The following is a 57671-nucleotide window of genomic DNA, read 5'->3' as shown; positions in this document are numbered from 1 at the left end:
GAGGTCGATGCCCAGAACCTGCCTCAGGCTGTCGTCGGAGACCGTGCGGTAGGTGTCGTTGCCACCGAGCCTTGTGCCCAGCGTCACGGCCACATGCTCGGCCTGGGCGCTTCTGATCGTGCCCTGCGCGAATCGCTGGGTGCAGGTGGCGGCCACCTCGCTCCACTGCCCGACGGCCTGCTTCGCCGCGAGATATCGCATGATGATATGGTGACGGCCGTTCATGGTGGCCGTCGACGCGTCGGCGGTCCAGTAGGCGCTCTCACAGGCGCTGGGCTGGTGTTCCGACTCCGCGCGCCCATCGATCCGGGGCGCGCTGCAGGCGCTCAGGGCGCCGCACAGGGCGGTGATGCAGAGTGCCGCGACGATACGGCGACACCACGAAGATATGCTCCTCTCACGGCATGGAATGCCGTGATCTGGCCAATGACGTGTCTGCATAGGCCTCTACACTAATAGACGACTGTGACCATATGCGCGCCACCACGGCTATAACTTCATAGGAGGTCTTGAGTATGGAACTGGACCTGGCAGGAATGCATCAGCTCGCCATCGAGCAAGGAATTGATCTCGAACAACTGGACGCCGCGCTGGAAGAGGCGCTGCGTCTGGCCTATCTGAAAACACCTCATGCGGCCAAGCATGCCCGTGTCGAACTCGACACGCGGGCAGGCACGTTCACCGTGTGGGCTCGTAAGGAGATCCCGGTGGAGCCCACCGAGGATGACCCTCATCCCGCACCGGAGCTGGGCGAGGAGTACGACGACACCCCGCGCAACTTCGGGCGCCTCGCCGCGGCCACCGCGCGCCAGGTCATCGGACAGCTGTTCCGTAAGGCCGAGGACGACAAGGTCTTCGGCGCCTTCTCCGGCCAGAAGGGCAAGCTCGTCACCGGCATCGTTCAGCAGGATGCCAGCGATCCGACGAACGTGCATGTCGCCATCGGCGATGTCGAGGCGATTCTGCCCCGTCGCGAGCAGGTGCCCGGCGAGCGTTACCGTCATGGCGAGCGTCTGCGCGTGTATGTCGTCAACGTGGCGCGCGGCGTCAAGGGCCCCGAGATCGTCGTCTCCCGTTCGCACCCCGAGCTGGTGCGTCGCCTGTTCGAGCGCGAGGTCCCGGAACTGGTGTCCGGCGCCGTGTCGATCATGGCCATCGCCCGCGAGGCCGGCGCCCGCACCAAGATCGCCGTCCGCGCCAACACCGATGGCGTCAACCCCAAGGGTGCCCTGATCGGCCCCGGCGGCGCCCGTGTGCGCGCCGTCATGGAGAACCTCGGACCGGAGAAGATCGACATCGTCGACTGGTCCGCCGATCCGGCGAAGTTCGTCGCCTCTGCGCTGTCTCCCGCCGTCGCCACCGGCGTGCAGGTCATCAGCGAGAAGAACAAGACCGCCATCGCCTTCATCCATGACGACCAGCTGTCGCTGGCCATCGGCAAGGAAGGCCAGAACGCGCGTCTCGCGGCGAAGCTGACCGGATGGAAGATCGGCATCGAATCCACCGAAGCGCACGCGAAGAAGGTCGCTGCCGAAGGCAAGTGATCCGCGACACGGCGGTGACGCGCGGCCGACGGCACATCCAACGTCCCTAGTATGCTGGACACGGCACACCGGGTGTGGATGCGTTATGCCGTCATGCCACGGGATCGAGATATGAGGTAACACGACCATGGTTGCACGATGAAACGGGCAGAATCCGTCATCGGAAAATAGCCGCGCGAGTCTACGCGCGGCCCAGAATTAGGAGTAATGTGGCGAAAAAACGCGTGTACGAGCTTGCCAAGGATTTTGGCGTCGACAGCAAAACCGTCCTTGACAAACTCAAGGACATGGGTGAATTCGTAAAATCAGCTTCTTCGACGGTTGAGGCGCCGGTGGCGCGCAAGTTGAAGAACGCCTTCCAGAAGGGCGAGGCGAAGCCGGGAGCGTCCGCAGCGGAACGCAAGACACCGGCTCCCGCACCGTCGGAGCATCGTGCTCCCGCAGTCAAGCCCGCACCTGTAGCCAAGCCCGGTCTGGGCAAGAAGCCCGCCGCGGCACCGCGTCCGGCGGAACCGCGCTCTGCGGCGCCTGCTGCACATGTGCCGTCATCGAATCGCGGCACGACGCCGCGCGACAATCGCAACGAATCCCGCGGCGACATGCGTGACGCTCGACCGAACCGTGAAGGCGGCGAGAACCGTCCCTCACCCGCGCAGCGTCACAATCCGCACGCGCCTTCAGGGCAGCGCGGCGCCTTCCCCGGCCCGCGTTCCCACCAACCCGGTCACGGCGGCAACGCCGGCGGCCGTCCGCAGGATTCCCGAGGAGGCTCCCATCAGGGTCAGCCGCGCCAGGGCCAGCAGCCGGGCGCAGGCAGCGCACCTTCCGCCAACGGCGGCGCCCGTCCGTCGACTCCGGGGCCTCGTCCCGGCAACAACCCGTTCAGCCGCAAGCAGGGCATGCACGCGCCCACCCCGCGCGACATCCCCCGTCCGCACCCGATGGCCCGTCCGACCGTAAACGGCAACCACAACGACAATCGCGGCGGCCGTGGCGGTCGTCCCGGCGCAGGTCAGGGCGGTCGCGGAGGATTCCGTGGCGGTCGTCCCGGTCAGGGAGCGCAGGGCGCCAAGCCGGGGCAGTGGGGGCATAACCGTCCGGGTCAGACCGGCGGCGCCCGTCCCGCGGGCGGCAACCGCTTCGGTGCCGGCGCTGGCACCGGCGCTGGTCAGGGCGGCGGCTTCCAGAACAACTCCAACACGTCCGGAACCGGTCCGTCGCGCGGCGGCGGTCGCGGTCGCGGCGGCGCGGCCGGCGCATTCGGCCGTCAGGGCGGCAAGTCGTCCAAGGCCCGCAAGAACCGTCTCGCGAAGCGTCAGGAATTCCAGGAGATGAAGGCACCCGTCATCGGCGGCGTGCGCATCCCCACCGGCAACGGCCAGACCGTTCGCCTGCGTCAGGGCGCCTCGCTCGCCGATCTGGCGGAGAAGATCAACGTCAACCCGGCGGCCTTGGTCACCGTGCTGTTCCATCTCGGCGAGATGGCCACGGCCACCCAGTCGTTGGACGAATCCACCTTCCAGATCCTGGGCGAGGAGATCGGCTGGAACATCCAGATCGTCTCCGCCGAGGAGGAGGACAAGGAGCTGCTGCAGCAGTTCGACATCGACCTTGACAGCGAGGAGCTGCAGGAGGACGAGGACCTGAAGCCGCGTCCGCCGGTCGTCACCGTCATGGGCCATGTCGATCACGGTAAGACCCGACTGCTCGACACCATCCGCAAGACCAACGTCATCGCCCGCGAGGCCGGCGGCATCACCCAGCGCATCGGCGCCTATCAGGTGACCGTCGATCTGGAAGGCGAGAAGCGCAAGATCACGTTCCTCGACACCCCTGGCCACGAGGCGTTCACCGCCATGCGTGCCCGCGGTGCCGAGCTCACCGACGTCGCGATTCTCGTGGTCGCCGCCGATGACGGCGTGATGCCGCAGACCGTCGAGGCCATCAACCACGCGCAGGCGGCCAAGGTGCCGATCGTCGTGGCCGTCAACAAGATCGATAAGCCGGGTGCGAACCCGGAGAAGGTCCGTGGCCAGCTCACCGAGTTCGGCCTCGTGCCGGAGGAGTACGGCGGCGACACCATGTTCGTCGACATTTCCGCCAAGCAGGGCACCAATGTCGACAAGCTGCTCGAAGCCGTGCTGCTCACGGCCGACGCCGACCTCGACCTGCGTGCGAACCCGGATATGGACGCCCGAGGCGCCACCGTCGAAGCCCGACTCGACAAGGGCCGCGGCGCTGTGGCGACCGTGCTCGTGCAGCAGGGCACCCTGCGCATCGGCGACGCCATCGTCGCCGGCACCTCGTACGGCCGCGTGCGCGCCATGCTCGACGAGAACGGCAACCACATGAAGGAAGCCACCCCGTCCACGCCCGTGCAGGTGCTGGGTCTGACATCCGTGCCGACCGCCGGCGACCTCTTCCTGGTCGCATCCGACGACCGCACCGCCCGCCAGATCGCCGAGAAGCGCCAGGCCACCGAACGCGCCGCGCAGCTCGCGAAGCGCCGCAAGATCGTCTCGCTCGAAAGCCTCAAGGAGCAGTTCGCCAAGTCCGAGGTGGACATGCTCAACATCGTCATCAAGGGCGACTCCTCCGGTTCCGTCGAGGCGCTGGAAGACTCCCTGATGAAGATCGAGGTGTCCGACGAGGTCGGCATCCAGGTCATCCACCGCGGCGTCGGCGCGATCACCCAGAACGACGTCAACCTCGCGACCGTCGACAAGGCCGTCATCATCGGCTTCAACGTGCGCCCGAACCGTCAGGTGGCGGATCTGGCCGACCGTGAAGGCGTCGAGATCAAGTACTACTCGATCATCTACAAGGCGATCGAAGACATCGAGGCCGCCCTCAAGGGCATGCTCAAGCCGGAATACGAGGAGGTCGTCACCTCCCACTCCGAGATCCGCGAGATCTTCCGCTCCTCCAAGTTCGGCAACATCGCCGGCGTCATGGTGCAGGACGGCGAGGTCAAGCGCGGTACGAAGTGCCGTATCCTGCGCAACGGCGTCGCCACGGTCAACGACCTGGAGATCTCCTCGCTGCGTCGTTTCAAGGACGACGTGCAGTCGGTCAAGGAAGGCTACGAGGCCGGTATCAACCTCGGCACTTTCAACGACATCGAGCTTGGCGACATCATCGAGACCTTCGAGATGCAGGAAGTCGAGCGCAAGTAAGGCGCATATATACAGGACATGGGCGGCGGGCGCTTTCGGGTGTCCGCCGCTTTTTCGCGGACGGGCGCAGCGAACCATTTTCATTACGGTTCGTGCGACCCCCCCGTTTTTCGCCAATGAACAGTATTCGCTGCTGATGGCCGGAACTCCGGGCTTTTCGGTTTTGTTCGATTGTGCGCTAATGTGCGCAATCCTCGCATGTTTCTTATTGAGAACGATTCGCTGTGAGCCTTCGAGTAGGGGATGTGCGAATATGATACGAGTGATATTGTCAGCGGTTCGCCGCGCAATCGAGGAAAAGGATTTTTATGGCAGGAACGAACCCGCGCGCCGCACGAGTCGCGGCGCTGATCCAACGGGTGATCGCGTCGTCGATGGAAGCTCAGCTGCACGACAAGCGGCTTGCGAGCGTGACCATCACCGATGTGCGCGTCACCAATGACTTGCAGATCGCCAAGGTGTACTGGACCCAGCTTGGGCATGATGGGCGCGAGCAGGGGGAGCGCAAGCGCGCCAAGCAGGCGCTCGATCAGGCGAAAGGGCGGCTGCGTTCGCTGGTCGGCTCCAAAGCCGGTCTGCGACTGACCCCGCAGCTGCAGTTCATCTATGACGAGGTGCCGAGCGAGGCGCATGAGATCGAGGATATCCTGGCTGTCGCGCACAAGCGTGACGAGGAGATCGCCAAGGCGCGCGAGACCGCGCAGTACGCGGGCGACGCCGACCCGTACAAGCATCCTGAAGAGCGCGATGACGACGAGTTTGACGATGACGACGAGTACGACGAGTACGCGGACGACCTCGACGATGACGACGTCGAAGGCAACGGCATCGGCGTCGAGACCCTGGAAGATGACGCCGAGAACGCGGCGGACGAGGCAACGGGCGACCGCTGAGCCGCATATCAGCGGTTCTGCGAGACGGGAGAGGATTCACTGATGGGGACCGTACCCGAAGCCTCGGGCGGCGAGCAGGCTCCGATCGTGGCTGCGGAAGCCGCGCCTGTGGCTGGCTCCGCCGCGCCGGCGACTCCTACGTCGGGATTGCTGGTCGTGGACAAGCCGCGTGGCGTCACCAGTCATGACATCGTCGCGGCTGCGCGCGGCGCATTGCATATGAAAAAGGTGGGGCACGCCGGCACCCTCGACCCGATGGCCACCGGCGTGCTGGTCGTCGGATTCGGCAACGCCACGCGGTTGCTGAACCATATCGTCGAACACGACAAGACCTATGAGGCGACGATTCGCCTCGGCCAGTCCACCACCACCGACGATGCCGATGGCGAACTGCTGTCGGCTACCTCGCCCGAGCGTTGGCAAGAGCTGCTGGCATTGCCGGTCGCCGGTGGGCCTCAGTCGGCTGGCGAGAATGGGCCTGCGAACGCGGCCAAGGGTTCGGTCGTGGCAGCCGCAAAGGTCGCGGATGACGGCTCCGCGTATCATCCGCATCAGGAAGCGTTTTTGCCGGATTGCCAGCAGCTGTGGCGCGACCGTATCGATGACATCATCGCATTGCAGCTCACCGGCAGCATCGAGCAGGTGCCAAACACGTTCTCCGCAATCAAAATCAACGGTCAACGTGCCTATGATCTGGCCCGCGACGGCAAGGACGTGCAGCTCAAGGCGCGTCGGATCACCGTCAGCGCGTTCGGTGTGCTGGATGTGCGGTTCGGCTATGCCCCGACGCGGCAGCAAGGACTTCCGCTCGTCTCGGCGGCGGACGGGCTGGCAACGACGGAACGGGATGACGCGGAGGCGACGCCGGTGATCGACGTCGATGTGCGCGTCAGCTGCTCGGCGGGCACATATATCCGCGCGCTTGGGCGCGACCTAGGCGCGGCGCTGGGAGTCGGCGGGCACCTGATACGGCTGCGGCGCACGCGGGTGGGCGGTTTCGACGTCTCCTCGCCGAATGTCATCACCGCGCACGTGGAGACACGCGAGTACACCGACCGCAACGGCAACCACCAGTCCCGCAACCGCGCCGTGCTCGATGTGATTGGCGACGAGCTCGCAGGCAAGGCGCTGACGATGCTGGATGCCGCGCGAGGCACCATGCCGCTGCTCGCCATCACCGATCAGGACGCCGTCAACCTGCGGTACGGCCGGCGTATCCCCTATGACATCCACGGTACGGCCGCCGCGTATCTGCCGCAGAGCGGGGAAGTGGTGGCGCTCGTCGAGCGCGCCAAGCGTGGCGAGGCCAAGCCGGCCACCGTATTTGGCGCGTAATGCGTCACTGTGTGCGAGGTGCGTCACGCTGTGCGTCCACGCACACAGTGACGGCATCGGGACGGCATGATGCAAATCAGTTCATCATTCGGTGGCGCAGCCGCACTGGTGGCGGGTATCATGGAAGGCCGGAACCATGCCCACAAGCCGCATATACGGCGCAACATGTAAGGAACACCATCACCCATGAAAATCACGACTCTTGCCCCGGACGCCTCCGGGCTGGTCGAATGGCCGACGCTGAGTGCCAACAGGAAATCCGTGGTCACGGTCGGCGTGTTCGACGGCATGCACCGCGGCCATCAGGCGGTCATCCGCCGAGCGGTGGAACTCGCCAAGGCCGACAAGGCGTTGTCCGTGGTGGTGATGTTCGACCCGCGTCCCGGTGTCGTGCACGCGTACGCGGCCGCCCATGACGGACAGGAGCCAGGCGACGGCTTCCGCGACCCCATGGCGCTGACCAGCGTCGACCAGCGGCTGCGGACGCTGGAGAACCTTGGCGTGGACCATGTGCTGATCGTGCGCTATACGCTGGCGTTCGCCGCGAAATCATATCGGTTCTTCCTCGGCCAGATGGTCGGCAAACTGGGCATGCGCACGCTGGTGCTGGGAACGGATGCGGCGATGGGCGCCAACCGCGCTGGCGATGTGAAGGCCATCGGAGTCCTCGCGCAGGCCACCGGCGTGTTCGAGCTTGAGATCGTTGACGACCGCGGCCCAGGTCATGTGCGTGTGCCGGCCGACGTCACCCCGCAGATGCCGAGCGAGCCTGGGGAGCCTGTGGATCCGACCGAAGGCATGACCAAGGCGCAGCTGCGCGCGTGGAGCAAGAAGCATCAGGGGCGCGAAGTGCGCGTGTGGAGCTCGACGAACGTGCGATACCTGCTCGCACATGGTCGTATCAAGGCCGCCGACGAGATCCTCGGCCATGCGCACGCCATCGAGGGAACGGTGGTGCACGGCGAGGAGCGCGGCCGCACAATCGGTTTCCCGACGGCGAACCTGGGGAGCATGATTGACGGTTATATTCCGGTGGATGGCGTGTATGCCGGCTGGCTGATCGATTTGGGCGCGGCGGGAGCGACCGCCGACTCCGACGAGAATGCCTCCGACGGCAACAGCGGCAGCGGCAATGCCTCGGTGATTCCGCGCGTGTATGATTCTGGCTCATCCAAGGCCAGGCTCGCCGCCGAATCACCCTACCGGTGGCCGGCAGCGATCTCCATCGGCACGAAGCCGACCTTCAACGAAGAGACCGGTCTCAATGAGCGGGTGGTCGAGGCGTACGCGGTCACCGACGAATGGCTGGACCTGTATGGTCACGATGTGCGCGTCGAATTCGCGGGATTCCTGCGCCCGCAGGTGAAATTCGACAGTGCCGATGCGCTCAAGGACGAATTGACGCGCAATGTCCAGGAGACCAGGGAACTGACCTCCGCGCGTTGAGCGCGGCAGGAGCGCCCGACAGACGCCGGTCTCTCCACCTGCGTCCGAACGGTATCGGCATAGGCTCGCATGCGCTGAATCGCGCCGCTATCGTGCCTCGCGTATCTTGCGCGTGCCGTGTCGTCACCGTCACCGTCACTGTCAGACGACGCCCAGAGACTCCAGCGCGTCGCGCAGATGCGTCACCTCTACGATGCGCAGCCCCTCGATGGTGACACGCTTGCGCATCGGCGGCACCACCGCCGTGGCGAACCCGAGCCGCGCGGCCTCGCGCAGCCGGTGCTCCAGCCGCGGCACCGGCCTAATCTGCCCGGTCAGGGAGATCTCGCCGATGGCGCACGTGTCTCGCGCGATTGGCTTCGACCTGGCCGCACTGGCCAGCGCCGCCACAATCGCCAGATCACAGGCTGGTTCCTTCGCCAGTCCTCCCGCGATCGTCGATACATACAGGTCGTTCGCCAGCAGGTTCACCTTGCCATGTCGGTACAGCACGGCGGTGAGCATAGCGATGCGGTTCGTCTCGACCCCCACCACCGCCCGTCGCGGTGTCGGCAGCACGGAACTGGTCACCAGCGCCTGAATCTCAATGGGCAGGCTGCGATGGCCGTCCAGCGTGAACGTCACGCACGTGCCCTCCACACGTTCGTCGGCGGACGACAGGAACAGTCCCGAGGGATCGCTGACCTCCTCGATGCCCTCGCCACTCATATCGAAACACCCGACCTCATCCGTAGGCCCGAACCGGTTCTTCACCGCCCGCAGCATACGCAGCGCCGTTTCCGGATCGCCCTCGAACTGGCATACCACATCCACCAGATGCTCCAACGTGCGCGGGCCGGCGATGGACCCGTCCTTGGTGACATGCCCGACCAGGAGCACGGGGATGTTCAGCGTCTTCGCCGTGTCGATCAGCGCGCTCGCCACCTCGCGCACCTGCGTGGAGCCGCCGGAGATGCCATCAACGTCTTGCGAGACGATGGTCTGCGCCGAATCCACGATCGCCAGTGTCGGCCGCGTCCGCTCGATCAGCCCCAGCACGGTGGCGAGATCGGTGGTGGACGCCAGTAGCAGGTTCTGCTCCATCGCATTGACCCGCGACGCCCGCAGCCGCACCTGCGCCTGCGATTCCTCGCCGGAGACGTACAGCACCGAGCCGTTGGGCTGGCCTGCGGCGATGTTGCCGGCGGTCTCCAGCAGCAGTGTCGACTTGCCGATGCCGGGTTCGCCCGCGATCAGCACGACCGAGCCGGGCACGATGCCGCCGCCGAGCACACGGTCGAACTCGCCGAAACCCGTGGACAGCCGTGACGCCGTGGACGTGTCTATCTGGGTGATGGGCGTCGCCGCGCTGACGATGGACGCGGCCGCCTGCGTGCGTGAGGTGCGGCCCGGCGCCGCGGTGCGCGACGACGATGCGGCGGGACGGGCCTCGTGGAATTCCTCCACGGTGCCCCACTGCCCGCACTGCGGGCAGCGGCCCACCCATTTGAGACCATCCCAACCACATTCGCTGCATACATATCGCGTCGCCGACTTCACCATACCGCAGACCTTAGCACAAAGCGGCACGCCGACGTCGCCGGCGAAACGATGCCGTTGCGTCGTATGCGCGTGAGAGAATCACAGCATGGCAAAGACTCAATCCCCTTCCTATCCGCACGGTAGTTCCGCATCGCGCGGCAAGCTGATCGTCGTGATGATCGTCGCCGCGCTGGTCGTCGTGCTTGCGCTGCTGTCCGCGTTCGTATGGCCCGGTTGGGCATTGAACAAGACGGACGAAGTGACGAAGGTGCAGCAGCAGACCGCCGCCGAGCCTACCAAGCCGAGCATCAAGGCCACCGCGCTGCCGGATGACGCATCCGAACTGCTCAAGGCGATGCCGGACAGCGTGCTCAACTACGCGCGCACCAAGGCGGGCGCCAGCGAGACCTGGAAGTCCGCGTCGCCGCTGGAGGAGTACACGCTCACGTACTCCACGGGCAAGTCGGCGAAGGACGTGACCGTCATCGTCGCGCAATGGTCGGACTCCGACACCGTGAAGAAGCAGTACGACGAGCTGGCGAAGAACCTGACCGGCAAGGAGCTGAAGTCCGGGGACGTCAAGGTGTCGGGCAAGAGCACCGGCAGCTACACGGTGAGGGCCGACAGTGAGGACGGCAAGACCGCGACGGCGTTGTGGCAGAACGATACCGCCGTGTTCGAGGTGACTGGCTCCAAGGAATCCGTGCTGCGGTTCTATGAGCCGTTCCCGCTGTGATTTCGTGATAATTCGGGGTGATTTGCGGATTCATGGCGGAAATGGAACGCGCGGATGCGTAAGTCCCTCAATACGTGTACTATTGGGCAAGTTGCAATCTTTAACGTACTAAGGGAGGCTGACGATGGGTTCGGTCATCAAGAAGCGCCGCAAGCGGATGAGCAAGAAGAAGCACCGCAAGATGCTGCGTAAGACTCGCCACCAGCGCAAGTAGTCGTTCGCTCGCAAGCGCGCACACAAAGCCCCGCGACCCTGTCGGCCGCGGGGCTTTTACATTCTCTTCCCCGCTGGCGGAAGCGAACTGGATATGACAGCGCCGGCAGACTCCGATGGGGGGGGGGGGCTGCCGGCGCCGGGATTGAGGCGGCGATTCGCCGCGTTAGGTCACTTGTTGCCGTTGGTCATTACGCGTGGGCCGTTGGGGTCGCCGACGATGACCTTGTCGACCATGTTGAGGAACAGGCCGTGCTCGACGACGCCGACCGTGTTGATCAGGTCCTCGGCGAGATCCTGCGGGTGGTCGATGCGCTCAAGATGCAGGTCCACGACGAAGTTGTTCTCGTCGGTGCGCACTTCCTTGCCGTCGGCGTCGAGGCGCAGCACCGGCTTGTAGTTCTTGGCCTCGAACTGCTTGATGACGTGGCCGGCGCCGAACGGAATCACCTCGACCGGCAGCGGGAACTTGCCGATGGTGTCGACGACCTTGGACTCGTCCACGATCCACACGATTTTGTTGGAGTTCGTGGCCACGATCTTCTCCCACAGCAGTGCGGCGCCGCCGCCCTTGATGCCGTTGAAGTTCTTGTCCACCTCGTCGGCGCCGTCGATGGTGATGTCGATATGATCCACATCATCGATGTCCACGATCTTGATGCCGTAACCTTCGGCCTGCTCCTGCGTGCGACGGGAGGTCGTCACGCCGGTGAACTGCAGGCCCTCCTCCTTGACGCGGCGGCCGAGCTCATCGACCAGGAAACGCACGGTCGAACCGGTTCCGAGACCGGCGATCATGCCGTTCTCGATCAGCTTGGCGGCTTCGATGCCGGCCGCCTTCTTCAGTGCATCCTGCTGTGCCTTGTCCATCATGTACTCCTTGAAATGTCCGTGCATTCCCCTTGGAGGGAAACATGCTTCAAACTTTGGGATTGAAGTCCACCTCTATAGTATCCGGTTCGTGGAACGTCACCGCCGTTCGTCCGGGTTTTGGGAGGAGAACCGTCGCCATTCGGCTGCTTATCCCTGCTTGTCCGTATAGAACGCGGCATTGTCGAGGGTGATGGTGCCGTCGCCGTTCACATATCCGTCCACGCGAACCAGTCCGTGGATGATGCGCGGCCGTCCGTCATATGTCGGGCTGGTGGATGGCGGGGGAGTAAAGCGCAGCGTGCCCGACGCGGTGAGGGCGGTCGGTGAGAGCCGCGGCGCCGCAGGTTCGGCCACAGGGCGTGTGGAGCTGCCGGACTGTGTGTCCTCGGCCTGTGCCGAATTCGATGACAGTGCGACGGTCGCGTCCGATTCGGTCGTCATGGGAACAGTAGGAACTAACATCGCAGTGGTGGATGATGTGTCCGACTGGGTCTCGCCGTAGTCGGGCACGCCTTCGGGTTCGGCAAGCAGCTCCGCCAACGATGGCTTGCGGATTCGCTTTGCGACGTTGTCGCCGTCCGATTCGTGCTCGGCTCCCGCTTCACCCGATTCCCCGCCTCGCCCGAGATGGTACTCCTGCGTGGAAATCTTGCCGTCCAGCAGCATCTGCGCATCATCCGGCACGTCAGTTCCCTTGGCATACTCCGAAGCCAGCAGCGACTGCCATCCCTCCTTCGGCAGATATCCCTCCTGCACGCCGCTGCGGCAGTCGCCGGCATACGTGCGAGCCAGGTCGTCCACCTTCTCGTTGCCGGCGTTGCCCGCGTGCCCTTTGACCCACACGAACTTCACCGAGCCGGCGCGGCGCGACAGCTCGGCGTCGATCGCCCTGATGAGCGCCGCGTTCTTCACAGGCTTCTTCTGCGAGTTCTTCCAGCCGTTCTTCTTCCACCCGTGCACCCACTTGGTGGAACAGTTGATGGCATACTGCGAGTCGGTCTCGATGACCAGCGGCTCCGCGCCGGGATGTGCGCGCAGCGCCTCCAGCACTGCGCACAATTCGCCGATCTGATTCGTGCCGTTCGTGGCGCCGCCGGCATCGCAGTCGCCGCCGTGCTCATGGCCGCCGGAATGTGCCATGTTGAGTTCGTGGTCGGCCCAGGCCCAGCCCATTGGGCCGTTCGGATTGCCCAGGGCGCTTCCGTCTGTCGATACGGTGATGGTCATGACAACAACAGTAACGCACGCCGTGTCACGGCCATGAATCGCCGATGGGCTGCGACACGACCGAAAACGTCGCGATATTTTGTTAATTATATATACTGAATACTGACCAATGATGAACTCACACGAGTCCCCGTGTCACGATGATGCAAAGCAGCATGGTGACGAATAATTCAATGATGAGAGATTCAGCCGGCGCGTCCCCAGTGCCGGACAAGGAAAGGAACCCCAGTATGCGCAGTAAGGCATTAGGAGGCCTGCTTGCCGCGGCTCTGTCGTTGAGCCCGGCAGTGGCCATCGGCGTGCAGACGGCGTACGCGGCAGGCGGCGATACGGCGGCGACCGAATACACGCTGTACCCCAAGCCGCATTCGATCCGTTATGACAGCGGACAGTACATTCTTCGCGACATCAACGTCATCTATGACGATGACATCGATGAAGCCACCCAGGACCGACTGGACGAAGTGGCGGCGCTCAAGAACCTGAACGTCACCGAATCCGACGCCGCAGTCAGCGGCAAGACCAACGTCTATGTGGGCGTGAACGGTTCCGATGGCAAGGCCGAGACTGCCATCGAAAGCAAGTACAGCCCGGATTCCGCCATCTTCGACAAGACCGACTCATACTTCCTCAAGTCCGACAACGGCACGATCTCCGTGCTCGGTAAAGACACCGACGCCAGCTTCTACGGCCTGACCACCCTGTACCAGGTGCTCGGCCAGATCGACAGCCTGACGATCCGCAACTTCACCGTCACCGACTACGCCGACGTGGTCAGCCGCGGTTTCATCGAAGGCTACTACGGCAACCCGTGGAGCACTCAGGATCGCATCAACCTGATGAAGTGGGGCGGCTACTACAAGCTCAACTCGTACTTCTACGCCCCAAAGGACGATCCGAAGCACAACTCGCAGTGGCGTACGCTGTACACGCAGGACGAGCTCGACACCAAGATCAAGCCGCTCGCCGATGCCGGCAACGCCTCCAAGACGCGTTTCGTGTTCGCTCTGCACCCGTTCATGAGCAACGCGATTCGGTTCAACTCCGAGGCGAACTATCAGGCCGATCTGAAGGTGCTGCAGGACAAGTTCGCGCAGACCATCGGGGTCGGCGTACGCCAGATCGCCATCCTGGCCGATGACGCGGCGAACGTGGGCGGTAACAATTACACCAAGCTGCTCACCGATATGGTCGCGTGGCTCAAGGAAATGAAGAAGACCTACCCGGACCTCAAGACCACGCTGCCGTTCGTCACGCAGGAATACATGGGCAACGGCATGAGCTACTTCGCCAACTTCCCCAAGGAAGTGCAGATCGTCATGACCGGCGGTCGCGTCTGGGGCGAGGTCTCGCAGAACTTCACCGACACGTTCACCTCGAACGTCGGTCGCGGCCCCTACATGTGGATCAACTGGCCGTGCTCCGACAACTCGAAGAGCCACCTGATCATGGGCGGCTACGACACGTTCCTGCATCCGGGCGTCGACCCGTCGAAGATCCAGGGCATCGTGCTCAACCCGATGCAGCAGTCCGAGCCGAGCAAGGTCGGCATCTTCGGCAACGCCACCTACTCGTGGAACATCTGGCGGAGCAAGAGCGAGGCCGACCAGGCATGGCAGGATTCGTTCTCGTTTGTCGACCACAACTCCGCTGTGCCGACCGCCGCGTCGAACGCGCTGCGTGAGCTGTCCAAGCACACCATCAACCAGAACATGGATTCGCGCGTCACCGCGCTGCAGGAGTCCGTGGACCTGGCTCCCGCACTGACCGCCGCCAAGGCGAAGCTGGCTGACGGCACCATCACCGCCCACGACCTGACCGACATCAAGGCCGCGTTCGTCACGCTGCAGAAGGCAGCCAAGACCTACCGCGCCAAGGGCGATGCGAAGATGCTCGGCGACATCGGCAAGGACTACACCGGGCAGGACGCCAACGAGCAGATCGCCCCGTGGATCGACTGCTGGGATGACACCACCAAGGCCGCGCTCGCCTACATCGCGGGCATCGAGGCCGCGCTGAACGGCGACACATCCTCGACGCTCAAGGAGTACTCCGACGCGCAGTCCGCGTTCGCCGCGTCCAAGAAGCACGGCTTCTACTACGTGAACCACACCGAGTACGCCGAGGTCGGCGTGCAGCACATCGTGCCGTTCATCAAGGCGATGGACTCCTACCTGTCCAACAAGGTGCAGCAGGAGGCCGACCCGAACGTCGTGACCAAGACGTACATCAGCGACGTGTTCACCACGCCGACCTCCGGTTCGATCGAAGACATCTTCGATGGCAAGGACAGCACGGTCACGGTGTTCCAGAACCCGAACTACCTGCACAAGGGCAACTACGTCGGCGTGAAGTTCAGCAAGGCCAGCACGCTCAAGAACATCCGCTTCGCGTTCAACGGCGGCAAGAACCACTTCTACCACTCCAAGCTGCAGACCACCACGGATGGCGAGAACTGGACCGACGTGCCGGATGCGACGTTCGAGCGCCCGAAGGGCTCCGAGGAGCCGATCAAAGTCACCGGTCTGAACATCACCGGCGTCACCGGCGTGCGACTGATCGCCACCGCCGACAACGGCGATGACCTGTGGCTCGGCATCAAGGGCATCGACGTCAACAAGGTCGAGAAGGAGACTCTCGCTCCGTACACGGCGACCGGCGTGCAGCTGGAGAACCTCAACGCCACCTACAGCAGCACCAAGGAGCAGATGATCGACGGCAACCCGTCCACGATCACCTACCTCAAGGACCCGAACGGCGACAAGATCGCGGCCGGCGCGGCCGTGATCGTCGATCTGGGCTCCAGCAAGCCGATCGGCGAGGTCACGATTACCGGTCATGCCTCCAGCCCCGACGACCGTCCGAGCCAGGGCGTCGTCGAGGTCAGCGATGACAAGGCCACCTGGACCAAGCTCGGCGACCTGAGCGACGACGTCACCTCCACGGTGAGCGGCAACGTGACCGGGCGCTACGTACGCATCCGCAACACCGCCGCCAAGAACGTGTGGTGGCGCGTGGCCGAGATCACCGTGACCCCGCCCGAGACCGCCGACCCGCTCAAGTCGGTGTACACGAACAAGACGCAGCACGGGTACACTGCCACGCTGGGCGCCAATACGGCGGAGCTGTTCGACAAATCGCACACGATGCTTGACGGCGGCCAGTACGCCGGACTCGATCTGCTGGCGATCCGTGATCTGACCGACGTCGAACTGAACACCGGCAACGCGAACCCCAGCCTGCAGATCTCCGACAACGGACTCGTCTGGACCACTGTCGAGCCGGGCAACCTCACGGGCAAGACCGCCCGCTACGTGCGCGTGATCAATGACACCGACGGAGCGGCCTTCTCGGTCAACAAGCTCAAGGTCGGCTTTTCCACGGTCGGCAAGTTCGGCAAGCTGGTCTCATCCGACATCCAGAAGCGCAACGATTGGGGAACCGACACCCGCGAAAGCGGCAACGCGTTCGACGGCGATATGACCACGGTCATCAAGTTCGCCGGCCAGCCGCGACAGGGCAACACCGCGGTGTTCGATCTCGGTCAGCCGATCGACATCACCTCGCTGCGCATCTACACGCAGGACACGCAGTACGACTACATCCGCGACACCAAGGTGCAGATGTCCGTCGATGGCAAGACCTGGGTTGACGCGTTCGAGATTGGCGACGGTGTGTCCGACACCGACACCACGACCGCGTTCGGCGACATAAGCGACACGAACAAGAAGACCGATTCCAACTACCCGAACGTCTTCTACTACGGCAAGGACGACATCGCCAACGGCACCGGCATGCGCTACCTGCGTCTGCTGACCACCGCCGACTACCCGCAGCGTGCACTCGCGTTCAACGAGTTCATGGTGAATCAGGGCGCCTACGTCTCCACCGAGGCGAACGCGGCGTTCTCCGCCACCAAGGTCGAGGAGCGCGGCCACGCGCCGAGCAACATGATCGACGGCGACCTGACCACCACGTACAAGCCGAGTGCGGCCAATGGCTCCCTGACCTACAAGATCGATGACCCGAGCGACATCAAGTCGTTCCGCATCGTGCAGTCGGGTGCCGCCAGTGGCGCGACCGTCACCGGTACGGTGTACGACGCGGCGACCGGAACCACTTCCGGTGTGACGGCTCGTACAGCCGCCCGCTCCACCTCCGAGGTGACGTTCGGAACGCTGGAACAGGCGATCAACGAGTTCAAGGTGCCGGACGGCGAGCAGCTGCTCAGCGTCAAGATCGCGTGGGGTAACGCCATCCCCGAGATCTCCGAGTTCATCACGCTCGACTCGGCCGACACCGACGCCGACATCACCACGGCCAAGGCGGCGCTCAAGGCGAAGATCGACGCGACCGTCGACACTTCCGCCTGGACCGCGAACGCCAAGACCGCGTATGACGAGGCCAAGGCCACCGCCCAGGCTGTGTACGGCAGCCCGCTGGTCGGCAAGGCTTCGATCGACGCCGCAGCCAGCGCCGTGCAAAGCGCCATCGACGCCGCGCAGACCAAGGCCGACGCCGCCGCGGTCGCCGCGCTGCGCAAGCTCGTGGACGAAGCCGTCACCAACGACGGCCACTTCTACACGACAGTGACGTTCACCGCGTACACCGACGCGCTCGACGAGGTCAAGGAAGCGCTGAAGGACACGACCAACCTGTCCACAGCAGACGCCGCAAGCCTCAAGAAGGCCGTCGAGGACGCTCTCGCCGCGCTGAAGGACTCCACCTACCAGCGTGAGCTCGCGACGATCGCCGTCGACAGCTTCGCCACGATCGACGAGGCCGACTACACCACGAACTCCTACGCGGCTTTCAAGGCCGCTAAGAAGGCGCTCGACACCCTGATCGCCACCGACGGCACCAAGCCGGCCGCGTTCAAGACCGCGACCGCCGACTACACCACCGCCAAGACCGCGCTGGTGAACGTCGCCGCCCTCAAGGCCCAGATCGCGCACGAGAGCAACTACGTGGAGGCGAACTATACCGCCGACTCGTGGAAGGCGTATTCCGACGCGCTCAAGGCCGCAAAGGCGAAGCTGGTCGACGGCACCACCGATTCGGTGGCCGCCGCGCTGACCGCGCTGACCGCCGCCGAGAACGCGCTGGTGCGCACCACGACGCCGCCCGACACCACCGTGCTCGACGAGACCATCGCCGACATGGAAAAGGTTAACGGCAGCGAGTACACCACCGACAGCTACAAGGCCCTGACCGACGCCATCGCCAAGGCGAAGAGCGACAAGGTCAAGGGGGATGCCGGCCTCAACCAGCAGAACATCGACGCCATGAAGGCGGCGAAGGAGGCTCTGGTCTCCACCGTCGAACTCAAGGCGAAGGTCGCCGAAGCCGGCAAGGTCGACTCGTCCAAGTACACCACGGCCAGCTACGAGGCGCTCTCCAAGCTGCTCGCCGCGAAGGACGACACCACCTCCGACCCGGTCGTCAAGGGTCTCGACACGCTGTACAAGTCCGGCACCGTCAAGGAGCTCGCCGAGCGCGTCGCCGCCATCGACGCCGCGGTCGCCAAGCTGGATGCCCGCGCCACCGGCGTCAAGGACTACGTGGACGGCATCAAGCTCAAGGACAACGACAAGGGCTATTACACCGACGCCAGCTACAAGGCCTACTCCGACGCCTACAAGGCGCTGAAGAAGTTGGCCGCCGCCGGTGAAGGCGAAGTCGGGATTGCCGAGTTCACCGAAGCCAAGGAGGCGTTCGAAGCCGCCGAGGCCAAGCTTGCCTACAAGTCCGCGGACTACGGCAAGATCGATGACCTGCTCGCCAAGGTCCCCTCGGACCTGAGCGGCTACACCGCCGACTCGGTGGCGAAGTTCGAGGCGGCCAAGAAGGCCGTGAAGCGCGGACTGACCATCGACCAGCAGAGCAAGGTCGACGCGATGGCCGACGCGCTTGAAGCCGCCATCAAGGGCCTGACTCTCAAGTCGCAGGCACCCGGTGACAACAAGGGCGACGGAACCCAGAGCGGCACTCATAAGGGTGACGACATCTCCAAGACCGGCGCCGACGTGCAGGTGTTCGCGATCATCATCGCGCTCGCCACGTGTGCTGGCCTGGGCGCCATGGCCTACGCCCGTCGCCGCCGCGAGGCGTGACGGCAGGCTGACTAGCCGATAACCCAAGGGGCTCCCCTCCAATCCAAGGAGGGGAGCCCCGATTTGTTGGACGCTGTGCAAATGTATCGCGGACACGCGCGATCCGCGCCCGTTACGCGAACAGGTCGTTCAGCGCTTCGGCCATGGTCGGATGCGTGAACATCATGTCGCGCAGCGTACTGGCCGGCGCGTCGAGATCCATCGCCAGCTTGACGATGTTGATCACCTCGTGCGATTCGGCGGCGAGCAGCATCGCGCCGAGAATGCGGTCGGTGCCGTTCTCGACGAGCGCCTTCATCATGCCCTCCGGCCGACGCATCACCTGGGCCTTGGGCACCGTGGCCACCGGCAGTCGCTTGACCACGTAATCCAGTCCCGCCGCCTTCGCCTCGCGCTCGTTCAGGCCCACACGCGAATACGGCGTGTGCAGGAACGTGCTTGACGGCACGTTGCGACGGTCGCTCAGCGTGTACGGGCGCGCGGAACCGTTCAGCTGAGACCATACTACGCGGTAGTCATCCAGCGAGATGTACGTGTGCTGCGGGCCGCCGTTCACGTCGCCCAAAGCCCAGATGCCGTCGGCGGTGGTACGCAGCAGGTCATCGACCTTCACGGCGCCGCGTTCGGTGAGTTCCACGCCCGCCGCCTCGAGATTCAGGCCCTCGACGTTCGGCGTGCGTCCGGTGGCCACCAACACCGCGTCGGTGGACAGGCACAGACGCGCTTCGGAGCCGACGTCCGACGCACCCCTCATCGAGACGGACAGCCTGATGCCGTCATCCGCCGATGTGATCGCCTTGGTGTCCGCGCCGAACAGGAACCTGACCCCCTGCGATTCCAGCTGTGCACGGATCGCGGCCGCCACATCCTCGTCCTCGCGTGGCAGGAACTCGTCGCTGTGCTGCAGCACGGTGACCGCCGTGCCGAAATCGGCGAACATCGAAGCGAACTCAAGTCCGATGAATCCGGCGCCGATGATCACCAGCCGTTGCGGAAGCTCATCGACGTCCATCAGACCGGTGCTGGTGTATACGCCCGGCGTGGTGCGAATGCCGGGAATGTCCGGAATGTGCGGCGTGGCACCGGTGTTGATGAACATCATGTCCGCGGCCACGGCGACCGGTCCGTCGGCGGTGGTGATTTCCGCACTGTGGGTGCCGGTGAAGCGCGCGCGGCCGGTGATCACGGTGATGTTGCCCTGGTCGGCCAGCTTATGGTAGTTCCGGTCGCGCAACATCGCGGTGACGCGTCGCTTCTCCCTGATGGCGGCTTCGAATGCCGCTTCGCGGGTTTCGGCGGTACGGTTCGCGCCCTCTCGCCGCGCCCGATCGGCGGAGAGGATCAGTGATTTGGACGGCAGGCATCCGATATTGATGCAGGTGCCGCCGTACATGTCGGCGCTCGCTTCGGCCACGACGACCGTTCGGCCCGTTGAAGCGAGCTTTGCGGCCAATGTCTTGCCTCCCTTGCCGAATCCGATGATGAGGGCGTCCGCGGAAATCGCGGATGGAACGTCGGTGCTGCTGGTGCTGGTCATGGTGATGTCCTTACTTATGCGGATGGTGGTGCGCCCAAACCGAGTGTATCCGTCTTTCGTCCCCTTCCTTGGCGACGATGGGACCGGTCGACGCGAGCGGGCGCACCACTGTACGCGCGCGCCGAAGTCGGAGCCGTAGTCCTGTCCTATGCAGCTACGATACCGTCATCATATCAGATGCGGTGGGCGGAGCGAAGCGTGAATCGGACTTATCCACATGGTTATCCACATCCGAGGTGGGGCCGGTCGCGGCGTTCATCCAGACGGCCCATGGGTGTAATGCGAAGGCCCTTCGCGGAAGCTGATCCGCAAAGGGCCTCGGGGTCGGTCGTTTGGTGGCTAACGGGCCGCCAGCCCGGCCATGCGTTGCGTGGATCTCATTCGCCCAATGCCTTGTCGACGACGAGCTTGGCCTCGTCGAGCACCTTGTCCAGGGCCTCGGGGGAGACGAAGGATTCGGCGTACACCTTGTAGATGTTCTCGGTGCCGGAAGGACGCGCGGCGAACCAGTTGTCCTTGGTGGTGACCTTCAGGCCGCCGATCTTGGCGTGATTGCCCGGCGCCTCGGTCAGCTTGGCGGTGATGTCCTCGCCGGCCAGCTGCGTGGCGGCCACGTCATCGCCGGTGAGCTTGGCGAACTTGGCCTTCTGTTCCAGCGTGGTCGGGGTGTCGACGCGCTTGTACCAGCTCTCGCCGAAGCGAGCCACCTGATCCTGATGCAGCTGCGCGGGGTTCTTGCCGGTCTTGGCGGTGATCTCGGCGGCCAGCAGGTCGGGGATCAGACCATCCTTGTCGGTGGTCCACACGCGGCCGTCGCGGCGCAGGAAGCTCATGCCGGAGCTCTCCTCGCCGCCGAACGCGACCTCGCCGCTGAACAGCGGATCCACGAACCACTTGAAGCCGACCGGAACCTCGACGAGCTTCGCATTGATGGACGAGGCCACGCGGTCGATCAGGGAGGAGGAGACCAGGGTCTTGCCGATGCCGGTGCCTTCCGGCCAGCCCGGACGGTTGCCGCCGAACAGGTACTCGACGCACACGGCGATGTAATGGTTCGGGTTCATCACGCCCCAGTTCGGGCAGACGATGCCGTGGCGGTCGGCGTCCGGGTCGGTGCCGCCCACTAGGTCGTACTTGTCCCAGGCACCGGCGTTGAGCTGGTCCACGAGGCCCTTCATCGCGTACGGGGAGCTCGGATCCATGCGGATCTTGCCGTCGTGGTCGATGGTCATGAAGCGCCAGGTCGGGTCGACCTCGGGGCGCACCACGCCGATGTTCAGGCCGTACTTCTCGTTGATGAGCGGCCAATAGTTCACGGAGGCGCCGCCAAGCGGATCGATGCCCAGGCGCACGCCGGAGTCGCGGATCACGTCGAAGTCGATGACGTTGCCCAGGTCGGCGACGTAGTGCTCGCGGAAGTCGAAGCCCTCGACGTACTCGGACTTGATGGCCTCCTCGTAGGGCACTCGCTTGATGGACTTGAAGTCGCCGAGCAGTTCGTTGGCGCGGGCGGCGATGGCGTTGGTGGTCTCGGCCGGTGCCGGGCCGCCGGTGACCGGATCGTACTTGAAGCCGCCATCGGTGGGCGGGTTGTGGCTCGGGGTGACCACGATGCCGTCGGCCAGGCCCTCGCCTTCGAAGCGCTGGGTGCCGTCGGCCGCGCGGTTGTGCGTCAGGATCGCCTGGGAGACGACTGGCGTGGGGACGAAATCGCCGCGGGAGTCGATGCGCACGTGCACGCCGTTGGCGACGAGCACCTCGATGGCGGTCTTCTCGGCCGGGCCGGACAGGGCGTGGGTGTCGCGTCCGAGGTACAGCGGGCCGGTGACGCCGGCCTTCTTGCGGTACTCGGCGATGGCCTGTGTGATGGCGACGATGTGGGCCTCGTTGAACGAGGTCTTCAGGGACGAGCCACGGTGGCCGGACGTGCCGAAGATGACACGCTGCTCCGGAACCGCCGGGTCGGGGACGAGGTCATAGTACTTGCCGATGACTTCGTCGACATTGATCAGATCAGCTGGGGTGGCGGGCTTGCCCGCATTGTTTGCTACCATGCTTCTATTTTGCCACGACCGGTGTCATTTGGGTTACGTTTTTGTGAGAAATTGTGATTTTTTGTTCGAGAATGTTGGTGATGTTGCCGGGCGTGCTGCCTGCGCATGCCATGTGCGCCCAGCTCTATCCGCTCTGTCATTAGGTACACCGGTACATTACGGGTTCAAATAGCCGTTATCTGGTATTCCCCGTGCGAAATGGTCGTTTCAAAGCCCAAAAACGACCATTTCGCACATGCAATTGTGAATAACGGCTATTTGAACCCGTAATGTACCGGTGTACCAGATAAGAGGATGACGGCGGGGAGGGGGAAGGCGGAAAAGAATGCAGCGAAAAGAGACGCGGAGGAAAGGGACGCGGCGGAAAGGGACGCGGCGGAAAGGGGACACGGCGACAAGGATGCGAGGAAGCACGATTGACCCTAGAGGATTGATTAGTGGAGTGACAGAGTACGACGGATAGCCCCGGAGGACAGGATGGCGAAGGGCGGAACATAGGGGATGGAGACGCGGGAGGAAGGGACGAGTGGAAATGGCACGGCAGAGGCGGTCTGTGTTGACCATCGACGCCGATATGCCAACGGCACGGGGAATCAAAGGCGCTTGGAACCGGCGAGAGGTTGATGGATTGGCGTTTGCCGCGAAGAGGGCGGCAATCACGATGGCACCGGTCGTGGAACCGGTCTTCGCGAGCGTCTTCACCGCATCGGCGGAAGGCGCGACCTGAACCTGCGGCTTGAAGATCGTGACCTTCGGCTTGCTGGGCTTGGTCGGCTGATACCGGGCTTACCGGGCTCAGCCGGCTGCGTCGGCTCGCCAGGCTTCGTCGGCGCCTTGTACACGTTGGCGAACGTGGCCGCGTCAACGGTCTCGCCATCCTTCGCATACGAGACGGCGGCGGTCAGTGTGTTGTCGGCCGTCGCGGTCACGGTGATGGTCGCCGCGTACTCGGTGCTGTCATACGTGACGCCATCGGCGTTGCCGGTGACCTGCACGAGCGTGTACTCGTACGTGCCGGCAGCGTCGAACGGCATCTGGTCGAAAGTGACAGTGCCATCGGCTGCGTTCGTGGTAGTGCCCGGCATCCACCACGTACGCAGCCGCAAGGAGAACGTCTCCGATTTGCGCGACACCGTCGGCGCGACCGCATACGGCCACGTCGGCGACAACAACGATGCCGGTATACTCGACCGCCTGTCCACGAGCAAGTACAAGAACCCGGCCGAGCTGTCCACGTGAGGCGCAGACGCCACCGGCCCAGACCTGACCACCAAGGGTGTGGGTAATTTCACGCAGGATGATGGCATCCCGTTGCAGGTCTGGGACGCGTCTGCGTCACCATCGGTATGCCCGCCTGCAAGTCCGGTTCGACCAGCGGTTGGACATGCGGCGTCGTCACCGCCGACAAGGTCACCGAAAGCGTGAACGACAACGGCGAGCTGCTCGACGTGTACGACTTCCACTTCAGCGCCTTCCTGCTGAGCGGCGACTCGGGCGGTGCCATCGTGTCCGGCCACTACTCGATCGGCGTGGATTCGTACGGCAACATGAGCTCCTGCGATGACGCGGCCGATGACGATGCGGTCGCCGGTGGCTTCGCCATCGTTGACGGCAAGTACAACGCCGAGGCGATGTTCAAGCACGGCTTCAACCTGTCCATCAACGTCGGACAGCCGAAGTTCGCCAAGCTCGCCGCCGGCCAGATATCCGGTATGGTCGATGCCGCCGCCGGCGCGAAGGTCACGGTGACGGTGGATGGCAAGAGCTACGTCGCGATCGTCGGGAACGCCGGTGTCTGGACGGTTCGTCTGCCGAAGGCGCTTGCGCCCGGCTCGCACAAGGTGACGGCCGTGGCCTCGCTGCAGTCCAAGGGCTCCGATTTCGCCACGACCGGAGCCGCCGCTTCCCGGAAGTTCACGCTGTAGCGGTAGCGGGTCTTCGCGGATGGGCGCCGTGATGCGTCCGTAAGGCGGCGTGCGTGCGGGCTGAGCCGCGAGCGCGCCGCCCGCCCCGTCAATTGCGGGTGATGTCTCGCGTGGCGAGATCCGAAAATGGTTCCACGCCATACGGCCGGTCGGTGCTCTATGTTCCGACCGGTCGTCACGCTGCGCGGGTTTTGCGTCACTGTGCGCGGGTCGCGTCACACTGCGCGACCCGCGCACAGTGACGATATCCCCAAAACCCAGTGATTGCAAGGGTTTTCGTCATGCGTCACTCGGTGCGGGGTCGCACAGCGTGACGCGGCCCGCGCACAGTGACGGGTGCCCGCGAAACATGCGTCGCATGAGCCGGTGATGATGCTTATATGGATGTTTATATAGATGAAAGGCGGGGCGCATCGGCCACCCGCTCATCGCCCGAATGGTTGCGATGCCATCTTTGTGATTTATCGGCGTGTCGCAGTTCATCTGAAGTTAACATACCAATCGACTCGATGCAGGGTTGCAAGTCGACAAGACGCAAGACCTGAGATACGGATAGGACTATCCATATCTCAGGTCTTTTTTGTTTTGCGGCCCGGCACCGGAGACGGATCAATGGAAGATTCACGGAAAGGGATGTGAGATGGCAGCATCAACTGCATCGCAGATCATCGAAGCGATCGGTGGCGCGGGCAACGTCAAGAGCCTGACGCACTGCGCGACTCGCCTGCGCTTCGAACTCGTCGACGCGGGCAAAGTAGACCAGCACCGGCTGGAGACCATGAAGGGCGTGCTGGGAGCGGTGCCGCAGTCCGGCGACCGTTACCAGGTCGTCATCGGCGGCGCGGTCGCCACGATGTACGAGAACATCATGCACCTGCCCGAGATGGCGGGCGTCGGCGCTGGCAAGGGCGCGGTCGCCGGCGACAAGGCGCAGTCCGATGCCGACGTCAAAGCCGCCGAACGCGCCAAGGTGCGCGGCAAAGTCGCGTGGATGGACTCGTTCTTCGAGTACCTGTCCGACTCGTTCCGCCCGATCCTGGGCGTGCTGCTCGGCGCGTCGATCATCATCGCCCTGGTCAACCTGTGCATCTCCATCGGTATCGTGCCGAGCGAGGAAGCCAACACCAGCCTGGTGTTCATCAAGGCCATCTGGAAGGGCGTGTTCTACTTCCTGCCGATCATGATTGCCTACAACGCCTCGAAGAAGCTCAGGGTCGACCCGTGGCTCGGTGGCTCCATCATGGCCGCTCTGATGACCCCGCAGTTCGCCGACCTGATGGACTCCGAAAAGTGGAAGGACGTAACCACCTGCGTCAAGAGCGCCACGCTGGGCACCACCTCTTGCTCGACCAAGGTGTTCGGCATTCCGATGCTGCTCAACGACTACAGCGGCAACGTGTTCGTGCCGCTGCTGATGGCTGCCGTGCTCGCGCTCGTCTACCACGGGCTCAAGAAGATTGTCCCCGACAGCGTGCAGATCGTGTTCGTGCCGTTCTTCTCGATGATCATCGTCGGCGCCCTCACCGCCTTCCTCATTGGCCCGCTCGGCATCCTCGCCGGCAACTGGCTCGGCGTCGGCTTGGCCTGGCTCAACGGCCACGCCCCGTTCATCTTCGCGATCCTGATCCCGATGCTCTACCCGTTCCTCGTGCCGCTCGGCCTGCACTGGCCGCTCAACGCCCTGATGCTTATGAACATCCAGTCCCTTGGCTACGACTTCATCCAGGGCCCGATGGGCGTGTGGAACTTCGCCTGCTTCGGCGCGACCGCCGGCGTGCTGTTCATCTCCATCCGCGACAAGAACAAGGACATGCGTCAGACCTCGCTCGGCGCCCTCGCCGCCGGCCTGCTCGGTGGCGTGTCCGAGCCGAGCCTGTACGGCATCCACCTGCGCTACAAGCTGATCTACAAGCGCATGCTGGTCGGCTGCTTCGCCGGTGGCGTCGTCATCGCGGTGCTCGGCTGGCTGTTCCCGTCCGTCACTGCAGCCGGCGAATCGGTGCGCGGCGTGACCACCAACGCGTTCGCGTTCACCTCCCTGCTCACCATCCCGGTGTTCAGCCAGATGTGGGTGTACGCCGTCTCCATCGCCGTGTCGTTCATCGTCTCGATGGTGCTGATCATCATGCTCGATTACCGTACTCCCGAGCAGAAGGCCGAGATGAACGCCGCCAGCGAGTCTGACGGGACTGCCGTCGAGACGGCGCCGGCGGACGCTGCACCGGTGGCGACCGCCACCGCGACCGCTACTGCCACCGCCGTTCGCACCACCACGGTCGGCGCCCCCGTCGCAGGCCATGTCGTGTCGCTCGACGACGCCGGCGACCCGGTGTTCGCCTCCCGCGCGCTCGGCGAGGGTGTGGGCATCCAGCCCACTGATTCCACCGTGGTCGCGCCGGTCTCCGGCGTGCTGCAGACCGTGGCCGAGACCGGTCACGCCTTCGGCCTGAAGACTGACGACGGCATCGAAGTGCTGGTGCACGTCGGCATCGACACGGTGAAGATGAACGGCGAGGGCTTCCACGTTGCCGTCAGCGCCAACCAGCGCGTGAACGCGGGCGACACGCTGGTGACCGTCGACTTTGATAAGGTCAAGGAGGCGGGATACAGCACCACGACATTGATGACGGTGCTGAACACCGCGGCGCTTGCCGGCGTCACCCCGAAGACGGGCGTGGACGTGCAGGCGGGCCAGGAAGTGCTGGACATCCAGCGCTGACCGCATCAAGAGCCAATCGGCGCAACGGCCGAGCGGCCGGAAGGAATGCCGTGAAAATTCTTCGCGTGTTCAACAACAACGTCGTACTCGCCAAGGACGGTGCCCGCGAGGTCATCGTCACCGGGCGCGGCCTGGGATTCCAGGCCAAACCCGGCCAGCGCGTCGACGACGCGAAAATCGTGCGCGTGTTCGTTCCGGCCGACGGCCGAGACCCGGACCATATCGCGGAACTGCTGTCCGAGATACCTCCGGAGATCATTCGACTGGTGACGGACGCCATGACGGCGACCGGGCTCGCGGAACAGGCCGAATCGCAGCCCACGCTTGTCATGGCGCTGCGCCCTCTGCACCGGTGCGGTGCAGAGGGCGCAGCGCCACGTCAACATCGCATATCCGCTGCAGGCGGAAGTCCAGTCGCTGTACGCGTCCGAGTACGCGCAGGCCTCGCGGCTGGTCAATGAACTCAACCGTCACCTGAACGGTGTCTTGCCCGGCAGCGAGACCGTGGCATTGGCGTTGCATCTGGTCAACGCCGGCTTCGCGAACGGCGACCTGTCCGACACGTACAAGATGACCGGCGTCATCCAGCAGATGCTGACCATCATCGAGCAGACCTACGGCGTCTCGCTTGATCAGCACAGCGTCAACGTCGGCCGGTTCATCACCCATTTGCGCTACCTGTTCGTCCGCATCCATCAGGGCAAGCAGCTCGACAAGGAACCCGAGCCGATCATCGCATCGATCCGGCAGTCATATCCCAAGGCCATGCAGTGCGCGCAGACCATCGGCACCGTCGCCTCGCTGCGTCTGGGCTCCAACCTCACCGAAGATGAGGTCGCATACCTGGCGTTGCACGTCGCACGGGTCGTCGCGGATGCGCGTAAGCATGAGTAGCGCTCTCAGAACTTGCAGATAGAGGTCATTTTTCATGAAAAATGGCCTCTATCTGCAAGTTCTGAGAGCGTCGGTTTCGTATCAATCGCGAATCGGCGGGATGATTCCCGTCGCTGACATGTCGGGTGCGACCTCCGGCACGCGCACGCACAGCGCCTCGCGGTCGACGGTGAATCGCAGATGCCGCGTGCGGCCGAGCATGTCGCCGTCGACCTGGGCCAGCACCGGCTTCTCCAGCGTGATCTCCGCGCTCACTCCCTGAATCTGGTCCATCGTCGAATTCGTCGACAGTGGGTTCGATCCGGGCTTGCCGGTGATGGTCTGGTGTACCACATCGCCGAACAGGTTCGCCCAGCCGAAAATGCCGCCCGACGTGTCGATGATCTCGAAATCGAGGATGCCATCGTCGTATGAGGCGTTGGGCATCAGCGAGAACACGGGGATCTGCCCGCAGTTGCCGGCCATGAACGTGCGGAATGCCACGCCATGACGGGTGTGCATGCTGCCGTCCGTGCTGGTGATGGTCACGTCGCCCCGGTATTTCGGGGTGAACAGGTTCTTCACGCCGCCGACGAAATACGCCAGCCAGCTGATGTTCTTCTTCAGCTGCGGGTCGGTGTCGTCGATCATGGCGGCATCGAAACCGACCCCGGCGATGATCAGGAATGCGTGGCCGTGATCGGCCTTCGGATCGTCCAGCAGCGAGAGACGGCCGACGTCCACGTGCCGCGACCCGTGCGATGTGGCGACGGTGAGCGCCGCGTCGATGTCGTCGATCGGAATACCCATGTTGCGGGCGAACAGGTTGCCGGTGCCGATCGGGATGATGCCCATGGCATGGCCGGTGCCGGACATGGCGCTCGCGACCGTGCGGACAGTGCCGTCGCCGCCGACCGCGACCACCACGTCAGCGCCGTTGGCGAGCGCCTCCTTGGCGCATGCGCGGCCGTCCTTGTCGAGCTGCGTGTCGATGAATTCCACGTCGGTCAGTCCCTTGTCACGGCAGAACTGTTCGATGTGCGCGCGCCGCTGGGCGGCCTGCGGCTTGGACGGGTTCACGACGAAGACGTAATGCACCTGATCGTCGTTGCGTTTGACGAGCTGCTGCGACAGGCGCTTGTGGCGGCGGGCGCGCAGGGCGAACGTCACGGCGACGATGAGGACGATGACGCCGGCGATGACGGCTATGGTGATGATGGCGGCTAGCGGCATACCTCCCATTGTGAACGTTCAAGTGGCTTGTAATGGTTTCGCCCTGCCGAAATTCGACGATTCCCACACGATATTCACGGGCGGGGGCATGCGTGGGGAGAGGGATGAAGCGGATGCCACGGCGACCGGCCTCGGTCTTGTGTTGTCATTGGGAGGTGCGTCGTCTTGCTCCCGCTGGTGGGAGCTGGCTCGCGTAGCGAGTCTGACGGTGGCTTGGTGTGTTGGCGACCACCCACGGTCTCGCTGCGCGCATAAAAAAACCGCGTGGCGGGAGGCACCCGTTGGGGCGCGTCCCACCACGCGGAGGACTGTGGCCAGTTCAGCTGGCCGGTCAGCGTATGCGATCGGCTCGCTTCGACGTGCGGACCGCGGTGAGACCAGCGGCCAGCAGCGCCATCATGGCGACGACCACCGCCACCACGGGTGCGCCGGTCTGCGACAGCTGCTCGACGGCGCCGGCGTTGCCGCCATTGCCGGCTGCGTTGTTCGCGCCGTCGTGCCGTTCATCGCCCGTACCGGGCTTCGTCTGACCAGGCTGCTCGGTCTGGCCGGGCTTGCCGGGCTGCGGTTTGGTCGAGGTGCCGGCGGCGACGGTCAGCGGCAGCGTCACGGTTGTGCCGTTGGTCACGGCCTTGACGGTGAGCGTCGCCGCGCCAGCCGGCAGCCCGGCGGGAACCGCGACCTGCAATGTGGCGGTGTCGCCGTCCTTGACGGCCGCGGAGCCGACCTCGGTGCCGTCGATCGTGGCGACCAGCTTGGTCTCGGCGGGCACGCCCAGCGAGGTGAGCGTGAGCTTCGAGAACTGCAGATCGAACGAGGTGCCGGCCGTGACCTTGCCACCGGCCGGGATGCCGGTGACGGCCACCGCGCGACGGTCGTAGCGCGGCTTGAGCGGCGAGTTCTTGGAGATGTAGTCGATCCATGCGTCACGGTCGACCAGACCGGTGTCCTTCGTGTCCTTGCCGGCGGCGAAGGCGCGGAAGTTGTCGCCGCCCTGCAGCAGGAACGAGAAGGAGCCGATGCGGTACTCGCGCTTGAGGTCGAGCGGCTTGCCGTTCACGGTCACCGAAGTGATGTGATTGCCCTGCGCCGCGTTCGGATCATAGGTGTAGGAGACGTTGTGCGACAGGCCGAGCTGCAGGTACGGGCGGGAGGGCACGTTGCCGTCGGCGTCGGTCTGCCACTGCTGTTCGAGGGCTTCCTTGAACTGGGCTCCGGTGAGTGTGGTGGTCCACAGGTTGTTGAGGAACGGCAGCACGGCGTTGGCCTGGGCATAGGTGATGGTGCCGTCGGCGGCGATCGTGCACTTCTCGTTGTCGCCGGTCTTGCAGAATTCGGCGCGCAGGCCGCCGGGGTTCACCACGCCGATTTCGGCGCCGCCGCGGTCCTCGGACGACAGTGAGTCGAGCAGCGAGTCGGCGACGAGGTTGCCCATCGTGGATTCGGAGGCGCGGTCGTCGCGCGCGCCGTCCTTGAAGGCGGTGGTGATGTCGGCGGCGATGGAGCCGACCGGCTTGTCGCCTTCCTCCTGGCCCTTGGCCACGGCGGCGTCGACGATGCTCTTCACGTTCCTGACGGTGTCGTCGCCGGCGGCCGCGAGCTCGTCGTCGCTCTTGCTGGTGTCGACCGCCACGTTGCCGGACTTGCGGTAGGTGACGGTGCCGGTGGCCTTGTCGTAGTCGAGCACGACCTGGCCGATGTTCGCGGCGTAGCTGCCGGTCTGGATGACCGGGCGTCCGTTGTGGGCCGGATCGGTGTACGAGTACTTCATGTGCGTGTGCGCGGTGAAGATCACGTCGACCGCCGGGTCGGTGTCGTCGACGATCTTCCTGAACACCGGGCTGGCGGCCTTCTGCTCGTCGATGGTCGGCTTGGCGGTGGCGTCATCCTCGTTGGAGGCGGCGCCCTCGTGGTATTCGGCCACGATCACGTCGGCCTCGCCGTTCGACTCGTCGCCGTCGGTGAGCTGACGGGCCACGCGGTTCACGGCCTCGACCGGGTCGCCGAACTCGATGCCTTTGATGCCGCCGGGGGAGACGAGCGTGGAGGTCTCCTGCGTGACCACGCCGATCACACCGACCCGCACGCCATTGACGTTCTGGATGCTGTATTCCTGAAGCGCCGGCGTACCGGTGCCCTTCTTGTACACGTTCGCGCCGAGATAATCCCACTGCGCGTTGCGCTTGCCGTCGGTGCCGATCACGCGGCCGGTCAGGTCGTCGTACCCCTGGTCGAACTCGTGGTTGCCGACCGCGGAGGCCTTGAGCCCCAGCGCGTTGAGCACGTCGATGGTCGGCTGGTCCTTCTGCGCCGACGAATTGAACAGCGAGGCGCCGATGCTGTCGCCGGCCGCCAGCAGCAGCGACGAATCCGGGTGCTCGGCGCGCAGCTGCTCGATGGTAGCGGCGAACGGCACCGTCAGGTTCTTGCCGATGCGGCCATGGAAATCGTTGAAGTTCAGCAGATTCAGCGTGGCCGTGCCGCCGGTCGTGCCGGAGGCCGAGATTCCGATGATCACCGGATCATGGTCGGAGGCGCGGAACTGATCGGCCTGGTACAGGTTCTTCGCATTGTAGTTGTAGCGCGAGTATTCCAGCGCCACGGATTCGACGGAGTTGATGTTCCAGATGTCCGCGCCGGTCACGGACCGCATCGCGGCCTCGTTGGCGAAGATGTGGTCGAGCGAGCCGACCCCTCCGTTCGTGTTGCCGGATTCGTCCTTGACGGTGTAGGCGTAGGTGTACTTGCCGGTCTTTTCGCTCACCTGCTCGCTCAGGTCGGTGTATCCGGCCGCCACGATCTTCTGGATCGGTTTTTCGGCGTAGTAGGCGTTGAAGTCGCCGACGAGGAAGACCTTCTCCAGCTTGAGATCGCTCTTCACCTCATCGGTGAACGCGAGCAGCGCGTCGGCTTGCGCTTGACGGGTGTAGTCGGCGTTGCCGGAGCCGTCGCCGGGATCCTGGTTGAGCGCGTTGCTCGCCGAGCCCTTGGACTTGAAGTGGTTGGCGACGACGAGGAACGCGTCGGAGTCGGCGGTGCCCTTGGCCTTGAACGCCTGGGCGTCGGGCTGGCGGCCGTGCTCGTAGCCGTTCTTGCCGTTGAACGCGTCGGAGTCGGTGAGGATTCGGGTTTCGCCGACGGTCGCGACCTTGGCGGGCTTGTAGATGAACGCGGTGCGGATCACGTCCTCCACGTCGAGGTCGGGGACGGTCTGCGGGCTGGGCACGTAGGCCCAGGTGCCTTCGCCGGCCTGCTTGTTGAGCGCGTCGACCAGCGTGGAGAGCGCGTAGTCGCGGCGCTCGCCCTTGAATGATGCCGGCACGGAGCTGGCGGCCTTGGCAGAGTTCTCGATCTCCTCCAGCGAGACCACGTCGGCGCCGAGGTTGTTGATGGCCTTGACGATCTTCGCCCGCTGGCGTTCCATGTTGGCCTTGTCCCATGCGCCGCGCACGTCGCAGTTCTTCGCGGTGACCGGGTTGCCGTCACGGTCGGTGTAGGCGTTGCTCGTGGAGCAGCCGGTCTCGTCGGCGGTGGTGGAGAAGTAGTTGAGCACGTTGAACGTGGCGAGTCTGATGTCGCCTCCGACCGCGGCCAGATCGGGCGTGTCGGTGCGGGTGCTGGTGAACGTCACCGGCTGCGCGTCGGCGTTGTCTCCGGTCAGGCGTTCGGTCGGCTGGAAGCGCCACGCGCTGTTGCGGTAGTCGAGCACGACGGGCTTGGTGAACGTGACCTTCTCGCCCACGCGCACCGGCTGGTCGTTCGACAGGTACGGCAGCGGCGTGTCGGCGTTGTCCGGGTACTTCGTGTCGAGGAAGTTGCGGCTGGAGCCGTCGTCCAGGTACACGCCCTCGGCTTCGATGCGGCCGAGTTCGGCCTGGTATGCGGCACCGGTTTCGGCGTCGCCCTTGAGGCCCTTGACGGTGGGGTTGAGGAACGGCTTGTTCGATGCCGCGAGTCCGATCTCGCCGTACTTGTTCGTGTTGTACACGTCCGAAACGGTGTAGTCGCCCTGCGGCGCGATCAGCATGCTTTCCAGGCTTTCGCGCTCGGTGTCGGTCTTCGGGAACGCCACGGTGGAGGCCTTCGGGGCCTCGACCTTGTTGGAGAGCTTCGTGACGGAGCTCGCGTTGAGCTCGGTCAGGCCGTAGTATTCGCTGATCGTGCCGTTGACCTTGACATAGTCGCCGATCTGAAGATCCTTGACGTTCTTCGAATCGTATACGAACAGGCCGTCGGACGCCTTGTGCTCGGCGAGGTTGACCGCGCCTCCGGTTGCCGGCGTCTGGATGGTGTAGCCGTTGAATCCGCCGTCCGGGTAGGCCGCGGTCACCACGCCTGTGGTGGTCACGGTCTTGCCGACGCACGGGCTGGTGTCGGTGGTGCCCTGGATCTGCGCGATTTCGGCCTCGCCGGTCGGGCAGTCGCCGGGCGTCGGGTCTGGTTTCGGTGTCGGCTGGGATTCTTCGCCGGTGCCTTCGGGGGTGATGTCGGCGCTCAGCGTGAAGTCGGCGCTGTTGTCGTTTGTGTCCACGCCGTTCGCGCGGTTCAGCGACTTCACGTCGGCGTTGCTCTTCGGCGCGGTGGCAGCCGCCTTCTCGAACGTGTTGGTGTCGCCGTAGCCGAGCGCGTCGATGATGTCGGCGTTCGCCGTGGTGTCGCCGGCGGCCGGGCTGAGCTTGCTTGTCGTGGCGGCGAGGAACAGCGTGCCTTTGGTGCCGCTGGCGTTGAGGCTGGTGGCGGTGGCGTCCGCTTGCGGCAGCTCGGCACCGTCGGAGCCGTTCGAGCCCGCCTTGATCAGATAGTGGCCCTTGGCCTTGATGACGCCGGTCAGGTCGGCGGCGGCGTTGCTCGCGCCTGTGCCGCTCGCCGGACGGTACTGCAGCGAGGTGCCGTCGAGCGTCACGTCATTGTCGGTGGTGTTGTACAGTTCGATGAATTTGTTCTTGTATGCGGCGCCCTTGCTGCCGCCGGATAGATATGCCTCGTTGATGACGACGCCCGACCAGGACGCCGCGGTCTTTTCCTCGGTCGGCTGCGCGTAGGCTGCGGTGACTGGCGTCGCCACCAGCGGCACCAGCAGCGCTGCCGAGACCAGCAGGCTTTGAATGCGTGTTGAAATACGCATGGATACTCCTTCTTGCTAAAGATTCCCGCGCGACGCGTCGCAGGGCGCGAACGGTCGTCGCACGGGAACCGATGTGCAACGCCAGCGTAGGAAGCCCGAAGAGACGGCACATGGAGCCGCAATGAACGTCGTGTGAATCCGCTCGGAACTCTGTTCTCCGGCTCCGTAGTCGGATGCGGCGATGCAACGGCCGCGCCGGCCGAGGGGAGGGAGCGGCCGTGATGTGTGCGGCGGGCCGTTCAAGGGCCGGTCGAGGGGTATTGTCCGTGTCGGCTTACGGCGGTAGTGTTAGGCACATGCTTGATATTCAATTCATTCGCGAACATGCTGACATTGTCAAGGAATCCCAGCGCAAGCGCGGCGAATCCGTCGAACTGGTCGACGAGGTGCTGCGCTCTGACGAGACCCGTCGCTCCGCGCTCAAGGAGTTCGAGGAGGCCCGCGCCCAGCAGAAGGAGATCGGCAAGAAGGTTGCCGCCGCGCCCGCCGACGAGAAGGCCGCGCTGATCGCGCAGACCAAGGAGCTGTCCGCCAAGGTCGCCGAATACAAGGCCGCCGCGGACGCCGCCGCCGAGGAATACACCACCGCCATGTGGAAGCTGTCGAACGTCGTCGAACCCGAGGCCCCGGAAGGCGGCGAGGACGATTACGTTGTCGTCAAGAAGGTCGGCCAGCCCCGCGACTTCGCGGCCGAAGGCTTCGAGCCGAAAGACCACCTGACCCTCGGCACCGGCGTGGCCGGCATCGACATGCGCCGCGGCGTCAAGGTCGGCGGCTCCCGCTTCTACTTCCTGCGCGGCGCGGTCGCCCGCATGCAGATCGCCATGCTGACCATGGCCGTCGATCAGGCCGAGAAGCACGGCTTCGTGCTCGCCATCACCCCGACGCTGGTGCGTCCCGAGGTCATGGCCGGCACCGGCTTCCTCAACTCCCACGCCGACGAGATCTACCGTCTTCGCGAGCCTGACGAGCAGTACCTGGTCGGCACCTCCGAGGTGGCGCTCGCCGGCATGCACGAGAACGAGATCCTCGACCTGTCCAACGGCCCGCTGCGCTACTGCGGCTGGAGCTCCTGCTACCGCCGCGAGGCCGGCGCCGCAGGCAAGGATACGTCCGGCATCATCCGCGTGCACCAGTTCGACAAGGTGGAGATGTTCGTCTACACCAAGCAGGAGGACTCCTACAAGGAGCACCAGCACCTGCTGAGCATGGAGGAGGAGATGCTCGCCAAGGTCGAGGTGCCGTACCGCGTCATCGACACCGCCGCCGGCGATCTCGGCTCCTCCGCAGCCCGCAAGTTCGACACCGAGGCGTGGGTCCCGACCCAGGGCCGCTACCGCGAGCTCACCTCCACCTCGAACTGCACCGAGTACCAGGCCCGCCGCCTGAACATCCGCGAGCGCAACGAGGACGGTTCCACCCGCGCGGTCTCCACGCTCAACGGCACGCTGGCCACCACGCGATGGCTCGTCGCGATCCTGGAGAACCATCAGCAGAAGGATGGCTCCATCGAGATTCCGCAGGCCATGCGCCCCTACATGGGCGGCAAGGAAGTCATCGAGCCGACCAAGTGGGAAGCCTGATCGCTTCGGCGTCGACCGCATCCGGTGGCGGAGAACATCCGCGCCGGATGTATAATTGAATCTTGTGCGCTCGTGGCGCACATAAGGACAGGTGTCTGAGCGGCCTAAAGAGACGGTCTTGAAAACCGTTGTGGTGCAAGCCACCGCGAGTTCGAATCTCGCCCTGTCCGCATATCGGGGTTCCGGGTGCATCGCCTGGAACCCTTTTTGTCTATTGCCGGCATATCCGCGGTCCGGCATCTGGGGATTGTGCCACACCACGTCAATTTGTGGTCAAAATCGCATTGTGTGGCACAGCGTTTGCCACACAATGCGATTTCGACGCGTTTTTGAGCTGGTATGGCAACGAACAAAAAATCAGGAACCGCCATTTTCCAATGATCTGAGGAATTCGCCCGAATTGTCCTGAATCGGCGCTGTACCACACCAGCACAAGAACCGCCAAAAATCGCATTGTGTGGTACAGGGGCGGTTGAAAGCGGCGCGGCGCGGTGTGACGCGGGCGCGCCATGTCCCATTCTTTGTATATATTGTTAACAAAATCCGGCAATGTCCGCCGGTGCGGTTCTTACTGAAAATCAAGAGAAGGCAAGGGCAACCAATGATGGTTTCATCCGCTCGTCATCGTCGTGGGCACTCGCCCGAACATCCTCCGACCTGCCACCGATCATGGCGGCGTCGCGCGACGGCCCTGCTTATCGCCATGGCGACACTCATGTGCGGCCTGATCACATCCGGACGTCTCGCGCGCGCCGTGGAACCGGCGATCGCCGGCGTCACGGCGAGCGGTGCCGCCGCGGACGGCCATGCTGCGGCCGCCGCAGTCGACGGCGATCCGGCGACCTACTGGCAGTCACCCGCAGACTCGTCGATGCAGGACTACCGCCGCTTCCTCGACTTCGACCTGCACGGCACATACAGCATCTCGCAGATCGACATCACCAACCTCGCCGGCTCGTACTACCACTACGAGGTCTATCTGTCCAAGGACGGCGCCGATTACGGCAAGGTGGCCTACAAGAGCGATGACGCCCCCGCGACCGGTGCCGCCGACACGCATCCCATCGATGCCACCGAAGCCGCATACGCGCGCATCAGCGTCAGCTACAACTCCGCCGCCCAGCAGGTCAACCTCGCCGAAGTCGCTTTCCACGGCACCAAGGTCTCCGACGAGCAGGCCAGCCCCAAGGCCATCTCCGTCACCGACTTCGACTCAAGCTCGTGGGGCCGGGAGTGGGCCCGCGTAGAGACCGACGCCGACTATGCCGCCGAGAAGACCGTCACCGAGGTCAGAAACCTCGTCGGCCGCGTGATCGGCGAGCGGTGGGTCGACAAGTTCGACTTCCAGCTGCGCGGCAAGGCCGACGGCAAGGACGTGTTCGAAATCTCAGACGCCGGCGACGACCGGATCTCCATCCGCGGCAACAACGGCGTCTCGCTCGCATCCGGCCTCAATTATTATCTGCGCCACTGGTGCAAGGTCGACTACAACCCGCTGTTCGGCTCCCAGCTGTCCATGCCGGAGAGCCTGCCTGCAGTCGGCCGGAAAATCCTCAAATACACGAACTACGAGTACCGGTACGCGCTCAACTTCTGCACCTACTCGTACACGATGGCGTTCTGGAACTGGGATGATTACGAGCCGTTCCTCGACTGGGCGGCGATGAACGGCGTGAACCTCATGCTCGACATCGTCGGACAGGAGGAGGTGCTGCGCGAGACGCTCACCCAATACGGCTACAGCGACGACGAGGTGCGCGAATACCTGTCCGGGCCGGGATACTACGCATGGTTCTACATGCAGAACCTGTACTCGGTCGGAGGCCCCCTGCCCGCCGCATGGTTCGAGCAGCGCGTCGAGCTCGGCCGCAGGATCCACGACCGCATGCAGGCGTACGGCATCACGCCGGTCATCCAGGGCTTCGGCGGTCAGGTGCCGGTCGACTTCCAGGAGAAGAACCCGACGTCGGTGGCCGCGTCGTCCGGCACATGGTCCGGTTTCGACCGCCCGTACATGATCAAGACGTATCTGACCGACGCCGACAAGGCGGCCGGCAAGGAGGACTACTTCCAGAAGGTCGGCGACACGTTCTACAAAGCTCAGGAGAACGTGTTCGGCAAGGTGTCGAACTACTACGCGGTCGATCCGTTCCATGAGGGCGGCACGATTCCAGACGGCTTCGACATCGTCGACATCTACCGCACCGTGCAGCGCAAGATGCTCGACCATGACCCGGCGGCCGTGTGGGTGATGCAGCAGTGGCAGTGGGGCATCGACGAGACGAAGCTCTCCGGGCTCGCGGACAAGGGTCAGGCGCTTGTGCTCGACCTGCAGAGCGACCTGCGCTCGCAGGCCAGCCCGATGGAGAACCAGGGCGTGCCGTGGGTGTGGAACATGTTGCACAACTTCGGCGGACGCATGGGCCTTGACGGAGTGCCGGAGGTGATCTCCCAGGACATCACGAAAGCCTACAACTCCAGCGGTTACATGCGCGGCATCGGCATCACGCCCGAAGCCATCGACAATTCGCCGATCGTCTACGAGCTGCTGTTCGACATGACTTGGGAGCAGGATCCGGTCGACTATCGCTCCTGGACGCAGGAGTATGCCGAGCGCCGGTACGGCGGAGCCGACGGGACGATCGAGAAGGCGTGGGACATCCTGCTTGACACCGCCTACAAGCACACGGACGGCGAATACTATCAGGGTGCGAGCGAATCCATCATCAACGCCCGCCCGTCCGACAACATCATCGGCTCGGCGTCCACGTGGGGCCACAGCGACATAGATTACGACAAGCGGCAGTTCGAGAAGGCCGCGGCCCTGTTCGAGCAGGCGTATGACTCGTACAAGGACTCGGCCGGCTTCCGCTACGATTACGTCGACGTGATGCGGCAGGTGCTGGCCAACAGCTTCCAGGAATACCAGCCGCTCGCCGGGCAGGCGTACAAGTCGGGCGATCTGGAGACGTTCCGGACACTGTCGTCCCGGATGCTGGACATCATCAAGGCGCAGGACAAGCTGCTTTCCAGCTCGGACGACTTCCTCGTGGGCGCATGGATCGACGATGCCCGCACGATGCTCGACGGCGCGGACGATTGGACCGCCGACCTGTTCGAGCTCAACGCGCGTGCGCTCGTCACCACGTGGGGTCTGAACAAGAACGGCTCGCTCATCGACTATTCCAACCGCCAGTGGGCCGGGCTGACCGGCGACTACTACTATCGGCGGTGGAAGACGTACATGGACAACCGGCTGAACAAACTGGAGCACGGCACCGACTTCACCGACCCGGACTGGTTCGACTACGGCTGGCAGTGGGCGAACCGCAAAAGCGACGAGGACGGGTATGGTTTCGCGACCGAAGCCGCGGATGACGTCGACCAGAAAGCGCTCGGCAAGATCATCCTCGACCAGTATTCGGTCACCGCGATGGACGACGTCACCGACGGTGGCACCGCGGTCGAACGCACGAACCTGGCGCTGGGACATGACGTGACCGACGAGGACACCGGCACCGTCGTCCCTGACGTGACCGACGGCAACACCGACACCGGCTGGACGCAGACGGGCAAGACCGACGCCACGCTGGTGGTCGACCTCGACGGCACGTATTCGATCACCGGCGCCGGCATCACCCTGCAGCAGATCGCGGCCGACTTCCCGCTGCGCTACGAGATCGATGTCTGGAACGGCTCGGGATGGGTCGAGATAGGCCGCAGCGAAGCCGATGCCGTCAGCTCCAAGAACGAGGTCGCCGCCGACATACTCGGCTCCAAGGTGCGTTGGAAGTTGCATTCGACGAACGGGCGGGACCTGACCGGCATCTACGAGCTGTCCGTCTGGGGAGCCGCGCAGCCGCAGCCCGAGTACACGAATCTGGCGCTTGGCGGCGCCGCAAGCGCCGGCCCCAGCGAGCGGCCCGCGTCGAACGGCAACGACGGCGACGACGGTACGCTGTGGGTCGGCAACGGGTCAGACCCGAACTGGTATCGGATCGACCTGGCGTCGGCGCAGCGTGTGGACCGCGTGCGGCTCGTGTTCGAGACGGCCGGCCGCCTGTTCCAGTTCAGGGTCGTCGCGGGGCTCGCTGACGGTACCGAGCGGACACTGATCGACGAGACGCAGAACCAGGGCGCCCTCGATCAGGTGTATGCGGCGAATCTTGGCGAGGAGGTCGAACACGTCACCGTGGAGTTCACGGGGTCGGTCGGCGGCACCGCATGGCCGGCGCTCGCCGAACTCGAACTGCTGCAGGAGGCCGGCGACACCATCGAAAGCGTGAACATCGCCACCTCGGCCGCCATCACGTCGTCGCCCACCAAGGACGCGCCCGAGAACGCAGGCGCGCTGGTGGACGGCAAGGCGACCGCATGGGTGTCCCGCGACGGCGCCACGCCGGCATGGTTCCAGCTCGACTATGCCAAGGCCCGTGAGGTCGACAGCATACGGCTCAAGTTCGAGGAAGGCCAGCCCGACCGCAGCATGCAGTTCACGTTGAAGGTGATCGACGCGAACGGCGACGAACATACGGTCGCCGAACGAACCGAAGCCGACCTGAGCAAACAGCAGGGCATCGTGATGGACGTGCCGGTCGGCATGAGCATCACACGCATCCGCATGGACATCGCCGACGCCCGCATCCCCTCCAGCGGCTCGCCCGCATGGCCGCTGGTGTCCGAGATCGAGGTCTACGCGACGCCCGGCAACGTGGCTCGCGACGCCAAGACGACGGCCTCGGACGGCTCGACGCTCACGGCCGCCGACCTCGCCAAGCTGACGGACGGAGACCGCGACAGCGCGGCCACCTTGACGGCCACGGCTGACAAGACCCTGACATTCACGCTCGCGAAGGCCGCGGACATCAACATGCTCGGCCTGCTGGCCTCCGGTAACAGCGAGCCGGTGCGGTTCAAGGCCGAATACCGCGTGGTGCCGCAGGACGGCGGCGGTGCGGGCGATGGTGCAGCCGACCAGTGGAAGACGCTGACCGACTATTCCGGCAATGCGCAGATGAAGCCGGAGATCGTGGCCCGCCTTGCACGGCCCGTCTACACCGACGCGGTACGCATCACCGTGCTCAACGAGAACCCCGTCGCCATCAACGAGTTGTACCTGTATCAGGCGGATGCAGGGGCGTCTCTGGAAAGCTACCTCTCGTCCGTCGAGACCGCGCTCGGCAAGCTCACCGTCGGCGAATACGCCGGCAACGTCACCCGGGCGGCGAAGACCAAGCTCGAAGTCGTGCTGGAGCGGGCGCGGGCGGCGCTGGACGCCGGACTGACCTCGCGCGAGGCCGGCCGGTGGACGACGACCGTCGAAGACGCGGTGTCCGAGTTCTACCGCACCGGCTACGTGTCGCTCGACCGCAACGCGCTGTATGTGGCGATCGATGACGCCGCGGCGCTGATCGCGTCTCTGGACGCGCATGGCCTGCCCGCGTCGTCGGCCGCATTGGCCGAGGCGAGGGCAAGCGCCAAGCAGGTCTCCGACGCCTACGGCACGGTGACGCAACAGGATCTCGATGACGCCGCGGCTGCGTTGCGGCGGTCGGCCGACACGGCGCTCGCGCAGCTTGACGCGCAGGAGCGCTATCAGGTCGTGCTGGATGCGGCGGTCAAGACGCTGGAGGACGCGCAGACGGCGGGCAGCGTCGGCGAATACGAGGGACAGCATCCGCAAAGCGCCGCGGACGCTCTGCGCCAGGCCATTGACGACGCCAAGGCCGCACACGATGCGGCCGCCGGAGACGCCGATAAGGTGGACGCCGCGGCGGACGCGCTGCGCCAGGCGACGACCGCGTTCAACGAGTCAATCGTGCACATCGATGCGGCCGCGTTGGATGCGGCGAAGCGGGCGGCGAACGGTCTGGTCGAATCGCAGTACGACAGGGCTGCGTGGGCGACGATGCGCGAGGCTCTTGCCGCCGCCGTAGCCACCGACATGGCGCACATCTCCCAGTCCGACGTGGACGCCCTTGCGGCACGGCTGAATGATGCCATCGCCGCGCTGTCCGACGCGCGTCTGGACCGTGGCCCGTTGTCTGACGCCATCGCGTCGGCTCAGGCTCTCAGGGAAGGCGATTACACTGCCGAATCGTGGAAGGCGTTCGCCGAGGCGTTGGCCGCCGCGCAGGAGGAGTGCGGACGGCGATCCACCACGCAGGGCGATCTGGACAAGGCCGTAAAGGCCCTGACTCAGGCTCGCGACGGGCTGGAGCGCAAGCAGCCCGGCGGCGGTGAGGAACCAGGAGGTGGCGAGGATCCCGAGCAGCCTGGCAGCGGCGGGCAGCCCGAGCGTCCCGGTGGCGTCAAACCCGGCGCCGGCGGCAATGCCGATACCTCCAAACCCGGCACGGCGGGCACGGAAACCCTCTCGAAGACGGGCGCCCAGACGCTGCTGCTCGCAGTGACGGCATGCATCATGCTTGCCGCGGGATTCTCCATCACGACGGCGCGCTCCCGTCGCCGGTGACCGGCTGCGGTATGGCCGGGCACCTGTATGGGGTGACCGGCCGTACCGACGTGCTCGCGCACACATGGTCTCCTGCATGACCATATCGCGCCGCCAAAGACACCCCCGTAACTCCCCGTCGTAACCCCTTACGAAACATAGTCCCCCAAATATCTTCCCGCCGGCGCTACACTTCGAAATCACGGGGGGGGGGGGCTTGTTTTGCGCTTTTTGCGTAGGATGAACCCTCCCGAAGCAAGAAGTGAAGGATGTATCATGTTTCGGGAAAATCGACGCTTCGTCGTCAGGTTCAGGCAACGATTATCAATATCATCCAGCAAATATACAGGCGATGCCGCCGCCGCAAACGCGGTGCACAAGGCGCAATCCCCAGTCATGCGCGTGGGTGATGAGGCCCCGCTGACCGCCGCCAAGGCCGGATCCGCCGCTCCGGCCGCCAACATCGCTCTGGCCGCAACGCTTGACATCGCCAATGGCGTCGACGTCATCCTGACCGGCGAAGTCGATGGTCACATGATCGATCCCATGGCCGATGCCAAGCCCGTGCTGAAAACCTCCACCCCCGACGCGCCGAACACCCCCGAACCCTCGGAAGTCCCTGTGAAGTCGGAGACCTACGCCGCGGTGACATCCGTCGCGACTGCTTTGGGCGAGACACGGCTGCCAGGCACATCGCCGATGATGAACCGCGCACGCCGCGAATCGTATATCGGCGGCTGACCCGGCCATCCGCCTGCCTTTCACGAGGCGGGGCGGGCGTCCCGATTCGGAGGATACTGCGGGGAAGACAGTGCAGTGAATCCCGGCGAACCTCCGTTTCATGTTCGTCTCTATCGATGAGAAGAGTGCTGGAGGGCACCATCATGAAAGACAGAGAGTTTGACGACGACGAGATTGACTACCTGCGTTCACTGCCTGCCGTGAACAGCGTCGGACGGAACCGCATCCGATACACCGACCAGTTCCGCGAATACTGCATGCAGCGGTATCGTGCGGGGGACTCGCCGACGGGTATATTCCGCGACGTCGGGCTTGACCCGTCGCTTATCGGATACAAGCGCATCGAACGGTGCATCGCGCGCTGGAAGATGATGGAACCGGCTGATGACGACGCCGAGCCGATATCCGCTGACAAGTTCCCGCGTACCGGCAATCCGCTGATTCCGCCGGCGCCGATTCGCGCGGCCACGATCCGCGAGAATTTCGGTGGATCGGAGGCCAAGGACCTGCGCGATATGCTCATAGCGCAGCAGATCCGGTACATCCACGAGCTGACCGCGGAGAACGACAGGCTCCGCGAACGCAACCGGAGACTCGAATCCGGACTGCGGGAGGATGAGGGCGAGACCGGCGAGCAGAGCGGGGAGACGGACCAGCCCACGCTCTGACGCCAGCTTGGTACTGTCGCGTAGCGACTGGGGTGGTCCCGGAGCGGTTCTCGCCGCGCCAAAATCCCGCGATATGATGCAATGCATGGTTCTTTCTGAGAGGAATGGGCCATGAGATGCACGCGCATCACTACTATGGTGCGTATGACTGATTCCGTTTCCGCCACGCCAACCGCGTGGACCAATCCACTGCGCGATCCGCGCGATTTGCGCCTGCCGCGCATCGCAGGCCCGTGCAGCATCGTGATCTTCGGCGTGACCGGCGATTTGTCGCGCAAGAAACTGCTGCCCGCGATCTATGACCTCGCCAACCGCGGCCTGTTGCCGCCGAGCTTCGGACTGACCGGCTTCGCACGCCGCGACTGGACCGAAGACCATTTCAGGGATTTCGTCCGCGAGCACGTGCAGCAGCATTGCCGCACCCCGTTCCGCGAATCGACGTGGAAGCAGCTCGCAAAGGGCATCCGTTTCGTGCAGGGGACGTTCGATGACTCCGCGGCGTTCGCGCGGTTGAGCGACACGGTCGCTGAACTGGACCGCGACCGGGGCACGCGCGGCAACCATGCCTTCTACATGTCGGTGCCGCCGCGGGCGTTCCCCGTGGTGGCGCGTCAGCTCGCCGACTGCGGACTGGCCCGCTCGTCCGAGGGCGCATGGCGACGCGTGATCATCGAGAAGCCGTTCGGCCACGATCTGGCCAGCGCCAAGGAGCTCGACCGTGTGGTCTCCGAGGTGTTCGACCCGTCGAGCGTGTTCCGCATCGACCATTATCTCGGCAAGGAAACCGTGCAGAACATGCTGGCGCTGCGTTTCGCCAACGCGATGTACGAGCCGATCTGGAACGCCAACTACGTCGACCACGTGCAGATCACGATGGCCGAGGACATCGGCGTGGCCGGCCGCGCCGGATACTATGACGGCATCGGCGCAGCGCGCGACATCATCCAGAATCATCTGCTGCAGCTGCTGGCCCTGACCGCCATGGAGGAGCCGGTCTCGTTCACCGCCTCCGACCTGACCGCCGAGAAGACGAAGATCCTCTCCGCGGTGCGTCTGCCGAAGGACCTCGCCGCACACACCGCTCGCGGACAGTACGCCGCCGGCTGGCAGGGCTCGCATGACGTCGTCGGATACCTGGAGGAGAAGGGCATTGACCCGGCGTCTACCACCGAGACCTATGCGGCGATCCGGCTTGACATCGACACCCGCCGCTGGGCCGGTGTGCCGTTCTATCTTCGTACCGGCAAGCGTCTCGGCAAGCGTGTCACCGAGATCGCCGTCGTGTTCAAGCGCGCGCCGCATCTGCCGTTCGAGTCGACCGCAACACGCGAGCTCGGCAAGAACGCGATCGTGATCCGCGTACAGCCCGACGAGGGCGTGACGATCCGCTTCGGCTCCAAGGTGCCTGGCGGCACGGCGATGGAGGTACGTGACGTCTCGATGGACTTCAGCTACGGCCGCTCGTTCACGGAGAGCTCGCCGGAGGCATACGAGCGACTGATTCTCGACGTGCTGCTCGGCGACCCGCCGCTGTTCCCGACCACCGAAGAGGTCAACCTGTCGTGGAAGATCCTCGACCCGATCGAGGAATTCTGGTCCACGCTCGGTCAGCCGCAGCCGTATCGTGCCGGCACATGGGGGCCGACGGAGGCCGATGAAATGCTCGCACGCGACGGACGCCACTGGAGGATGCCATGATTATCGAAATGCCGAACACCCGCACCCGCGAGATATCGCAGAAGATCGACGAGTTGCACGAGGAGCGCGGCGAGTCGGCGACCGGCCGCGTGCTGACGCTGCTGATCTCCACCACCGAGGACGAGCTGGAGCAGGCGCTGGAACTGGCCAACGCCGCCAGCCGCGAGCACCCGTGCCGTGTCATCGCCATCTCCCCGCGGCGTGGAAATGGAGCGCGCAAGCCCGTCGAGGGTGCGCCCGAGCCCGCCGAGGACGCGGATGCGGCGTACGACAATTCCAATCTGGACGCCCAGGTGCGCTTCGGCGCGGACGCCGGTGCGGGTGAGATCATCGTGCTGCACCCGCGTGGTGGGCTGGTCCATCATCCCGACACGTTGGTCATCCCACTGCTCGTGCCCGACGCGCCGGTCGTGGCGTGGTGGCCGAACGAGGCGCCGGCCAACCCGTCCAAGGACCTGCTCGGCGCGATGGCGAGGAGTCGCATCACCGACGCCATGCACTCGTCGAACCCCTACCGCACCATCGAGGATCTGCGCCGCAACTGGTCGCCGAAGAACGTGGACATGGCATGGACGCGCCTGACGGTGTGGCGTGCGATGCTCGCCACCATGCTCGACCAGCCGCCGCACCTGCCGATCAGCACGGTGAAGGTCTCCGGTCCGAAGGGCTTCCTGCCCATGGATTTGCTGGCGGCCTGGCTGCGGCTGAAGCTCAACGTGCCCGTCATCATGGAGGAGGTGCCCGGCGCGACCGCCGTGACCGGCGTATACCTGACGCGCGCGGACGGGACGCTCAGTCTGGAGCGGCCAGACGCGAAGGAGGGCATCGCCGTCATCAGCACGCCTGGCCAGTCGCCGCAATCCATCAGCGTGCCCACGAGGACGCTTGAGGAATGCCTGAGCGAAGAGCTGCGTCAGCTCGACCCGGATGAAGTGTATGCTGAAGTCATCACCCAGGGATGGAATCTGATTCATCCTGCCGAATAAGCACTGTCGGGCCGGCGTCTCGACCGCAAGGCGCCGGCCCGACGGCAATCGGTGAATCAACGAATGAACGACGATGCGTGAGCGTCACGGAACCGTCACGCGCCCATGCCCGGGCGCGGGTTTCGGACGCGTGAAGACCGAATCAGAACGACAAAGGAGCTGTAACTGATGTCGCAAAGAAAAACCGTAACATGCCCGAACCCCGATGTTCTGGCGCAAGCTGTGGCCGTGCGCGTGCTGACCACGATCAGGAACCTGCTCGCCGAACCGGGGCGCAGCCGCGTGGATATAGCGCTGACCGGCGGGACCGACGGCAATCGCGTGCTGCGCGCGATCGGCACCGACCCGCTGGCCGATGACCTGGACGCCTCGCGCGTGCACATCTGGTGGGGCGACGAGCGGTTCGTGCCCGAGGACAGCGACGACCGCAACGCCAAGCAGGCGCGGCGGTTCCTGAACATCCTGGTGGAGCGCGGGCTGATGCCGGAGGAGAACATCCACGAGATGCCCGCTGACACGCGCGATGCCGCACAGATCGCCGCAGCCACCGACGAGGAGAACGATGCGGTGCTGGCCGATGCGGCCGCCGCCTACCAGAAGGAGCTGATCGAGCAGCTGGGGGAGGAGCCCACGCTGGACATCGCGTTGTTCGGCGTCGGCCCGGATGCGCATTTCGCGTCGCTGTTCCCCGGACGGCCTGAAGTGCTGATCGACGACCCGCATGTGCTGGTCGCCGGCGTGCGCGATTCGCCGAAGCCGCCGCCGCTGCGCGTGACGCTCACCGTTCCCATGATCGCCCGTTCGCGGCGCACGTGGGTGTTCGCGTCCGGGGAGCGCAAGGCCGATGCGGTCGCCGCCGCCTTCGCCCAGCCGCGCAATCCGCAGGCCCCGAGCTCCTTCGCCGACGGCGAGGAACTCATCTGGTACATCGACCAGGACGCCGCCAGCAAGCTGTGAGGTTTGTCTCGACTATCGGATAGTTCGGTATTTGACGCCTGTTATTTCGGATAACGAGACAATTCGAGGATTCCGTGGCCCGAAACGGCAAAGATGCATGCTCTTGCCGTTTCGTGCCGCGTCTCCCATCGTGAAATAAGATCTGATTGGTGTTCATCATGGCATGAGATTGAGGCCGGTCTGTCAATCATGGCGATGCGGTTCGACGATCGTACTGGACAATCCGGTCGTATTGCGAATTTCGTTCATTCCGCCCGAGGGTTCATTGCGTGCCCGGGGTGCGGTCCGGCATGCGAATGGGATGCAGCGCAAGAAGCGCGCAGGGTTGCGACGCCGATGCGTGTACAACTCCCGCGAAATGGCATAATGCGCGCGTTGTACGGGGCGGAATCTGTACAACAGCCATTGAAAACGATTGCGCCCACTGTTGTACACCGACGAAGTTCCTGGAAACGTTGGAATTCCAACGAAATGAGGAATGGCGTGCGAGGTCTCTCGGGAAGGTGTATGTACAACTGCTGCGTTTGCCTACAATGCGCGCGTTGTACAGGAGGATATGCACCGCCGGCGGTGACTGGGCGTTGATTGGTGATGTTGGGATGCGTCTGGTTGCGATTACTGTGCGCGAAAAACGTCTGTGTGAAAAATGGGAACCACACGATATGAATGGCGTGCCGATGAAACACGATGGCGCAGACGCCCCTAGGGGAGCCTGCGCCATCATTCGTATGGTTCGCGTTCGATCTGCGAGCGGTAGGGAGGGGCTTGTGGTGAGGCTCGGTGTTTGCTTATGACCAGGCTCGCCTTCGGCCCCTACGATTGGGGTCTCGCTTCGCGAGGCTCATTGTCTCCCGGAAATCACGCAATGATTTCCTCACGGCCAGGCTCAGCCCACAACGTGTGGAAAGCACCGGGCATGTCGGTGCGCTGGTAGGTGTGGGCGCCGAAGTAGTCGCGCTGGCCCTGGATCAGGGCGGCGGGCAGGCGCGGGGAGCGCAGGCCGTCGAAGTACTCCAGCGAGGAGGCGAACACCGGCACCGGGATGCCGAATGTAATCGCACGGGAGACCACGCGTCGCCACGAGCGCTCGGCGGTCTCGATCGCGTCCTTGAAGTACGGGGCGAACAGCAGAGACACGTTGGCTTCGCCGTTCTCGAACGCGTCGGAGATGCGGTTCAGGAACTTTGCACGGATGATGCAGCCACCGCGCCAGATGCGCGCCACCGCAGCCAGATCGATCTTCCAGTCATACACCTTGGCGGCTTCGGTGATCTCGTTGAAGCCCTGGGCGTACGCGACGATCTTTGAAGCGTACAGCGCCTCGCGGATGTCATTGATGAACGCGACCTTGTCTTCCTCGGCCATCGGCACCACGCCGGACGGTCCCTCGAAGTCCTGCTTCTGGGCTTCGGCGCGAAGCTCGGCCTGCCCGGACAGTCCTCGCGCGAACACGGCCTCGGCGATACCGGTCACCGGCACGGCCAGATCAAGCGCCGACTGCACGGTCCACGTGCCGGTGCCCTTCATGCCCGCGTGATCCACGATCACGTCGACCAGCGGCTTGCCGGTCTTCTTGTCGACTTGATGCAGCACGTCGGCGGTGATCTCGATCAGGTAGGACTCCAGCTCGGTCTTGTTCCACTCCTCGAACACGTCGCCGATTTCGGCCGGCGTCATACCGAGCGCGCGACGCATCAGGTCGTAGCTCTCGGAGATGAGCTGCATGTCGGAGTATTCGATGCCGTTGTGCACCATCTTCACGAAATGGCCAGCGCCGTTCTCGCCGATATGCGTCACGCACGGCTCACCCTCGGCCTTCGCCGCGATGGACTCGAAGATCGGCTTGAGCGTCTTCCAGGACTCCTCGCTGCCGCCGGGCATCATCGAGGGTCCGAGCAGGGCGCCTTCCTCGCCGCCGGACACGCCGCAGCCGACGAAGTGCAGTCCGCGGGCGCTGATCGCCTTCTCGCGGCGGATCGTATCGGGGAAGTGCGCGTTGCCGGCGTCGACGATGATGTCGCCCGGCTCCATCAGATCGGCCAGCTGGTCGATCATCGCGTCGGTCGGCTCGCCCGCCTTGACCATGATGATCGCGGTGCGCGGCTTCTTCAGCGATGCCACGAATTCCTCCATCGTCTTCGCGGGGAAGAACTCGCCCTCGCTGCCATGCTCGGTGATGAGTTTCTCGGTACGCGAATAGTGACGGTTGAACACCGCCACCTTGTTGCCGTGACGGGCGAGATTGCGGGCGAGGCTCGCTCCCATTGCGGCCAGTCCGACGACACCGACGTTTGCTTCAGCGGTCATGCTGTTTCCTTCCGACGAGGATAGGGTTTTGTTCGTTACCAGTGTATGAAGAACGCTCTACGTGGGTGGCGTCCGTTTCACCGTCGGCATGGAAATGTCGCCGCGCCGGTCGTGCCTTGCCTCATACGATGCGGCGGTCGGCTGCCCAGCGGGTCAGTTCAGTGCGGTTGGACAGCTGCAATTTGCGCAGCACGTTTGACATGTGGGTCTCCACGGTCTTGATGGAGATGAACAATTCGGCGGCGACCTCCTTGTATGTGTATCCGCGGGCGATCAGGCGCATGACCTCCTGCTCGCGGCCTGACAGCAGGTCCAGCTCCTCGTCGCGGCCCTGCACGCCGCCGGCCCCGTCCATCGGCGCCCCCTGGAAGGCGGACAGCACGAATCCGGCCAGTTTCGGCGAGAACACCGCATACCCTTCGTGCACCTGCTTGATGGATGAGATCAGATCGTCGCCGGTGATGGTTTTGGTAACGTATCCGCGTGCGCCGGCACGAATCACCGAGCCGACGTCCTGCGGCGAATCCGACACCGACAGCGCCAGGAACGCGGAAGCGGGGGAGAGCGGCTGCGATTTGGCGAGGATCTCCGCGCCTCCTCCTCCCTCGCCGCCGGGTACGTGCACGTCGAGCAGCACCACGTCCGGTCTGATGTCGGCGATCATCGCGATCGAGCCTTCCACGTCGGCGGCCTGCCCGACGATGTGGAAGTACGGCTGCAGCGTGGCGATGACACCGGCGCGGAACATCTCATGGTCGTCGACGACGGCCACGCGAATCGGCGTCGCCGCAGCTTCGCGGGGAGTGGTATCCGTATCAGTGGCTCTGCCGGACTCCACGTCGTTGCACTCCACGCTGCCGAACTCACCGGCCGCCCCTTGCCTCACATCCGCTCCTGATGTCGGTCCGATGCTTGTGCTGTCTGCCTGACCCATATGCTTCACCTGTCGAATCATGTTTCCCTCTGCGTGCGTGTGTATGATGCCGCGCCGGATGGCGGTCGTCCATGCTGCCCGCCGGCGTTCGTGGCATCGCCCCGCTGGTTCGGTTGCCGTCCGCCTGCGACCGGCATGTGCATGCGCACCTCGGTGCCCCAATGCGGCCTCGATACGATCTCCACTGTACCGCCCCGTCGTCGGATCCGCCCGATGATCGACTCGCGGATGCCGAGCCGACCCTCGGGAATCGCGTTCACGTCGAACCCATCGCCATGATCGCGCACGAAGACCTCAACCTTGTCGGCGCCGGCCTCGCAATACACGGAGATGGGCTCGCCGCCATGCGTCACGGCGTTGATGAGCGCCTGCTGCGTGGCATCGAGCAGCGCGTCGGTCTGGGCACTGGGCCTCGCGTCGCCCACGGTCACCACTTCGATCGGTTTGCCGTGCTCGTCTTCCGTCTGCGCGGCTATGGCCTTCAGCCCGGCGCTGACCGAACGGTCCGATGTGGTGCGTTCCTGATACAGCCATTCGCGCAGTTCGCGCTCCTGCTGCCGGGCGAGCGAGAACACGGTCTGCGGGTCGTCGCTGTGCAGCTGGATCAGGGCGAGCGTCTGCAGCACGCCATCGTGCAGGTGCGCGGTCATGTCGGCACGTTCCTCTTCACGCTCCTTGAGTGCGCGCTCGGTGGATAGGGAGCGGATGAGCGTGCTCACCCAAGGCACGATCGCCAGAGCCGTGCCGGCCAGCAGTACGAACCCGCCGATGATGATGCGGCGAGGGGACGCGCCCCACCCCGGAACCGTGCTGGTGAACACGAAGATCGCATAGCCGACGAACAGAAGAACGATGCCGCCAAGCATCGATGGCAGTTTGCCCTCGTCCGCGTCGAACCGCGACCATGCCAGTCCGAGGCCGCCGACGGCGACGGCCAGCGGCACGATCAGCTCCCGTCCGCCGGCAAACGACAGCAGCACGCTTATGGCGATGAACACCAGACCGGCCAATGCCACCAGTGAAGGTTTCGGGGCGCGGCGCAGAGCCGCCGCCAGTCCCTCCGAGGAGTCGTCGGCGTCGCTGCGTCCACTGTCACCCGCGGTGCCGGCGTATGCCGCATTACCGCGGGAGAGCGGCTCGGCGAAACCTGTCGAGGCCGCATCCGACATGGCCTGCGCGGCGGCGACGGGATCGCCGACCGGCATGAACATCCACAGGAACACGTATGCGATGACGCCGGCCCCGAACGCGAGAGCGGCCGCGGCGAACGCGAGTCGCACCAGCCATACGGGCGCTCCCAGATGTAGGCTCACGCCACGGCACACGCCGACGAGGACGCGCCCGTTCCGCGGGCGCATCAATGGTAGGCTCGGCGTGGCGGACGGCGGTTGGGCGCGGCGGGCCTGCCATTGCGTCCGACGGGGCGCGTGCGGCTGCCGGTACGGGTTGTTCGGCTGGGTCATGGTTCCATTGTGCGCCTCCGGGGAAGACGACATGGGGCATAACGCCCCGGTTCAGGGAACAATCAGGGTGTCCCCCGATGCGTGCGGCGGCCGGTTGCTGCTGTAATGGAAGCATGAACGATACAACGTATGCCTATGACGCGGGTGGCGCCGCCGGCCCCGGCACGAATGGTTCGGATTCGTACGGTTCAAATCCGTACGGTTCTCCTGCGCCCGGACCCCAGCCGAAGCCGAAGCGGCAGAGCGACCGGTTCTTCTCGTGGATCCGCGGCAGCGCGATGGAGCGCGGCGACGACCGGTGGATCGCCGGCGTGTGCAGCGCCATCGCGCAGCGCGTGGGATGGAGCCCGACTCTGGTGCGGGCACTGGTGCTGGCGAGCGTGGTGCTATGCGGATTCGGTTTGGCGCTGTACGCCATCGCATGGGCGCTGCTGCCCGATGCGCGGGATGGCCGTATCCTCGGCGAGGAGCTGATCGACGGGCGCTGGGATTGGAACATGCTTGGCGTGATAATCATGATGATGCTGGCGGTCGCCGTCCCCGGTGCCGGTCTCGCGGCGGCCCTGTGCGCGGCGCTGGTGCTGTGGGCCCTGGTGCAGAACGCCAACCGGCGGCATGGCGGATACGGGTCGGGCAGCGGCGTCAGCGGCGTCAGCGGTACCGGCGATTCTGAGAACGGCTCATACCGGTGCGGATGGCCGGCCTCGTCATACGCCTATGACGGTGCGGACACGGGAGAGCAGGCGGCCGATGCCGGCACGGCTGGCTCATCAGGGCCCGCCGCGCCGGAAGCCGCGGGAAGTGCAGCGGAGTCCTCCGGAGCGTCGGTGCGTCAGCCGTTCCAGCAGCCCGCTCCGGGATACGGCTTCGGCCAGCCCCATACCGCCGATCGGCCCGCACATCCTTCCATGCCGTACCAGTCGTCTCCGTATCGCCCATCGGCGGGGCCTCCTCCGCCGAAATACGAGCGCCGCAAGCCGGCCGGTTTCGCCATCGTCATCGGCATGATCGGGCTGATGCTCGTCTCCAGTGCGGTTCTGATGCTGGCAAACGACAACTCATCCATCGAATCGATGACCCGTGTGCTCACGCTGTGGATTGGCGGCGTCTGCCTGGCTCTGGGTGCTGTCATAACGGTGCTTGGACTGATGGGGCGCCGCTCCGGAGGCCTGATTCCGCTCGCCTGGACCGCCGCGTTCGTCGCGGTCTGCGTACTGGGCGTCAACGTCGCTTACAGCTATACGGTGGATGCCATGCAGTCCGAAGGCGGCACGCTGGTCAATGTTCACGGAGTCACGAAATATGGCGCCACCGATCAGCAGATCGCCCGATTGCAACAGGGCGTGCGGTTCGTCGGCACGAATTACGGCGACGACCGCGTCAGCATAGATCTGACGCGAGATGGCGTGCCCGGCATCAGCCCCCACAAGGTGACGGATGTCGACGGAAAGGTCAGGCAATCGACGTGTCCGGTCGGGGACCTGCGCATCTCGGCCTATCGGGCCCGGGTGATTCTGACTTTGCCGCAAGGATGCAGCTTTGCGTTCGGCAAGCGCAGCGACGGGTATCGGCTCGTCGGTTCTATCGGAGGCCGGTATACGATCACCAGAAACCAGTGGGGATACGATTTCCTGCGCCTGGACAACACGTTCTCGGGCCGTTCCGGTGAGAAGCCGGCGTGCGACGGCGGCGCATCCAACCTCGATTACAGCACCATTCCTGAAGGCGGGCCCGAACTGATCATCAACGTGCCGTACACCATCGAGGGGAAAGTGGCCGTCCGTTATGTCGATGACAGCGGCGGATGCTCATCCGATGACGCCCTGTGAGCACTGCGGACGAATGATACGAGGAGCACATCATGAATGACGATCACGATATGACACGGCATCTTCCGAATGCCGAGGCGATGCCTGCGGATTTCGAGCAGACCGAGGCTTTGCCGACACTGGTCGGCGGCGTGTCCGAACAGGCTTCTGCCGTCACGCAGGCGTTGCCGGTCGAGCCGACGCAGGCGTTGCCGGTCGAGCCGACACAGACGCTGCCGGTTGCCGAGACAGAGGCGATGCCGGTAGAAAAGGTCGCGGTGCCGCAGACCGAGACCAAGTCGTTGCCGGTTGACTCCGCGTCGACCGAGAAGTTGTCTGCCGAACCACTTGCGGCCGGGGCGGTTTCGGACGAATCGGCGGCCCCCGTGGATGACGGCCAGACCGAGACCGAGCCTGCCGCCGACGCATTCGGGAGTCCCGCCGCCGCTTCCGATCGGCGAACCGGCGATGTTCCGGCCGGAGCCACAACGGCCGGCGATGTTCCTTACAAAGGGCAGCCTCTTGCCGCAGCGCCATCCACAGACGCGGGCGCCACGCAACAGCCTGATGCCGCCACGGCCTTCGCCGCGGGTGATACAGAGCAGCCCGGTCCGGCATCTCAGCAGATTCCGCTGTACAGCACGCAGCCCCCGCGAGAGCATGACGGATACGGACCGAACCGCCCGGATGCGGGTCCTGCATACGCCGCTCCGGCCGGTCCCTGGGCCCAGCCGGGCGCGGGCTCCAATTACGTGCAAGTGCCGCGGGACGTGCCGGTGCGTCCGGTCATCCGCAAGACAGGGCCGAGCGCCGCCACACTGACATTGGGTGTGTTCATGCTGCTGGTCGGCGCGGTGGCGATCCTGTTCGGAGTGAGGTTCCCCAATGGCGTGCTCGCATGGTTCGATATGGATCCCCGCGTGATGTTCGCCATCGGGTGCGCGGTGGTCGGCGGGGCACTGATCCTGATCGCCATCATCTGGTCTCTGGCAAAGATAGCGCGCAACGCACGAACGCCCCACGGCGAGTGACATATCGACCGGTGCCTTGCCGGCGGCCCTGCCGGCAAGGCACCGATTCCCGCGTCAGCCCTGTGCGGCCTCCGCTTCGGCGAGATCGGCGAACCCAGCGAGGGCGACGGTGTGGGCGATCGTCTCCTCGGTCAGGTTCCGACCCTTCCGGAGCAGATCGTCGACGAAACGCCGGTACAGGGCCATCGTGCGTTCCGAGTAGGTGCCGAGCTCCCCGCGCAGATATGTTTCGAACGACGTGGATTGCGCGGTGTCCTCCGCGGTGCGCAGCACGCGCATGGCCCGGCCGAGTTTCGGGTAGCGGGCGCGGAAGTCCTCGGCCCACGCCACCTGCGTCGCGATGACATGCTCCTGCGTCGCGATACGTTCGTCGCTCAATCGGGGTATGTACGGTTCGATGTTGTCATGGAAATCCTGCGGTGCCGTGGACTCCATCATGCGGCCGTACTTCTCCGTGACCAGATTGCGCCCGACGCGCTCGGCCTCGACCAGATCGGCCAGATAACTGTCCAGCAGCGGATCGGTCCATGTCATGAACTGGCTCGTGCGCATCTGCCGGAACACCGGCCAATTGCCTTGGCAGGCGGCCCGCCCGCCCTCGTTGTTCGTGCGCTGGAACTGATCCCATTCATGACGCACTATCCGCTCGATCAGCTGGTCGCTCATCCGCCGCCTCTTTCCCGTTGTCCGTTATCGCCGTTGCCGCCGTCATCGCCCGTGCCGGTCACGCCCTGTCACAGGGAATGCAGACAAGCCGCGTCGCTGGCGATGTGCTCCTCGACATATGGCCGTTGCCACTCCAGGAACGTCTCGTCGCTGCCGGTCAGTCCCTCTCGGCGCAGCTCGGCTACGACCTCGGCGCAGACGTGCTCGATGGTCTGGGATATCTTCTCGGCGACCGGTGCCGACCCCTTGCCGCCCTCGCCGAAACCGGCACCGCCATAGCAGGCGGCGGAGCTCAGCCGCAGCAGCGTCTCCAGCTGCCCGCACACATCGGCGAGCCTCGTCGCCATGCGGGACGACAGCCGCCGAAGCGCGGCGAACCGCCACTTGTAATACGGCAGGTATCCCACGGTGATCGGATTGTTGAGCAGGAACACCAGTGATGCCGCCGCCTGCACGAACTCGCCGATCGACAGCCAGGCGGCCGCACCGTCGCCGCGCGTGAGCATGCGCGGCACATTGTATTGCCCGGCCTGCGCCATCATGCCCAGACGCTTGGATATCAGCGCCAGCCGCACGTCCTCCGGCATGGTCTTGAACCCCTGCCGGGTGTCGAGGAACTTGCCCAACGGGTCGGCGAACACCTCGCCGTTGGTGGCGGCGGCAAGCGTCGCCTCATCCAGCATCAGCCACTCGTGCGGGTTGTTGGTGCTTGGCGCCTGACGGTATCCGGTGATCGACTCGAAGAAATCGCCGATGCGGAACACTCCGTCGCGCCTGCCTGCACCCTGCGCCCTGGCGGTGGACTCGCGCGGGCCATATCCCATGAACGATTGGGGGAGCGCCTCGTAATCGGCCTGAAGGCGCTCGCCGATCGCCGCATAATCCTCGTCGGTGAGCCATAGACAGAAGCGTGGGCCGAAATCATGGTCGCGCGAGAGATCGTCATCGAACCCGTAGCATTCCGATCCGTGGCCCACCAGTCCCGCCGCGATGCGCCCCTGATATTCCGGGTATTTGTCGGCGATGAGCGGTTTGCCATAGGCGTTCCAGCATTCGCGTGCCAGCTTGAGGCCGCATATGGGTGAGGTGCCGGTGGGTGAGGCGGTAGCGGACGGAACGGCGGCGGATGGGGTGCCGGCGGGTGCTGCGCCGGGCGTGCCGGAACCATTCCCACCTGCGCTCGCATCCTGTGAAACATCCTGTGAAACATTCGCGGGGGCATGCTCGGAGGCCTCGTGTTCGGCCTGCCGCAGGTTGCTCTCGGTGATGCGGTAATAATCAGTGTCCTTGCCGTAGCATTCCTCGATGACCTGCAGGGCCTGGCAGTACAGGTTCACCGCCTGCCCGTAATCATGCTGGTGAAAACGCACCTGCGCGTAGCCGGCCAGCGCCGAAGCGTAATGGGCGCTGTGCTCAAGATGACCGTTGCGGTAGATCTCCAACGCCTTCGCCGCATGCCAGCTCGCGGCGGACAGCTTGTCTTCGGCGAGCAGCGTCAACGCCAGATTCGTGTGCGTCGAGGCCACGTCGAGGTCGGTTTCGGCATCCGGGCTCGACGATTCCAGTATGCGCAGGGCCTCGCCCAGCTCCACCTCGGCCTGATGCGTTTTCCCGGTCTCGCTGTACAGCATCGACAGGTTGTTGTGCAGGGCGGCGAGTCGCCGGTCGCTGGGGGCGAGCGTGCGCTCGCTGGACGCCTGCGCCTGCTTGTACAGATCCTCGGACTGGTCGTACTGGCCGGCCGCCCGCATGGCGGTGGCCGCATTGATCAGGGTGGTCGTCCATGCCTCGGTGCCCGTGATGCCCATACGGGTCGCGAGCTCCAGCGCCCG

General features: G+C 64.7%; 34 protein-coding genes, 1 tRNA gene and 1 pseudogene (2 of these 36 running past the window's edge). 22 read left to right on the top strand and 14 right to left on the bottom strand.

Annotated features, from left to right (window positions below):
• Positions 1 to 225, bottom strand: partial view of a hypothetical protein gene (locus MMB49_RS07835; protein ID WP_225840956.1) — the start only. Its footprint begins 534 nt before the window's first position; the window shows 225 of its 759 coding nt (coding positions 1–225); it begins with the start codon at positions 223 to 225; its stop codon lies off the left edge, out of view.
• Between the two features lie 290 nt (positions 226 to 515).
• On the opposite strand from MMB49_RS07835, the gene nusA reads away from it, so the two are divergent.
• The 5 genes from nusA to ribF all read left to right on the top strand — a co-directional run bounded on the left by nusA (position 516) and on the right by ribF (position 8394).
• On the top strand, positions 516 to 1544 hold the full coding sequence (gene nusA, locus MMB49_RS07830; protein WP_003815687.1) for a transcription termination factor NusA: 1029 nt from the start codon (positions 516 to 518) through the stop codon (positions 1542 to 1544).
• A gap of 209 nt (positions 1545 to 1753) precedes the next feature.
• Positions 1754 to 4720 carry a translation initiation factor IF-2 gene (gene infB, locus MMB49_RS07825; protein WP_013390214.1) on the top strand — a complete coding sequence of 989 codons (2967 nt, stop codon included), beginning with the start codon at positions 1754 to 1756 and terminating at the stop codon, positions 4718 to 4720.
• A 308-nt stretch (positions 4721 to 5028) separates the two neighbouring features.
• Complete coding sequence (rbfA, locus tag MMB49_RS07820; RefSeq protein ID WP_003814603.1) at positions 5029 to 5613, top strand: 30S ribosome-binding factor RbfA; 585 nt, start codon at positions 5029 to 5031, stop codon at positions 5611 to 5613.
• 42 nt (positions 5614 to 5655) lie between these two features.
• Complete coding sequence (locus MMB49_RS07815) at positions 5656 to 6948, top strand: tRNA pseudouridine synthase B (RefSeq protein WP_082247810.1); 1293 nt, start codon at positions 5656 to 5658, stop codon at positions 6946 to 6948.
• A gap of 186 nt (positions 6949 to 7134) precedes the next feature.
• Positions 7135 to 8394: a bifunctional riboflavin kinase/FMN adenylyltransferase gene (ribF, locus tag MMB49_RS07810; RefSeq protein WP_047270837.1), complete on the top strand. Its 1260-nt coding sequence runs from the start codon at positions 7135 to 7137 to the stop codon at positions 8392 to 8394.
• Positions 8395 to 8535: 141 nt separating this feature from the next.
• Here the strand turns inward: ribF and radA are convergent, their stop codons facing one another.
• The gene (gene radA, locus MMB49_RS07805; protein ID WP_013390212.1) at positions 8536 to 9936 is read right to left on the bottom strand and encodes a DNA repair protein RadA; all 1401 of its coding nucleotides are present in this window, start codon (positions 9934 to 9936) and stop codon (positions 8536 to 8538) included.
• An 85-nt stretch (positions 9937 to 10021) separates the two neighbouring features.
• Between radA and MMB49_RS07800 the strand changes: the two genes are divergently transcribed.
• Positions 10022 to 10651, top strand: a complete 630-nt coding sequence (locus MMB49_RS07800; RefSeq protein WP_047270834.1) for a hypothetical protein — start codon at positions 10022 to 10024, stop codon at positions 10649 to 10651.
• Between the two features lie 124 nt (positions 10652 to 10775).
• On the top strand, positions 10776 to 10865 hold the full coding sequence (locus tag MMB49_RS07795; RefSeq protein WP_003817716.1) for a 30S ribosomal protein bS22: 90 nt from the start codon (positions 10776 to 10778) through the stop codon (positions 10863 to 10865).
• Positions 10866 to 11035: 170 nt separating this feature from the next.
• Here the strand turns inward: MMB49_RS07795 and rpiA are convergent, their stop codons facing one another.
• Both rpiA and MMB49_RS07785 read right to left on the bottom strand, forming a co-directional pair.
• Positions 11036 to 11734 (bottom strand): ribose-5-phosphate isomerase RpiA, encoded by a 699-nt coding sequence (gene rpiA, locus MMB49_RS07790; protein WP_003814612.1) that lies wholly within the window; start codon positions 11732 to 11734, stop codon positions 11036 to 11038.
• Positions 11735 to 11884: 150 nt separating this feature from the next.
• Positions 11885 to 12964, bottom strand: coding sequence for a ribonuclease H family protein (locus tag MMB49_RS07785; protein WP_047270831.1), 1080 nt, complete (start codon positions 12962 to 12964; stop codon positions 11885 to 11887).
• A gap of 230 nt (positions 12965 to 13194) precedes the next feature.
• Between MMB49_RS07785 and MMB49_RS07780 the strand changes: the two genes are divergently transcribed.
• Entirely contained in the window at positions 13195 to 19077 is a 5883-nt protein-coding gene (locus MMB49_RS07780; protein ID WP_047270829.1) for a beta-N-acetylglucosaminidase domain-containing protein, read from the top strand.
• A gap of 112 nt (positions 19078 to 19189) precedes the next feature.
• Here the strand turns inward: MMB49_RS07780 and MMB49_RS07775 are convergent, their stop codons facing one another.
• From MMB49_RS07775 to MMB49_RS07765, 3 genes are all read right to left on the bottom strand, one after another.
• Entirely contained in the window at positions 19190 to 20614 is a 1425-nt protein-coding gene (locus MMB49_RS07775; protein WP_047270826.1) for an FAD-dependent oxidoreductase, read from the bottom strand.
• A 377-nt stretch (positions 20615 to 20991) separates the two neighbouring features.
• Positions 20992 to 22668, bottom strand: a complete 1677-nt coding sequence (pgm, locus tag MMB49_RS07770; RefSeq protein ID WP_047270825.1) for a phosphoglucomutase (alpha-D-glucose-1,6-bisphosphate-dependent) — start codon at positions 22666 to 22668, stop codon at positions 20992 to 20994.
• 698 nt (positions 22669 to 23366) lie between these two features.
• A complete protein-coding gene (locus MMB49_RS07765) occupies positions 23367 to 23702 on the bottom strand; it encodes a Spy0128 family protein (protein WP_229940953.1) in 336 nt (111 codons plus the stop codon).
• A gap of 16 nt (positions 23703 to 23718) precedes the next feature.
• Between MMB49_RS07765 and MMB49_RS07760 the strand changes: the two genes are divergently transcribed.
• The 4 genes and pseudogenes from MMB49_RS07760 to MMB49_RS07745 all read left to right on the top strand — a co-directional run bounded on the left by MMB49_RS07760 (position 23719) and on the right by MMB49_RS07745 (position 28206).
• Complete coding sequence (locus MMB49_RS07760) at positions 23719 to 23907, top strand: hypothetical protein (RefSeq protein ID WP_162098242.1); 189 nt, start codon at positions 23719 to 23721, stop codon at positions 23905 to 23907.
• 107 nt (positions 23908 to 24014) lie between these two features.
• A complete protein-coding gene (locus tag MMB49_RS07755) occupies positions 24015 to 24593 on the top strand; it encodes a hypothetical protein (protein WP_047270820.1) in 579 nt (192 codons plus the stop codon).
• A gap of 640 nt (positions 24594 to 25233) precedes the next feature.
• Positions 25234 to 27312, top strand: coding sequence for a glucose PTS transporter subunit IIA (locus tag MMB49_RS07750; protein ID WP_047270819.1), 2079 nt, complete (start codon positions 25234 to 25236; stop codon positions 27310 to 27312).
• 50 nt (positions 27313 to 27362) lie between these two features.
• A pseudogene (locus MMB49_RS07745) lies at positions 27363 to 28206 on the top strand (PRD domain-containing protein).
• Positions 28207 to 28287: 81 nt separating this feature from the next.
• On the opposite strand, the gene MMB49_RS07740 reads toward MMB49_RS07745, so the two are convergent.
• Both MMB49_RS07740 and MMB49_RS07735 read right to left on the bottom strand, forming a co-directional pair.
• Positions 28288 to 29418: a diacylglycerol/lipid kinase family protein gene (locus MMB49_RS07740; RefSeq protein WP_013363837.1), complete on the bottom strand. Its 1131-nt coding sequence runs from the start codon at positions 29416 to 29418 to the stop codon at positions 28288 to 28290.
• Positions 29419 to 29749: 331 nt separating this feature from the next.
• Positions 29750 to 34543 (bottom strand): ExeM/NucH family extracellular endonuclease, encoded by a 4794-nt coding sequence (locus tag MMB49_RS07735; RefSeq protein WP_047270814.1) that lies wholly within the window; start codon positions 34541 to 34543, stop codon positions 29750 to 29752.
• Between the two features lie 296 nt (positions 34544 to 34839).
• Here MMB49_RS07735 and serS point away from each other — a divergent pair, with 296 nt between their 5' ends.
• The 8 genes from serS (at position 34840) to pgl (ending at position 47630) form a co-directional block, all read left to right on the top strand.
• Positions 34840 to 36126: a serine--tRNA ligase gene (gene serS / locus MMB49_RS07730; RefSeq protein WP_047270811.1), complete on the top strand. Its 1287-nt coding sequence runs from the start codon at positions 34840 to 34842 to the stop codon at positions 36124 to 36126.
• A gap of 85 nt (positions 36127 to 36211) precedes the next feature.
• A tRNA-Ser gene (locus MMB49_RS07725) sits at positions 36212 to 36296 on the top strand.
• A 533-nt stretch (positions 36297 to 36829) separates the two neighbouring features.
• A complete protein-coding gene (locus tag MMB49_RS07720) occupies positions 36830 to 42601 on the top strand; it encodes an alpha-N-acetylglucosaminidase TIM-barrel domain-containing protein (RefSeq protein WP_047270809.1) in 5772 nt (1923 codons plus the stop codon).
• A 375-nt stretch (positions 42602 to 42976) separates the two neighbouring features.
• Positions 42977 to 43321: a hypothetical protein gene (locus MMB49_RS07715; protein WP_229026555.1), complete on the top strand. Its 345-nt coding sequence runs from the start codon at positions 42977 to 42979 to the stop codon at positions 43319 to 43321.
• Between the two features lie 143 nt (positions 43322 to 43464).
• Complete coding sequence (locus MMB49_RS07710) at positions 43465 to 43989, top strand: HTH domain-containing protein (RefSeq protein ID WP_047288231.1); 525 nt, start codon at positions 43465 to 43467, stop codon at positions 43987 to 43989.
• Positions 43990 to 44124: 135 nt separating this feature from the next.
• Positions 44125 to 45687 carry a glucose-6-phosphate dehydrogenase gene (gene zwf, locus MMB49_RS07705; protein ID WP_003814642.1) on the top strand — a complete coding sequence of 521 codons (1563 nt, stop codon included), beginning with the start codon at positions 44125 to 44127 and terminating at the stop codon, positions 45685 to 45687.
• On the top strand, positions 45684 to 46673 hold the full coding sequence (locus MMB49_RS07700) for a glucose-6-phosphate dehydrogenase assembly protein OpcA (RefSeq protein ID WP_047270804.1): 990 nt from the start codon (positions 45684 to 45686) through the stop codon (positions 46671 to 46673). Before zwf ends, MMB49_RS07700 begins: the two co-directional genes overlap by 4 nt.
• Positions 46674 to 46841: 168 nt before the next feature.
• A complete protein-coding gene (pgl, locus tag MMB49_RS07695; protein WP_047270803.1) occupies positions 46842 to 47630 on the top strand; it encodes a 6-phosphogluconolactonase in 789 nt (262 codons plus the stop codon).
• Positions 47631 to 48488: 858 nt separating this feature from the next.
• Here the strand turns inward: pgl and gndA are convergent.
• The 3 genes from gndA to MMB49_RS07680 form a co-directional block, all read right to left on the bottom strand.
• Entirely contained in the window at positions 48489 to 49937 is a 1449-nt protein-coding gene (gene gndA, locus MMB49_RS07690; RefSeq protein ID WP_013363828.1) for an NADP-dependent phosphogluconate dehydrogenase, read from the bottom strand.
• Between the two features lie 121 nt (positions 49938 to 50058).
• Complete coding sequence (locus MMB49_RS07685) at positions 50059 to 50892, bottom strand: LuxR C-terminal-related transcriptional regulator (protein WP_268253386.1); 834 nt, start codon at positions 50890 to 50892, stop codon at positions 50059 to 50061.
• Positions 50889 to 52334 carry an ATP-binding protein gene (locus MMB49_RS07680; protein WP_192829322.1) on the bottom strand — a complete coding sequence of 482 codons (1446 nt, stop codon included), beginning with the start codon at positions 52332 to 52334 and terminating at the stop codon, positions 50889 to 50891. Before MMB49_RS07680 ends, MMB49_RS07685 begins: the two co-directional genes overlap by 4 nt.
• 113 nt (positions 52335 to 52447) lie before the next feature.
• Here MMB49_RS07680 and MMB49_RS07675 point away from each other — a divergent pair, with 113 nt between their 5' ends.
• Positions 52448 to 54163 (top strand): PspC domain-containing protein, encoded by a 1716-nt coding sequence (locus MMB49_RS07675; RefSeq protein WP_082247809.1) that lies wholly within the window; start codon positions 52448 to 52450, stop codon positions 54161 to 54163.
• Positions 54164 to 54195: 32 nt separating this feature from the next.
• Positions 54196 to 55173 (top strand): hypothetical protein, encoded by a 978-nt coding sequence (locus tag MMB49_RS07670; protein WP_047270799.1) that lies wholly within the window; start codon positions 54196 to 54198, stop codon positions 55171 to 55173.
• A 54-nt stretch (positions 55174 to 55227) separates the two neighbouring features.
• Here the strand turns inward: MMB49_RS07670 and MMB49_RS07665 are convergent, their stop codons facing one another.
• Both MMB49_RS07665 and MMB49_RS07660 read right to left on the bottom strand, forming a co-directional pair.
• Positions 55228 to 55839: a DUF4125 family protein gene (locus MMB49_RS07665; protein ID WP_022173460.1), complete on the bottom strand. Its 612-nt coding sequence runs from the start codon at positions 55837 to 55839 to the stop codon at positions 55228 to 55230.
• 68 nt (positions 55840 to 55907) lie between these two features.
• On the bottom strand, positions 55908 to 57671 hold the 3' portion of the coding sequence (locus MMB49_RS07660; RefSeq protein ID WP_047270797.1) for a DUF4037 domain-containing protein. The gene runs 300 nt beyond the window's last position; 1764 of the gene's 2064 nt are visible here — the last part of the coding sequence; its start codon lies beyond the right edge, outside the window; its stop codon occupies positions 55908 to 55910.

This window comes from Bifidobacterium sp. SKU (assembly GCF_026016405.1).
GTDB classification, from domain to species: Bacteria; Actinomycetota; Actinomycetes; order Actinomycetales; family Bifidobacteriaceae; genus Bifidobacterium; species Bifidobacterium bifidum.
Note: the sequence above shows the minus strand (reverse complement) of the source record. Positions and strands in the feature narration are given on the sequence as shown.

Excerpts from the sequence above, each read along its gene's own strand:
- nusA (WP_003815687.1), top strand. The coding sequence starts at position 516 with ATGGAACTGGACCTGGCAGGAATGCATCAGCTCGCCATCGAGCAAGGA.
- rbfA (WP_003814603.1), top strand. The coding sequence starts at position 5,029 with ATGGCAGGAACGAACCCGCGCGCCGCACGAGTCGCGGCGCTGATCCAA.
- MMB49_RS07815 (WP_082247810.1), top strand. The coding sequence starts at position 5,656 with ATGGGGACCGTACCCGAAGCCTCGGGCGGCGAGCAGGCTCCGATCGTG.
- ribF (WP_047270837.1), top strand. The coding sequence starts at position 7,135 with ATGAAAATCACGACTCTTGCCCCGGACGCCTCCGGGCTGGTCGAATGG.
- radA (WP_013390212.1), bottom strand. The coding sequence starts at position 9,936 with ATGGTGAAGTCGGCGACGCGATATGTATGCAGCGAATGTGGTTGGGAT.
- MMB49_RS07800 (WP_047270834.1), top strand. The coding sequence starts at position 10,022 with ATGGCAAAGACTCAATCCCCTTCCTATCCGCACGGTAGTTCCGCATCG.
- MMB49_RS07795 (WP_003817716.1), top strand. The coding sequence starts at position 10,776 with ATGGGTTCGGTCATCAAGAAGCGCCGCAAGCGGATGAGCAAGAAGAAG.
- rpiA (WP_003814612.1), bottom strand. The coding sequence starts at position 11,734 with ATGGACAAGGCACAGCAGGATGCACTGAAGAAGGCGGCCGGCATCGAA.
- MMB49_RS07785 (WP_047270831.1), bottom strand. The coding sequence starts at position 12,964 with ATGACCATCACCGTATCGACAGACGGAAGCGCCCTGGGCAATCCGAAC.
- MMB49_RS07780 (WP_047270829.1), top strand. The coding sequence starts at position 13,195 with ATGCGCAGTAAGGCATTAGGAGGCCTGCTTGCCGCGGCTCTGTCGTTG.
- MMB49_RS07775 (WP_047270826.1), bottom strand. The coding sequence starts at position 20,614 with ATGACCAGCACCAGCAGCACCGACGTTCCATCCGCGATTTCCGCGGAC.
- pgm (WP_047270825.1), bottom strand. The coding sequence starts at position 22,668 with ATGGTAGCAAACAATGCGGGCAAGCCCGCCACCCCAGCTGATCTGATC.
- MMB49_RS07765 (WP_229940953.1), bottom strand. The coding sequence starts at position 23,702 with ATGCCGTTCGACGCTGCCGGCACGTACGAGTACACGCTCGTGCAGGTC.
- MMB49_RS07755 (WP_047270820.1), top strand. The coding sequence starts at position 24,015 with ATGCCCGCCTGCAAGTCCGGTTCGACCAGCGGTTGGACATGCGGCGTC.
- MMB49_RS07750 (WP_047270819.1), top strand. The coding sequence starts at position 25,234 with ATGGCAGCATCAACTGCATCGCAGATCATCGAAGCGATCGGTGGCGCG.
- MMB49_RS07740 (WP_013363837.1), bottom strand. The coding sequence starts at position 29,418 with ATGCCGCTAGCCGCCATCATCACCATAGCCGTCATCGCCGGCGTCATC.
- MMB49_RS07735 (WP_047270814.1), bottom strand. The coding sequence starts at position 34,543 with ATGCGTATTTCAACACGCATTCAAAGCCTGCTGGTCTCGGCAGCGCTG.
- serS (WP_047270811.1), top strand. The coding sequence starts at position 34,840 with ATGCTTGATATTCAATTCATTCGCGAACATGCTGACATTGTCAAGGAA.
- MMB49_RS07720 (WP_047270809.1), top strand. The coding sequence starts at position 36,830 with ATGGCGACACTCATGTGCGGCCTGATCACATCCGGACGTCTCGCGCGC.
- MMB49_RS07715 (WP_229026555.1), top strand. The coding sequence starts at position 42,977 with ATGCGCGTGGGTGATGAGGCCCCGCTGACCGCCGCCAAGGCCGGATCC.
- MMB49_RS07710 (WP_047288231.1), top strand. The coding sequence starts at position 43,465 with ATGAAAGACAGAGAGTTTGACGACGACGAGATTGACTACCTGCGTTCA.
- zwf (WP_003814642.1), top strand. The coding sequence starts at position 44,125 with ATGGTGCGTATGACTGATTCCGTTTCCGCCACGCCAACCGCGTGGACC.
- MMB49_RS07700 (WP_047270804.1), top strand. The coding sequence starts at position 45,684 with ATGATTATCGAAATGCCGAACACCCGCACCCGCGAGATATCGCAGAAG.
- pgl (WP_047270803.1), top strand. The coding sequence starts at position 46,842 with ATGTCGCAAAGAAAAACCGTAACATGCCCGAACCCCGATGTTCTGGCG.
- gndA (WP_013363828.1), bottom strand. The coding sequence starts at position 49,937 with ATGACCGCTGAAGCAAACGTCGGTGTCGTCGGACTGGCCGCAATGGGA.
- MMB49_RS07685 (WP_268253386.1), bottom strand. The coding sequence starts at position 50,892 with ATGATTCGACAGGTGAAGCATATGGGTCAGGCAGACAGCACAAGCATC.
- MMB49_RS07680 (WP_192829322.1), bottom strand. The coding sequence starts at position 52,334 with ATGACCCAGCCGAACAACCCGTACCGGCAGCCGCACGCGCCCCGTCGG.
- MMB49_RS07675 (WP_082247809.1), top strand. The coding sequence starts at position 52,448 with ATGAACGATACAACGTATGCCTATGACGCGGGTGGCGCCGCCGGCCCC.
- MMB49_RS07670 (WP_047270799.1), top strand. The coding sequence starts at position 54,196 with ATGAATGACGATCACGATATGACACGGCATCTTCCGAATGCCGAGGCG.
- MMB49_RS07665 (WP_022173460.1), bottom strand. The coding sequence starts at position 55,839 with ATGAGCGACCAGCTGATCGAGCGGATAGTGCGTCATGAATGGGATCAG.